Source organism: Microbacterium sp. CGR2 (assembly GCF_003626735.1).
Taxonomy (GTDB): Bacteria; Actinomycetota; Actinomycetes; order Actinomycetales; family Microbacteriaceae; genus Microbacterium.
The window spans coordinates 1,534,151-1,591,286 of the sequence record NZ_RBHX01000001.1; the positions used below are offsets into that span (position 1 = coordinate 1,534,151).

Sequence of the window (57,136 nt, forward strand, 5' to 3'; positions counted from 1 at the left end):
GACGCCCTGCGGGACGTCGAACGTCACCCGGTTCGCCGCGGCCGAGGTGTGGGACACGACGCCGTTCGCGTAGGTGCTCAGCCCGACGGTTCCCGCCGGCATCCGCACTCGTCCGAGCTCGACGCCGTTGAGGTAGAGAGCCACGCCGTCGTTCGCGATGACGGAGACCTTGCCGTTCACCACCGTGAGCGCGTTCTGCACCTGGAACTCATTGCGGAACTGCGCACTGATCGGCTTCGTCGTCAGGTTGTTCGGATCGATGTTCGTCGTGGCAGAAGCCACGCCGCGGCCGAACAGGCCCTTTCCGACGCTCCATGCGGAATCGTCGAACGCCGTGCTGCTCCACGCAGCAGGAAGAGCGTCGGAAGAGTAACGCCACGACCATGACGCGCCGTTCTCGATGAACGTGAGCGCGGATTCCGGTGCGGGCTCGGCGATGAAAGCCGCCGTGCTCGCCGAGCGGTTCCCTGCTGCGTCTCGTGCGCGGACGAAGTAGCTCGTCGGATCTTCGGTGATCGGGACCGTGTAGGTCGCGGACGTGGTGGATGCGATCACGCGGTTTCCTCGGATGACCTCGTAGGTCACCCCACCGGCGTCGGTGGACGCACCCCAGGTCAGTGACGCCTCGGTGCCGCCATTGCCCGGCGTCGCGGTGATCGCACCGGGTGTGGTCGGCGCGATCGCGTCACGCGGAGCGAAGCGGATGAACCCGCCTGACCACTGGGGGACTTCGCCTGAACGAACGGAGCGACTGAAGTCGCCGCCCGTCCAGAGCACACCCGTGCTGTCGAAGAAAGTACCCCACGCGCCGTAACCGGCACGCGCCTGCACGACCGGAGACCACTCGGCGACGTACTTGCCGGTCTGCGCGTTCCACGCACCCATGAGGTTGATCTTGTCGGCCTGGGTCCAGCCCGTCCCGACGTTGTCCCAGGTGTACGCGTCCTGATAGACCCAGTGGCCGCAGTGGCATCCGCCGACGACGAGCGAAGCGTTGTGTTCGACGGTCTGGAAGTCGCCGCCGGCCTTGGTGATCGAGCCGCCGACACGTTCGAACGTGTTGCGGTCGTACGCGATGAGGGAGTGTTCCGATCCGCCGAGCCACACCTTGCCGCCGGCCTCGGTGACGCCGAGCTGCCAGATGTTGCCCGAGTAGTTGCCGGAGGCGTCGATCGACGCCTTGCTGAACTTCGGCACCCACAGCGGGTCGACCAGCGGTGCGCCGGTGGCGGTCTGGATCGCTGCCGCGCTGGGAGTGGAGGTGGTCTGCTTCATCTTGAAGTAGCCCGAGAAGTAGGCGCGGTCGCCGGCGTCGGAGGCGTCGACTGCAACCGACGTCCCGTTGAGGAAGGCGTTCCAACCGGTGTCGGGGCGTCCCGTCGTGAGGTTGATGCGACCGCCGTTCCACGAGCTGGCGCTTGTGGTCGAGCCCACTGCCGTGAGGTGTGTGAACGCACCGGCGACATAGAGGAAGTTGCCCTGGACGTCGAGGTCGCGGACGTAGGGGACACTGCCCGTGGCCCGGTGCTCTGCGGTGACCTGCCAGCCCGAGAGCTGACCGGTCGTCGCGTCCAGGAACGCGATGCCGGCCTGCGGAGTGCCGTTGACGGTGGAGAACTGGCCGCCGATCGCGACGCGTCCGTCGGCCAGGCCGACAATGGCTTTGACCTGGCCGTTGAGCTGCGGACGGAACGTCGATGCCCATTCGCCCGTGTTGACGTCGAAGGCTGCGAGGTAGGGCTGCCCGACCTGGTCGGCACCGGCCTCGGTCCGCTGAACATAGCGGAAGTTGCCGCCGACGAACACCTTCCCGCCGACCTCGCCGAACTCGGCGACCTCGGTGTTGAGTTCGCCGCTGCTGCCGTTGGCGAAGCCGGAGACGCCCCAGACCGTGTTCATGGCGTTGCTCTCGGGAATCGCGGCGAGCGTCGACGCGGCAGTTCCGGATGCGGGAATCGTGCCGAAGTCGAGGTCGGCCACCTTGAGCTGCGGCCGAAGGAAGACCTGCGTGAACGGTCGAGCATAGCCCTGCCCGGAAGGGCTCCACAGATACGACGTCGTCGCCGTGCTCCCTGGGGTGCTCGCACCGTACGCCCAGCCGTTGATGTAGTTGTGTGAAGCCTGCTCGCTGAACACGACGCGCCGCTGCAGATTGTTGCTGCCGAAGTTGTTCGTATTGCCGCCGCTGCCCGCAGCACCGTCGAACGAGTAGTTCTTGACGCGGTGTTCGGCGCCGAAAGTCCATGCCCAGCGGTCACGCTGGGTGAGAGTGAAGCGCGCTTCCTGCCAGGCGGTGCCTGCGGTGTCGGTGGCGCGGCGGAGCCGGATGCCGTCGGTGAGCGCGTCGACCCGCCCGCCGTTGAGAAGAGCGTCCACGGTCTTCGCGGGAAGCTGCGCGGGTTGGAACGCGTCGGTCCCCGACGGGGTGTTGCGGACCTGCGCGGGGGTGCGGAGGCCGTTGTACCCTTCCTTCCACCCCTCACGGCCGCGGCCGATCAGGACCCAGCCGCCACCGGCGGTGGTCTGGTCGCAGTAGAACTGTTCCGGCGCGACGAGGGAGGGTGTGACGAGCCAGTAGATGCCATCCGCGGACTGAGGGTGGTTCTGCTTGACCTCCCAGCACGATGCGGCCGCCGTCTCCTGCGTGAGGCCGTCGGGAAGCGGGGTGACCGCGGAGGTCGCTGCGATCGGCATGAGCAGGGAGCCCACCAGTGCGGCAGCGGCCACGATCGCACCCGCTGTCATGCGAGCGAGTTTCGTGCCACGCGGTGTGGTCGTGCTGTTCATCAGATTCCTTTTTCGGGTTCAGATCCGACGGGTCAGGCTGCAGCGCAGTCCTGGGCGTCCGGGATGTCGTGAGACGAGATCTTCCAGGCATCGTCTTCGAAGACAGCACCGTAGACGTGGGCGACGGGTCGGCCCGGGTTGTAGAGCGAGTCCTTGAGCGAGTTGCCCGCGGCATCGATGATGTCGATTCCTGACACGTCGACGCAGACTTTCAGCGTGATGGTGGCCGGCTCCGTCGCGAGATGGACGGCCGTCGGGGTCACGCTCGTCACGACGGCGTCCCCGGTCTGCGTGTAGCCGAGGTCGAACTGTTCGCGGGCATGAGACTGGACTTCGCCGAGAACCCAGCCTGTCGCGACCGCCTCCACGCCGACGGCAGAGCCGTCGCCGCGCTTGCCGACCTCGTCCAGTGCGGCGACCACGGCTTCCACCGCAGACGCGGCGCGTTCGACTTCGGCCTCTTCGTCATCGCTCAGCGGCGCCTCGACGACTGTGGAGACGGTGGACAGCGGGTCCTCCGAGGCGTTCTTGTCGGCGTCGCCGTCGTCAACCGGCTTCTCCGTCGGCGCCGCGACGGGGGCGGGAGCGTTCGATGCGACCAGGGCGATGCCGATGCCGACACCCCCGAGCGCGATCGCCGATGCCGCGATGATCGCGATCCAACGCCGACGCGATCGGGTCTGAGTCTGTTCGTTCGTGTCCATCAGTAGGCTCCGCTCGGCTGGACCATGGCCTTGGCAGTACGCCACATGATCTGAAGGTCGTTCATGACGGACCAGTTCTCGACGTAACGCAGGTCGAGGCGCACGCTCTCGTCCCACGAGAGGTCGCTGCGACCGGAGACCTGCCACAGGCCGGTGATGCCGGGCTTGATGTAGAGGCGCCGGAACACGGTGCCGTCGTAGGCGGTGACTTCGCTGGGGAGCGGCGGACGCGGCCCGACCACGCTCATGTCCCCGACGAGGACGTTCCAGAACTGCGGCAACTCGTCGAGGGACAGTTTGCGGAGGATCCTGCCGACTCGGGTCACCCGCGGGTCGTCCTTCATCTTGAACAGGAGTCCGGCGCCTTGATTCTGCTCCTTGAGCGCCGCGAGCTGCTGCTCGGCATCCGTTTTCATCGAACGGAACTTGACCATCTTGAAACGGCGGCCATCGCGGCCGACGCGCTCCTGGAAGAAGAAGACCGGACCAGGGGAGTCGAGCTTGACGAGGACTGCGAGCACAGGAGCCAGCAGAGCGATCGGAATCAACGCGATCGCTGCGACGGCGATGTCGAGCGCGCGCTTGAGCACATGTTGGCCTCCCTCATAGCGGGGGATCTGCACCTGGATGAGGGGCAGCCCCTCCACGGGGGCGAAGGAGATCCGTGGGCCGGCGACGTCGGTGAGACGGCTCGAGAGCACGAGCTCGGCAGCGGTACCTTCGAGCTGCCAGCTGAGCTTCTTGACGAACTCCGGCTCGCCCTCGGGGCGGCTTGCCACGATGATCGTGTCGGCGCCGAGCTGCGCGGCGACGGTGGCGACGGTGTTCACGTTGCCCAGCACCGGGAACTGCGCGTTCTGGATGTCGATCTCCCGCGCGTTGCCGTCGAGGAGGGTCGCACCGACGACCTGGTAGCCGGATGCGCCGATCGGGTGGAGTGTGCGAACGACGTACTCGACGTCGTCGCGATTCCCGACGACGAGCGTACGGGAGGCGAACCTCCCGTACGCTCGCTGCGCCTGGAGCCAGCGGCGCCACAGCCACCGGGTCACCAGAAGAGTCAACACACCGACCGGCAGCCCCAGCAGCAGGGTCAGTTGCATCGACTTCCACGCGAGCAGCACCGCCACGATGGCGATGATCCCGAAGGCGAGCCCGCTGGCGTGAACCACGCCGCGGTACTCGGTGGCGCTCGCGCGGAACAACGCGGCGTCCCGCGTGTGCAGTGCGCTGAGCATGAGATACCACAGCGCGACGAGGGGGACGCCGCCGCGGAGGATCTCAGACCCAGCGACGCCGACGACCAGTTGGAACGTCGCTGTCAGACCGACCGCGAACAGGATGACGGCCGCATCCGTGATCCGCAGTCGCATCCGATAGCGACGCTCCCACTGACGGCGTCTTTCCAGCGTTGCGGAAGCGCGCGGTGTGACCACCGTGTGCGCTGCCGGCTTGGCGGCTCGTGGAGCAGCGATCGGCATGAAGACCGACCCCGGACGAGCGATGCTCAGAGCATCCTCGACGGAAGTCATGCCGAGGCCCCTTGAGCCATGAATGTACGCAAAATACCCCAGTGCGACATTTGTTTCCCCAGATTCCCCAAACCATGAACCCCACGTTCACGGCGTTTGTCTGCGTCCCGACCCCTCGGGTCCTGCTGGGTTGCTCAGTGATTCCCACATCACGGAGTGCGTTTCGCCGTCCCACACGGCGTAGCTGGCAGCAGGCGCAGCAGACTTTGTCACTGTAGCGGATGGCGCTCGTCAAAGGAAGGTTTTTCGGACGAATGGATGAATAGGGCCAAGATCCTCGTTCCCGCGGCCGCTATCCTGACGCGGTGACCGCGAACTCCGCCGCCCCACGCTTCCGACTGCATCGGATGCTGCCGCGCGACCCAGAACAGCCGCACCGCTCGGCGAGCATGCTCGAGCTCTTCTTCGACCTCGTGTTCGTGGTCGCCGTGAGCATCGCCTCCGCGCAGCTTCATCACGCGCTCAGCCACGGCGACTTGGTGCACGGGATCTCCTCCTTCGCGATGGTGTTCTTCGCGATCTGGTGGGCGTGGATGAACTTCACCTGGTTCGCGACATCGTTCGACACCGACGACTGGCTGTACCGTGTCACGACATTCGTGCAGATGGCTGGGGTGCTGGTCCTCGCCGCCGGTATCCCGAAGGCTTTCGAGGAGGGCGACTTCACCCTGCCCGTCGTCGGCTACGTGGTCATGCGCGTCGCGATGGTGGCGCAATGGTTGCGGGCTTCACGCACCGCCGGACCGCTTCGCGGCGCGACCCGGCGGTACGCGATCGGGATCGCCGCTGTGCAAGTGCTGTGGATCCTGTTCCTTCTCATCCCCTCCGGGCCGCTGCAGCCGATCGCCTTCGTCGCCTTCGCACTGATCGAGATCGGTGTCCCCGTCTTCGCGGAGTACCGCCGGCAGACGCCGTGGCATCCGCATCATGTGACCGAGCGCTACGGTCTCTTCACTCTCATCGTCCTCGGGGAGAGCCTGCTCGCCTCCGCGAATGCGATCGTGGACGCTCTCGAGGAGGTGGAGTCGCTCGGGCCGCTGATCGCGATCTCGGTACTCACCCTGGTCATCACCGCGTCGCTTTGGTGGATCTACTTCTGGCCGCCCCATCACCGGGCCATCACCACGTTCCGTCGTTCGCTGCGCTACGGGTACGCCCACTACTTCGTCTTCGCTGCGGCTGCGGCCTTCTCCGCCGGCATCGAGGTGCAGCTCGACCTGCTCACCGGAGAGAGCCACCTGCCGGAGCCGGCTGCGTCGTTCACGGTCGCGATCCCGATCGCCGTCTTCCTCGTCGGCGTCTGGTGGATCGCGATCCGCGACAGTGCAGACCGCGTCGTGAACACGGCCATCCCCATCGGCGTCCTTCTCCTCCTCCTCGTCGCGGTGCTGCCGATCCCCGTGGCATTGGCCGCCCTCATCCTGGTGGCGATCGTGGTGATCCTGGTGCTCCGCCCACCCGTGCCATCGCGGTGACCTGCTATCCTGGTGAAGCAGCGTGTGTCCAGTGCCCCTCTCGGCCGCCACGTCGCCACTGATCAGGGCCATTCCGGACCACGCACATCGATGCGCGTGGGCTCCCCCTGATCTCACATCTTGCGGGGCGCCGACGCGTGCCCGCCACACAGCAATGAGCACCACCATGAACAAGACGACTTTCCCCCCTTCCGACCCCTTGACCTGGAAACAGGCCGACTCCGATGTGCACGTCGCGACGCGCGACGGCGAATTCGCCGGCTTCGTCGAGATCGACGGCGCGGCGCACGCCGTGCGCGACAATCACGGCGCAGACCTCGGTACCTACGACAGCCTCGAGGAAGCGCGCCTCGCACTGGAGAGCGCCCACGCACCGGAACGCCGCGCGCTGAGCCTGCCGTTCCGCGTACCGCGCACTCTGCGCAGACGGCCGCGTCGAGCTCGCGCCTGAGGCCTGACCCCGATACACACTGCGTACCGGCGAGTCAAGGGCCCCCCTTGTATTCCCCACGCTGCATGAGGGGCGGGTTAGCCTCAGTTAAGCGTTGGGCGATCTGCCCTCGGCTTCCATAGCTCAAGGGCTCCGATCGACAGGAGAAGATCATCTCCATTACGCAGGTCGAAACGACCGCAGCAACGCTGGGACCGGTACGTCAGACGTATTCGGGCAACGCCGAGTTCCCTCCCATGGCAAAGGCCTACAAGCAGGTTTCCCAGGTGGTCAAGGAAACAGGACTGCTCCGACGAGCACAATGGTTCTATGCGGCAGTCGCCGCCGGCATCGCCATCGCTCTCGGTGGTCTGATCACGGGGTTCATGCTGCTCGGCGACAGCTGGTTCCAGCTGCTCATCGCCGCAGGCCTCGGGATCGTCCTGACCCAGATCGCGTTCCTCGGACACGAGGCGGCGCATCGTCAGATCCTGACCACGGGACCGGCGAACTTCAAGCTCGCCCGCATCGTGATCGCCAGCATCGGCATGAGCTACTCGTGGTGGGACTCCAAGCACACCAAGCACCACGGCAACCCGAACCAGGTCGGCAAGGACCCCGACATCGAGGTCGACACGATCTCGTTCCTCGAAGAGGACGCCGCGAAGGCGAAGGGCCTGATCAAGCTGATCACCCGCAAGCAGGGCTGGTTGTTCTTCCCCCTGCTCACCCTCGAGGGACTGAACCTCCACTTCCTCGGCCTGAAGTACCTCATGACGGCGAAGAACGTCAAGGGTCGCTGGATCGAGCTCAGCATCATCGCAGCGCGTTTCGTGCTGATCCTCGTGCCCGTGTTCATGATGCTCCCGCTGGGAATGGCGTTCGCGTTCATGGGCGTGCAGTTCGCCGTCTTCGGCGTCTACATGGGGGCCGCGTTCGCCCCGAACCACAAGGGCATGCCGATCATCGATCCCAGCGCCCGGCTCGACTTCTTCACCAAGCAGGTCCGCACGTCGCGCAACATCCGCGGCGGCGCCTGGGTGACCTGGCTCATGGGGGGTCTGAACTACCAGGTGGAGCACCACCTCTTCCCGAGCATGCCGCGTCCGCATCTGGCGAAGGCGCGAGAGATCGTCCGCGACTACTGCGTGTCGAACGACGTCCCGTACACGGAGACCGGTCTCCTCACGTCGTACAAGATCGTGATCGAGTACCTCAACCGTGTCGGTCTGTCCGCCGGCGCCGACCCGTTCGACTGCCCGGCGACCGCGCAGTTCGGTCGCGCGTAGCACACAGACAGAAGGGGCCCGCCCCGAGCGCTTCGGCGACTCGGGGCGGGCCCTTTTCTCGAACTCAGTTCCTGGTGGACTCGTCCGACTCCACCACGTCGATCACGATCTTCTCGAGCGGGCGGTCATCGTCGAGTTCATCGTCAAGGACCTCGTCGCCGAGGAACTCGGACTCGACGTTCGCACCGGCGGTGGACTCGCCGCTTTCGTCCCGGCGGGCGATGCCCGCGGAGCCGTCCGTCGACAGGCTCTCCTCGGAGTACACGCCGTCGGGGCGGATCAGCTCGCGGACTTCGGACATGAAGCTGTTGAGCTGCTGCTGCTGCCAGCGCAACTGGCGAGTGCGGTCCTCAGCGTCGCGCAGCACGGCGGACGTATGACCGATGACGGTGTCGACGATCTTCTGGGACTTGACGCGCGCGCGGTCCAGGGTCTCGCGAGCGCGGACCTGGGCGTCGGCCTCGATGGTCTGCGCCTGCGAGCGCATCAGACGCTCGTAGTCGTCCGCCTTCGCGGAGATTCGCTGGGCGTGCTCCAGCGAAGCGGCGACCTGCTCGTTCGCATCGGTCGTGATGCGCTCGGCGTGCGCCACCGCCTGGTTGTGCAGCAACAGGAACTCCTGCTGAGCGTCGTCCTGCCGGCGGGTGAGGGTCTCCTCGAACTCCAGCACGCGAGCGTTCATCTCGCGCACCTCCCGCTCGGCATCCGCGCGCAGCTGGGTGGTCTCACGGGTGACGAGGGAGCGCAGCGCCGCCGCGCCCTTCTCGGCCTCCGTGCGGATCGCATTCGCTTCCTGCGCGGCCTGGTTCACCTTCTCGGTGGCGTGTGCGGACTCGCGCTCGATGCGGGCTTCGTGGGCGGTGTACTCGGTGTCCATCTTCAAGCGGACCTGGTCGGCGTCGCGCTGCGCCTGCGCCGTGATGCGCTCCGCGTCTTCCTCCGCCTCAGCGCGACGCGCGGTGACCTCATCGCGGGCCGAGCTCATCAGTCGATCGGCCTGCACGGCGGCGTTCTGGATGAGCACGTTCGCCTGTTCCTCGGCGACCCGGAGGATTGCTTCGAACTGCTGGCGGGAGGGTGCTTCCCCACCATCGGGCTGCGGGGCGTCGACCAGCTCCGAGGTGAGGGTCGCGACCTGCTGCTCGGCATCGGAGACCTTGGCGTTCGCTGCGGCGAGTTCACCCTCGAGTGCTTCGCGCGCGGCGCGCTCCTCTTCGCGGATCGCTTCCAGCGTGTCGGTCTGACGAGCCTTGGCTTCAGCCAGGTCGTCGTTCAGCTGCTGCACCTGCTTGCGCAGCGTGTTCAGCGCGGCATCCACCTCGCCCTTGTCGTAGCCGCGGAAGCCCACGGTGAAAGGTGACTGAGGATCGCGCTGCGGCGACGTCTCGATCAGCTGATCGAAGAAGTCGGGCGAGCGCTCGTCGCGATCGGTGTTCTCGGAGGGTTCGCTCATGAGGTTCAAGCCTTTCTGGCGAGGCCACGTCGCGGAGCGGCTGCTCCATCCCGCCGAACGGGAACGAGTGACCGAAGGGGAGGTCGTGTGCGGGCGCCGCCAAGGCCGCGGTCTGAAGAGATCGAGCCGAGTACGCGCGCGCACCTAGCCTAGTTGTGTCTTGCTGTGCGATGCGTGGTCAGCTCGCGACCATCAGGTGGTCCAGCACGAGCTCGCCGGTGGCGTTCAAGGACTTCATCATCTCGGCGATCAGGTGCGGATCGACGGTGGGCGGTTCGGCGCTGTCGAAGCCGAACTGCAGCGGGATCGCAGGGTGGATCCAGACGGTCGCGCGTTTGTCGACACCCTCGGCGACCGGACGCCAGGTCATCATGAAGCTCTCCTGGCGTCGGAGCTTGGTCGCGATCACGATTTTCAGGTGCGCCAGCGTGGCATCCTCGACGAGGATCGGATCCGAAATGCCGTCGTACCTGAGTCTTCCCATGACTGAACCGTACACCGCGCGAGCGCACATCCCCACTTCGGAGGTGGACACCGAACCACCTGGTGCGCAACCCCCTCGGTGGTCTTTTCTGCTTCGTCCTAGAGTCTTCGGACGGCTTCGACAGGAGAGGTGACGGGAATGAACGAGATACAGACGATGGTGCGTACGCAGATCACCGTGAACGGCACGGAGTTCTTCCTCGCCCAGGGGCAGGAGATCGAAGGCATCAAGAGCGCGATCGAAGCAGCCGCGGAAGCCGGCGGACGCTTCGTCTCCTTCATCGTCGTCGGCAATCGTTCCATGAGCATCCTCGTCACCGCCGCCACGCAAGTCGTGATCTCGGTCGACACGGTTCAGTTCGACCACCGCGACACCGGCGACGACGACGCACCCTACGGCGGGACATTCGACCTGCTCTGACGCGCGTGCACCCGTGAAGCGGGGACAATCTGGGGACAATCGATCCGCGACGCACCCGAGCGGCAGCACGGGTGCAGCCTGGGCGCCCTGGTACGGTGACGGCGGAGGACACTGCGTCCCCGGGTCGACCGAGCAAGAGAGAACGCGAGATGAAGCGAACGTCCCGGTGGAGTCTCGCCCGGATCGGGATCGCCACAGTGCTGGTGCTGGTCGTCGGCGTGCTTGCTCCGTCCTTCTCTCCCGGCTCTCCCGCAGTCGCGGCGACCGACGGACAGATGATTTATCCGGCGTCGGGCAACATCCAGTCGAAGATCAGCGACGGGTGCCGGGGGAACTATCGCAAGCACGACGGCATCGATATCACCGGAGCGGGTGGTGCGCCGATTCTGGCCGCCTATGACGGCGTGATCACGGCGCGCACATCGAACGGCGGCTACGGCTACTACACCGATGTCACGCACCCCGGCGGGTACCACACGCGGTACGGGCACATGGCTGCCCCCGGGAAGTTCGCCGTCGGCACACGTGTCGTCCGCGGACAGCAGATCGGTGTGGTGGGCAAGACGGGCGCCACCTCGGCCTACCACCTGCACTTCGAGGTGCGGCGCAACGGTGCCATCTACACGCCGGTGAACCAGGGCTTCACGTGCCTCTCCAACGTCACCCGCGGCGGGTTCATCCCGCACTTCTTCCCGGGTCTCGGCAGCGCTCCGGCTTCTCAGTTCGCATCGGCGGACTTCGACGCGGACACCAAGGCCGACCTCCTGGTCGTCGCCGGCAACGGCGACCTCAGGCTTCGCACCGGCACCGGCAGCGGTGCCTTCCGGGCACCGAAGACCGCCTTCTCGGGCTGGGGCAATACCCGCAAGCACATCACGCATACCGATTTCAACGGCGACCGAAAAGGCGACATCCTCGTGGCCGTGCAAGGTGGCGCCCTCGAGTTCTACGCAGGCACGGGCGGGGGCACCTTCCGCCCCGCCGTCAAAGCCGGTTCGGGGTGGTACAGCATGCTCCATGTGGCATCCGGCGCCGACTACAGCGGGGATGGCAGACAGGACGTCCTCGCCGTGAGCTCGACGGGTACGCTCACCATCTACCGCGGCAACGGCAGTGGCGGGTTCGGCAGCTCGCATCGCACGGTCGGCGTGGGATGGCAGGGGTTCCACTACCTCGTGGGCGGCGATTTCGACAACGACGGTCGCGGAGACATCATCGCCGTGGCGGATACCGGCGCGCTCTACTTCTATCCCGGAAACGGTGATGCTTTCGGTAAGCGTCGCGAGGTCGGCTCCGGGTGGCAGGAGTTCACCTCGGTGTCCGGTGGTGTCGACTACGACGGGGACGGCCGGGCCGACCTGCTCGCTCGCAGGGCGAACGGAGACCTCTTCCTCTACCCCGGCACGGGGGATGGCGCGTTCGGCGGGAAGCGCCTCGTCAGTTCCGGGTGGAGCGACTACCTCGCGATCGAGTAACGGCGCCACGCTGCGACGGAGCCGCTCGCGTATCGTGGGCGCATGGCCGACCCGACGTTCGAAGAGATCGCGGCCGACCTGTATGCCGGTGCACCGGACGAATTCGTGTCGTCGCGCAACGCGCGAGCGAAAGCGCTGACTGACACCGCTCTCGCCGCCCGAGTCCGGGGGCTCCGCAAGCCATCCGTCGCCGCCTGGGTGGTGAACGTGTTCGCGCAGGAGCGCCGGGAGCAGTTGCAGCAGGCTCTCCAACTCGCGGCGGAGCTTCGGGAGGCGCAGGAGGACCTGGATGCCGCGGCGCTGGCCAAGCTCGGTAGGGAACGGCGCGTGCTGACACGGCACCTGGCCGAGACGGCAGCCGAGTTGGCGGCACCGCGTGGGGAACGGATCACACCGGCGACCATCGAAGCTGTGGAGCAGAGCATCTCCGCCGCATTCTTCGATCCCGGCGCGGCAGCGGCCGTCTCCTCCGGTCGCCTGGTGCGACCGCTGGAGCCCACATCCACGTCGGAGGATGTGCGCGATGCGGTGGTCGGCGACGTTCCCACTCTGGCGCCGGCGCCCGCACGCCCGACGGATGAACTGAAGGCGCGGCGAGAACGCCGAGAGGCTGAGCGTCGTGTGGTCGAGGCCGAGAAGGACCTCGCTACCTCAGAGCGCGAACTGGCGAAGCAGGATAAAGCTCTCAGCGCTCTTCAGGCGAGGGCGAAGGAACTGGCCGACGACGAGGCCGACCTCGAAGCGCAGCTGGCCAAGGTGCGCGCTGAGGCGCAGCGTCTCGCCAAGGATCTTCCCGACGTCGAGTCCCAGCGCGCCGAGGCGGAGGAGCGGACGGATGCTGCGACGAGTGCAGTGCGCGACGCGCGAGGTGCCCTCGAGGCGCTGTGACCCCGGCCGGGAAATGCCCGCTCAGGGGCGCGACGCACCCTTCGATTCACGGGCGGTGAGCATGCGGCCACGAATGAACGGCAGCGCGGGCGCTCGGTATTCGATGGCGGGAACACTCTCGGGAGAGAGCGTGAACTCCGCCTGTCCGAACCGCCACAGTCGATTGAAGAGGAAGACACCGAGGGTCACTGCCCGGTCCGAGGGGACCTGCCACGTGCCGAGTCCCCACTGCGTCGGCTGCCCACGGCCTTCGATGACGAGCGTGGGTCGCACGCCGGCGTAGAGCGCGAACCAGGGCTTGTGGAGCGTGAGCTCGACTCGACGCGTGGCCGAGCCGTCGACGGGCACCGGGGCTTCGGGGATGTGCGGCGGGTGATCGGGCATGGATGCTCCAACGAGAAGGGAGGCGTTCGCTCCTCAGCATCCTCTCACCGCCATCCGGCGGCCGCGTACACGGAGATCCCCGACAGCGTCGTCGCGAGCGGCCGGGGATCGACGGGTCGGCTGCCGCCGGTCAGCCTCCGGACGGGTTCTCGACAGGGGTGCCGTCGTCGTCGGTGGTGTGCTCGGTCGTGGCGGCGTCGGCCTGTTCGGGAGAGCCACCGGATGCCGTGTCGGCCTCTTCGTCTTCGCCCGGGGTTCCGTTCGTGTTCTGCGGATCACTCATGCTGTTCTCCTTCGGTCGTTGCGACGAACCTAACGGCGGTGATGGCGCGACGGTGAGGCCCTTGACGCTGGACCTCGGGAGGTGGAGACTCTCGCGATGCTAGCGGGCGCTACCGGCTCCACCTCACGGGGGAGCGCAGGTCCGTCCGGCGTGGGATGTTGAGGACGGGGGCTCTCGATAGCGTCGATCGTGACGATCATCCGCCGAATTCGAGAGGACGCCATGAAAGCTCGCACCAGGACGCGCACCCGCATGACGGCAGTCATTGCGGCGGCGTCCACCGTTGCCCTGCTCACCGGCTGCGTCGCAGCGACCGACCAGCAGCCCGAGCCGACCAGCAGTGCGGCTGCGGAGGTCGCGCCGGAGATCGCGGCGGCCCTCGAGGGAGTGATCGAAGCCGGGGCGGTCGCGGTGACGGTGGACGTGCGCGACGGCGGCGACGCGGTGCAAGCGGCGGAGGGCTCGGCAGACGTCGAGGGTGACCGTGCCGCCGAAGCGGACGACCCCGTGCGCATCGCCAGCATCTCGAAGACCGTCCTCGCCGTGGTCGTACTGCAACTCGTCGAGGAGGGAAAGGTGTCGCTCGACACGACCGTGGAGGAGGTGCTGCCTGGACTCCTCTCATCAGCGCCAGGCGACGTGACGGTCGAGCAGCTGCTCCGCCACACGAGCGGACTACCCGACTACATTCCCGCGATCGCGCCGGACGCAAAGGCGGCGATCGACGGCAACGAGACCACCTACGAGCCGGAGGAGCTCGTGGCGATCGCGCAGCAGCAGCCGTGGTCGGCAGCGCCGGGAAGCGCGTTCCACTACACGAATGCCGGTTACACGGTCCTCGGCCTCATGGCGGAGGACGTCTCGGGCGAGCCCGTGTCCGATCTGATGGCGGCGCGCGTGTTGGAACCCACGGGTATGGACGACACGGTCTATCCCGAGGACGCGTCGATGCCCGAGGATGCTCTCCGCGGATACATGACCGTCGAGGAGGACGTCGTCGACATGACGGAGTACGAGCCGTCGTTCTGGTCCTTCGGTGCTTCTCTCGTCTCCACGGTCGGCGACGTGAGCGCTTTCAATGCCGCGCTCCAAGGCGGCGAGCTGCTGGAGGACGAGACGCTCGAGCAGATGCGTTCCCTCGGCGCGGAAGGGTATGGGATGGGCGTGCTCGCTGCAGGTGACGCGTGCGGCGCGCAACCGGCGGAGCTCGTCTACGGGCAGCGAGGCAACGGCTTCGGCTACAACTCGCTCACGCTTGCCAGCGCCGACGGTCAACGCGTCGTGACGGTGGCGTACACCGGGGGATCGTTCGATCCGGCGTCGGATCCGGTGTTCCCGGCCGTGAACGAACTGCTGGTCGCCGGGCTTGCGAGTACCTGCCCGTAGCGACGGGGAACCTGGCCCTGACCGGGGAAAAGCAAAACCCCCACCATGTTAGAAGCTAGGTGGGGGTTTCTAAGGTGACTGTAACGATCACCCTGTGGCTCCGACGGGCGTCGATCCCGTGACCTCTCGATTTTCAGTCGAACGCTCTACCAACTGAGCTACAGAGCCGCGCGACTGGCGAACCTGTCGCGTCCTAGACGAAAGGCCCTCTTCGAAAAAAGGGCCCGTCGCACGGAGCGACCCTGACGGGACTTGAACCCGCGACCTCCGCCGTGACAGGGCGGCACGCTAACCAACTGCGCTACAGGGCCTTACTTGTTTTCAATTGTATCGGATTGAGTGACCCCAACGGGATTCGAACCCGTGCTACCGCCGTGAAAGGGCGGCGTCCTAGGCCGCTAAACGATGGGGCCGGATGTCAGTCCCGGGGGACTTCCTTGCCGACGCTCAAGCATAAGCGATGTTCGCCGGAAATCGCGAATCGAGGGCGCGGCGCCTCCGAATGTGGCCGAAGGGGAGGACGATGGGCACGTCAGACATGTCCGGCATCCACCTTCCGCCCTGTTGTGGATGTGACAGTTGTTGTTAGTGTGACATGTGTGAAAGCGGCGGAAGGGGCCGAGTGAACGACAGGACCATGCGCGATGCGGCAGCAGCAGCATCCGCAGATTGTGGTTGCGCGCCCACCCCAACGGAGCGCGCGACCTTCACGAAGCAAGGCATCAGCCGTCGCGGGGCCCTCGGCCTCGGCGTGCTCAGCGTTGCCGCGTTCAGTGCTTTCGGCATCTCGACGGGGGTGTCCGCCGCGTATGCCGCGTCGTACCCCAGCTGGGACGACGTGCAGAAGGCAAAGCAGAACCAGGCAGCCAAGGCCGCGGAGGTCAACCGGATCGAAGGTCTGATCCAGTCCCTCACGCAGAAGGTCTCTGAGACGCAGGCGGCGGCGAAGGTCGCCTCCGACGATTTCTACGAGGCGCAGCAGGCGTACTTCGCGGCGATCGCCGAGGCTGAGACGCTGCAGGCGCAGGCCGACGCGCAAGCCACGGCAGCCGACGAGTCCGCCAAGAAGGCAGGGCAAGTCGCAGCTCAGCTCTATCGCAACGGCGGTGACAACACGTCTCTGGAGCTCTTCTTCGCCGGCTCCGCGAACAATGCCGACGAACTGCTGTCGCGTCTCGGCACGATGGACAAGCTGTTCGAGTACAACCAGTCGGTCTACGACGACGCCGTCGCCGCGCGCAACTCCGCCCAGTCGCTGAGTGATCAGGCTGTGGTCGCGCGTGACGAGCGCGACCGTCTGCAGCAGATCGCCGAAGAGAAGATGGTCGTCGCGCAGCAGGCCGCCGATGCCGCTCAGGCCGCCCTCGACGAGCAGTCCGCCAACCTCGCCACCATGGAGGCGCAGCTCGCGGCTCTGAAGGACACGACGTCAAAGACTGTCGCGGCGTACCAGAAGGGTGTCGAGGAGGCCGCACGGAAGAAGGCGGCGGAAGAAGCAGCACGCAAGAAGCGCGAAGCCGAAGAAGCCGCAAGGCACGCCTCCGGTAACAGCGGTGGTGGCGGCGGAGGAGGCGGCGGCGGCGGTGGCGGTGGCGGCGGCGGCGGCGGCGGTAACGGCTGGGTCCGGCCCCACGGCGGATACCGCAGCTCCGGCTATGGCCCCCGGTCGCAGCAGTGCAATTCCAGCGGCTGCTCGTCCAGCTGGCACTACGGCGTCGACCTCGCCAACGGGTGCGGCGCAGCGATCTTCGCCGCTCATTCCGGCACCGTCGACGCGGCCTTCTACAACGGCGGCTACGGCAACTACGTGCGCATCCAGCATGGTGGAGGGATCTCCACCGGCTACGCCCACATCAAGCCGGGCGGCTTCGCCGTGCGCCACGGTCAGTGGGTCCAGGCCGGTCAGGTCATCGCCTATGCCGGCAACACCGGAGGGTCCTTCGGCTGCCATCTCCACTTCGAGGTGTACATCAACGGTGCGTACACCAACCCGATCAACTTCATGGCGGACAAGGGCGTCTCCGTCTGAGCATCCGCCCCGTACAGAGAAGACCCCCGGCCGCAGAGCGGTACCGAGGGTCTTCTCTTCGTCTGGCGGCTGAGGTCAGTGACCCTGCTCGCCGTAACGCACGATCGACTCGTCGAGGATGCGCTGCGCCTCGGCGGCGTCGCCCCACGCGTCGACCTTGACCCACTTGTTGGGCTCGAGGTCCTTGTAGTGCTCGAAGAAGTGCTCGATCTCCTTCTTCGTGTACTCGGCGAGGTCGCCGATGTCCTGGATGTGGGCCCAGCGCGGGTCCTTGGACAGGACGGCGACAAGCTTGTCGTCACCGCCGGCCTCGTCGCTCATCTTCAGCACCGCGACCGGGCGGACCTCGACGACGACGCCCGGGTAGATGGCGTGGTCGAGCAGCACGAGCACGTCGAGCGGGTCGCCGTCCTCGCCGAGGGTGTTGTCGAAGTAGCCGTAGTCGGCCGGGTAGCCGAAGGTCGTGTAGAGCACCCGGTCGAGGTGCACTCGTCCGGTCTCGTGGTCGACCTCGTACTTCACGCGGCTGCCGCGCGGAATCTCGATGACGGCGTCGTGTGCGCCCATGCGTGTGCTCCTCAGAAAGACGGGTGGATGCCGCGGACTAGCCTACCCGCGCACTCCGCAGCGCAGTGGTGTCTTACCGTGGAGCTGTGCCCTCGCTCTCACCCGCCATCGCCGAGATCCGCCTCGCCGTGCGCACCGCGCTCGCTGACCTCCCCGAAGAATCGACCGTGCTCGTCGCCCTCTCCGGCGGCGCTGACTCGCTCGCACTCGCCGCCGCGACCGCCTTCGAGGCTCCGAAGCGCGGGCTCCGTGTCACGGCGGTGACCGTCGACCACGGTCTCCAGCCGGGGTCCGCGGACGTGGCCGCACGCGCGGCACGAACCGCGGAGGAACTCGGCCTCGACTCTCGTGTCGTGGGAGTCGACATCGCCGGCGATGGTGGGCCGGAAGCCGCTGCACGCACGGCGCGCTATCGAGCGCTCGAAGAGGCCGCATCCGATACCCGCGCCTCCGCCGTGCTCCTCGGACACACGCTCGACGATCAGGCCGAAGGCGTGCTGCTGGGCCTCGCCCGGGGTTCGGGCGCGGCGAGCCTGCAGGGAATGGCGCCGGTCCGGGAGAGCGCAGATGGGGTTCGGTGGGTGCGACCCCTGCTGACGGTTCGTCGAACCACGACGAGGGCATTCTGCGCGGCATCCGCTCTGACACCGTGGGACGACCCCCAAAATCTCGAGGAGCGTTTCGCCCGCGTTCGCGTGCGCGAGCGGGTGCTTCCGGTGCTCGAATCCGAACTCGGCCCCGGCATCGCCGAGGCACTCGCTCGAACGGCCGAACAGCTGCGGGAGGATGCCGAGGCCTTCGACGAGATGATCCACGAGACGATCGAGGACATCGTCGAGCACGCCGAGGCAGGGATATCGGTGAGCGTCGCCGCGCTGGCCGCGAACCCCGCAGCCCTTCGCAACCGGATCATCCGCCTGGTGGTCGACAGCGAGTTCGGTGTGAGTCTCACCCGCCTCCAGACCGTCGAGGTCGCCCGGTTGGTGACCGACTGGGCCGGCCAGGGGCCCATCGATCTGCCGGGCTGCTCAGCGATCCGGCAGGGCGGGCGCATCGTCTTCACCGCGCGGGACTGATTCACCGCGCGGGACTGAACTCACCGGTGCGCTCCGCGCGAACTTCCGCGGCCCGTCGCAAGTTCTGCCGCCTCGCAGACGATGCGAGGCGGCAGAACTCGAGTGCCACCGTCGTTGTTCGGACTCCGGCGAGGCGGCGCTACTTCTTGCCGAAGAGGCCGCCGAGGATCCCGCCGAGATCGATGCCGCCGGCACCACTGCCGCCGGCGCTGCCGCCCGAGGACCCGCCGAGCAGACCCCCGATGAGGTCGCCGATGCCCCCGGACCCCTCACCGGCGGCGTCCGTCTTCTGGCTCTTGTCCTTGCCGGCATTGGCGATGAGGCCCATCACGATGGGGGCCAGGATCGGCAGAAGCTTGCCGAAGTCGACGGCCGGCGTCGCCTTCGACTGGGTGAGCTTCTCGGTGACCTCCTGCTTCTTCGATCCGAGGATGTGCGAGACGATCTTGCCGCCGTCGGCCTGATCGATGTCGTCGACCTTGGCCGCGCTCGTCGTTCCGCGGTGCTTGCCTAGCGCCTTCTCGATGGCGGCGGATCCCTCCTCGGTCTTCGCGTTCTCGGAGAGCCCGCTCAGCAGAACGGCTCCGCCCTGTTCGACAGCGACCTTGGCCTCGTCGCGTGAGACGCCCAACTTCTCGGCGATGTCGTCGATGGGAACCTGCGTGAGGATTTCGTCAAGAGCCATGCTCAGTCCTTCCGTGGGTGGGCGTCTGCCCGTCTGTCCGTCACAGTAATCCGGATGCCGCGATCACGGGAGAGGGGTTGCATTCGGCTCGCGCGGTCGGAGAGTGCGCAATGGTCACCTAAAATCGATCCATGCGCGCCGCGGAGATTCAGGATGACCTTGCAGAGATCCTCGTGACCGAGGAGCAGATCCTCGCCAAACTCGAGGAGCTGGCGAAGGAAGTCGCCCGCGACTACGAAGGCAAGGACCTCGTCCTGGTGGGCGTGCTCAAGGGCGCCGTCATGGTCATGGCCGACTTCGCCCGGGCGCTGCCGTTCCATGCTCCGATGGACTGGATGGCGGTCTCGAGTTACGGCGCGAGCACGAAGTCGAGCGGAGTCGTGCAGATCCGCAAAGACCTCGACACCGACCTGAACGGCAAGCACGTGCTGATCGTCGAGGACATCATCGACTCAGGCCTGACCCTCAGCTGGCTGCTGGAGAACTTCGGATCCCGCGGGGCGGAGTCGATCGAGGTGCTGGCACTGCTGCGCAAACCCGAAGCGGCGAAGGTCGTCATCGACTGCAAGTACGTCGGGTTCGACATCCCCACCGACTTCGTCGTCGGATACGGGCTCGACTACGACGAGCGGTACCGCAACCTCCGCGACGTCGCGGTTCTCGCGCCGCACGTGTACAGCTGAGCCCCCGAACACTCAACGCGCGACCGGTCTCACTCAACGAGGCACGACGCGGTACGCCGTGGGTGAACGCACAGCGGCCGCCTAGGGCGCGCGCGATACGCTGATCCGATCATGGATGTGAAGAAGCTCACCCGGAATCCGCTGATCTACGTCGCGCTGATCGGCGTGCTGCTTTTCGGCGGCTTCCTCCTGATCTCCAACCTCGGTGCGCCGAAGCAGATCACGACCCAAGAGGGCTTGAAGCTCCTCTCCGGCGACACCGTCTCCGAGGTGGTCACCACCGACGGTGACCAGCGGGTCGACATGACACTTTCGAAGCCCTTCGAGGGCGCGGAGAACGTGCAGTTCTACTACGTCGAGGCCCGGGCCGACGAGGTCGTCTCCGCGATCAACGAGTCCGCTCCGAAAGACGGCTTCGACGACGCCGTGCCGCGCGCGACCTGGTTCGACGGCTTCATCTCGCTGCTTCTGCCGCTCGTACTCCTCGGGTTGCTCTTCTGGTGGCTCCTCTCGTCCATGCAGGGCGGTGGCGGCAAGGTCATGCAGTTCGGCAAATCCAAGGCCAAGCTCGTCAACAAAGAGACTCCGACCGTCACGTTCGCGGATGTCGCGGGCGCGGACGAGGCCATCGAAGAGCTCCACGAGATCAAGGAGTTCCTCCAGGACCCCGCCAAGTTCCAGGCGATCGGCGCGCGGATCCCGAAGGGCGTCCTGCTGTACGGCCCTCCTGGAACCGGAAAGACGCTGCTCGCTCGCGCCGTCGCCGGTGAAGCCGGTGCTCCGTTCTACTCGATCTCCGGTTCTGACTTCGTCGAGATGTTCGTCGGCGTCGGCGCCAGCCGCGTCCGCGATCTGTTCGGTCAGGCCAAGGAGAACGCGCCCGCGATCATCTTCATCGATGAGATCGACGCCGTCGGTCGTCACCGCGGAGCCGGCATGGGCGGCGGCAACGACGAACGCGAACAGACTTTGAACCAGATGCTGGTCGAGATGGACGGGTTCGATCCGAACGCCAACGTCATCGTGATCGCAGCGACGAACCGCCCCGACATTCTCGACCCTGCACTGTTGCGCCCCGGCCGCTTCGACCGTCAGATCGGTGTCGACGCCCCCGATCTGAGGGGACGCCAGCGCATCCTCGAAGTTCACAGCAAGGGCAAGCCGCTGTCGAAGAACGTCGACCTCGAGGTCGTCGCCCGCAAGACGCCGGGATTCACGGGTGCCGATCTGGCGAACGTCCTCAACGAGGCGGCGCTCCTCACCGCTCGCTCCAACGCGCAACTTGTCGACAACCGAGCTCTCGACGAGGCCATCGACCGCGTGATCGCCGGCCCCCAGCGTCGTACCCGTGTGATGCGCGACAAGGAGAAGCTCATCACCGCGTACCACGAGGGCGGACACGCGCTCGCGGCGGCGGCGATGAACTACACCGATCCCGTCACCAAGATCACGATCCTTCCGCGCGGCAAGGCGCTGGGATACACGATGGTGCTGCCGTTGGACGACAAGTACTCCGTCACACGTAACGAGCTGCAAGACCAGCTGACGTATGCGATGGGCGGCCGCGTCGCGGAGGAGCTCGTCTTCCACGACCCGACCACGGGTGCATCCAACGACATCGAGAAGGCGACGTCGATCGCCCGCAAGATGGTCATCGAGTACGGCATGACGACCCAGGTCGGCCCGGTCAAACTCGGCACCGAGGGTGGCGAGCCCTTTGCCGGACGCGACATGGGCCGTGGCCGCGAGTACTCCGAGCGAGTGGCGGAGCGGGTCGACGCCGAGGTTCGCGCTCTCATCGAGCAGGCTCACAACGAGGCGTACGAGGTGATCAGCGCGAACCGCGACATCCTCGACAAGCTCGCCCTGACGTTGCTCGAAGAGGAGACTCTGGATCACAACCAGATCGCCGAGATCTTCACCGAGATCAAGAAGCTTCCCGAGCGCCCGCTCTGGCTGTCCAGCGAAGACCGTCCGGTGTCCGAGCGTCCGCCCATCGAGGTGCCGAAGAAGGACGTCTCGCTCGTCGCATCCGTCGAGGCTCAGCCGACGGCTCCGCGCACGCAGCAGGGAACGGCGGGGGCGGGCAACCCTCGTCCGGCGACGGCGTGACGTGACCGTCGACCGTCAGCGAATCGAGCGGCTCACCAGAGAGCTGCTCGAGGCGATCGGAGAAGACCCGGATCGTCCAGGCCTGAAGCAGACGCCGTCGCGAATGGCAGAGTTGTACGCCGAGTTCTTCGCGGGTGTCGGTGAAGACCCGGCCGCGCCCCTGGCGCGCACGATCAGCGTCACGCGAGGGCCCGCCCCCGACACCCTCCCGTCGGGAGCCGTGCTTCTGCGCGACATCCGTTTCCGCTCCGTCTGCGAGCATCATCTTCTGCCGTTCGCCGGCCTCGCACACCTCGCCTATCTGCCGGGGGAGCAGGTCGTCGGACTCGGCGCGCTCGTGCGTGTGGTCGAGATCCTCGCGGCGCGGCCACAGGTGCAGGAGCGGCTCGGCGAACAGATCGCCGACACGATCGCGGAGCACCTCGACACCCGCGGCGTGCTCGTCGTCCTCGACGCCAGCCACGGCTGCGTGACCATGCGCGGCGGTCGGCAGACCGAGGCCACCACGCTGACGATCGCGGCACGCGGCGAATACACGGATGCCGTAGCCAGGACCGAGCTCATCTCCCTGATCGGCTCAGCCGGCTCAGGAACCCATCGATGAGGGGGCGGATCCGACGATGACGGCCATCTGGGGCATCGTCAACGTCACTCCCGATTCCTTCAGCGACGGGGACCGCTATCTCGACGTCGACCGAGCCGTCGCCCACGGGCTCCGCCTGCGTGCGGACGGCGCAACCGTGCTCGATGTGGGGGGCGAGTCGACACGACCGGGTGCGGAGCGCGTCGGCAGCAAGATCGAGCAGCAGCGGGTGATTCCGGTGATCGAGCAGCTCGTCGCCGCGAACGTTCCGGTCAGCGTCGACACGCTCGACGCTGCCACCGCCGCTGCAGCCGTTCGGGCGGGAGCCAGAATCGTCAACGACGTCTCCGGTGGGCTCGCGGACCCCGAGATGCGGTCGGCGGTCGCCGAATCGGGCGCGGACTTCGCCATCGGGCACTGGCGCGGCTTCTCTGCGGACATGTACGCGCGCGCCGAGTACCATCGGGTCGCGCGCGAGGTCGCCGGCGAGCTGCAGGAGCGCATCGGTGAAGCCGCAGCATCCGGCATCGCGCCGTCGCGACTCATCGTCGATCCCGGCATCGGATTCGCCAAGACAGGGGCGCAGAACTGGGAGCTGCTGCGCGGCCTCGACGAGATCGTCGCACTCGGCCCTCGCGTGCTCATCGGCGCGTCCCGCAAGCGGTTCCTCGCCGAGACGCTGCGGACCACCGGCGCCGGCGGCGAGATCTCCGAGTCGCGGCGCGACCTCGCCACGGCGGTCACGAGCGCCCTCGCTGCCCGCGCAGGGGTCTGGGCGGTTCGTGTTCACGACGTCGCCGCCACCCGCGATGCTCTGGCCATCACCCACGCTTGGGAAGGCTGAGGCGCCACACCAGAGCCCCCCGTACGCTAGGGGCATGGATTTCCTTGACGAGATCGTCCTCACCGGACTGACCGTGTTCGGCCGCCACGGGGTTTACGCCCGCGAGCGGGAGACAGGTCAGGAGTTCGTCATCGACCTCCGCCTGCATCTCTCCCTCGAGCAGGCCGGAGCATCCGACGACGTGAACGACACCGTGCACTACGGGGAGCTTGCCGAGAAGGTGGCGGCGGTCGTCGGCGGTGAGCCGGTGAACCTGATCGAGACGCTCGCCGAGCGGATCGCCACCGTTGCGCTCGAAGACCGCCGTGTGCAGGGTGTCGTCGTGACCGTGCACAAGCCGTTCGCTCCCATCCCGCTCACCTTTGCCGATGTGGCCGTCACGGTGCACCGCACTCGGACACCCGAAGGGCTCGAGGACATCACGACATGAGTCGGAACCTCACCATCCCCCCTGAGGTCCCGGGTCCGCGGCCGGGCAGGCCGGAGACGGTCGCCGTGGTCGCTCTGGGCGCCAACCTGGGCGACCGTGATGCCACGATCCGCGGTGCGGCCGAGCGCATCGCCCGCCTCCCGCTGGTCACCGATGTGCGGTTGTCTCGCCTCTTCGAAACCGTCGCCCTCCGTCCCGAAGGGCCCGACCCCGACGCCCCCGCCTACGTCAACGCCGTCGCCCTGGTCGCGACACGGCTGGCCCCGGAGATCTTTCTCGGGCTGCTGCACGCGATCGAGGACGAGAACGGGCGGGAACGCCACGAACGGTGGGGTGACCGCACCCTCGACCTCGATCTCATCGCGTACGGCGACGTGTTCTCGGACGACCCGCGGCTGCAGCTGCCGCATCCGCGCGCAGCCGAGCGTCTGTTCGTGCTCGATCCCTGGCTGGACGTCGATCCGGAAGCCGAGCTGCCCGGGCGCGGCAGGGTCAGCGATCTTGCCGACGAGCTGCGCGCGCGGGGTCGGGAATGAAGCGCACCTCGGCGGGACTCCTGGCGGTCCTCGCGTTGCTCGCCACCGGAGGCGGGTTCCTGCTCAACCACCTGTTGACCGCGAGTGGACGTGCGACGTTCACGCCGTCGCTGCTGCTGCCGGTCCTGCTGCTGTTGATCGCGGCGGCGTCGGTCGGGGTGGCCTGGCCGGTTCGCGCGAGTGTGCGCACCGGCATCCGTATCGACCCGTTCCGAGCGCTCCGAGCGGCGACGCTGGCACGGGCTTCCAGCCTCCTCGGTGCGATCATGGCCGGGTTCGGGGCCGGACTGCTCCTCTTCCTTCTGTCGCGGCCCATCGATCCACAGGTAGGGTCGACTGTGGCCATGCTGGCCCTGATCGGAAGTGCGGTCATTCTCGTGATCGCCGCACTCATCGCCGAACAGTTCTGCACTCTGCCGAAGGATCCTGATGACTCAGAACCCCGAGACCGCGCCCCTGAACCCGGCGGAGGGCACTGATCGACACGCCCTCGATCAGGGCACCTACACCCAGCTGCGCACAGCACGAAATGAGGCACGACTCGAGCTCGACGGCGTCTGGCACCAGATATCGCCTCGCTACGTGGTCTCGCAGATCCTCCAGAACGTGATCTTCATCGCCTTCGTGGCGGCGGTGGCCATCGTGCTGCACCTCGTTCTCGATCAGACATGGGTGTGGATCCCGGCCGGGGTGATCCTGATCGTCACGGTGCTGGCGCTCGTCATCCTCCCGCGCCAGGCGAAGGCCATCGGGTACATGCTCCGCGCCGACGACATCGTCTTCCGCAAAGGCATCCTCTGGCAGCGGATGATCGCCGTTCCCTACGGCCGGATGCAGCTCGTGGACATCACGCAGGGACCGCTCGACCGCGCGTTCGGCATCAGTCAGTTGAAGATGGTGACGGCGGCAGCGACCACCGGTGTGCAGATCCCGGGGCTCACGCAGAGCGCCTCCGAGGCGCTGCGTGACACGCTGATCGAAGTGGCCGAGACCCGCCGGACCGGCCTGTGAGCGAGCAGAGCCCCGCTGCCCCGAGCGCGCAGGTGCCCACGGGCGTCAAGGACGCATCGACGACCCTCGCGGACGGCGAATGGCATCGGATGCATCCGCTCACGCCGCTCTTCAAGGGCGGCTTGGTCCTCATCATCGTGGCGGGAATCGTCATCACGAACATGCGGGACCGGCTCATCAACTGGTTCGTCACCCTTTTCACGCCCGAAGAGGCGAACTACAACGGCTACTCCGGCGGCGACCCTGTCGACTGGGTGTTCGAGAACAACCTGATCCTCCTCGTGCTGCTCGGGGTCCTCGGCCTCGTGGTCGTGCTCGTGCTCGTCTTCTGGTTCTTCTGGCGGTTCCACCAGTTCCGCATCACCGGCGACCACGTCGAGGTCCGCAAAGGCGTGGTCTTCCGGTCGCACCGCCGCGCGCCACTCGATCGCGTGCAGGGAGTCAACCTGACCCGTCCGTTCCCCGCCCGCATCATCGGGCTGGCGAAACTCGAAGTGGTCGGCGCGGGCAACGACGCGAATGTCGAGATGGAATACCTGGCGACGTCCCGCGCTGAATCGGTGCGGACCGACATCCTTCGGCTCGCATCAGGGGCACGGGCCGCGCGCAAAGCGGCGCTCAACCCGCAGTCCGGGGGTGCGGCGACGGGTGCACCGGCGTCGGTTCGCTCTCAGCTCCGGGGATCGATGAACGAGGGCGTCACCGGTTTGATCGCCGGCGTGGACCTCGACGACGTCGCTCCCGAGAGCGTGGTGAAGATCCCGACCGGCCGCCTGGTCGGTTCGCAGCTGATCGCCGGAATCCTGTGGCTGGTCTTCTTCGCTGTGATCTTCGCGGTGGCGCTCGGCAGCACGATCATCGGCATCCTCATCGACGGCGACCCTGACGGCGGCGTCGTGCTGCTCGGCATCGGCCTCGGGATGGGGATCCCCATGGTGATCGCCGTCGTCGGTATCACCTGGGCGCAGATCTCCAAGTCCTTGCGGTACTCGATCGCGCCGACACCCGACGGAGTGCGCATCACATATGGGCTGCTGACCACGGTCACAGAGACCCTCCCGCCGGGCCGCATCTTCGCGGTGGAGGTCTCGCAGTCGCTGCTCTGGCGACCGTTCGGCTGGTGGACCATCAAGATCAACCGGATGAGCGGCAAGAGTGCGGCGCAGCAGACCTCGGGCAGCGCGCAGCAGTTCAACGTGGTGCTGCCCGTCGGCAAGCGCGCCGACGTCGAGCGTGTGCTCGGGCTCGTCCTCCCCGATGTGCCGAGCGAGCAGCTCGGCTTCCTGTGGGAGCACGGCATCGTCGGCCCCATCGACGGCGACCCTTTTCTCCGGATGCCTCGGCGTGCGTGGTGGCGTCGCCCGCTGTCGTGGAAGCGCGCCGGGTACTTGGTGGCCGATTTCGGGTTGGTGCTGCGTCGCGGATTCGTGTGGCGCAAGCTCGCCGTGTTCCCGCTGGCGCGGCTGCAGGGGGTCTCCCTCTCGCAGGGCCCGATCGACCGGGCGCAGCGAGTGTCGGGCGCGCAGGTGCACACGGTTCCGGGGCCCATCACCGGCTATCTCTCCGGGTTCGAGCGGGACGACGCCCTGTCGTTGCTCGACGGAGTGAGCCGGGCGGCGGCGGAAGCCGCTTCGCGCCACACCACTCACCGGTGGAGCGAGCATGTCGCAGAGTCCGTGCCGGTCGCGGTGCCGGCGGGTTCCGCTTTCCCCGCTGCTTTCCCACCTCCGCCGCCGCCTGCACCGCCGACGGCACCCGCCGCGCCTGTCGCACCGCCGGTCGGCTCGCCGCCTCCTTCGGCTCCTCCGGCTCCTCCGGCTGCACCGCCCGTGGCACCACCCGTGGCTCCGGCTCCGCCCGTGGCGCCGCCCGGTGCTCCGCTGGCGTTCCCCGCTCCACCCGCTCCGCCCGCGCCGCCTGCCTCTCCGGTGGAGTGAGGCAGTGGTACGAGACGGACGCCTGGGCGTCGGGATCATCGGCGCGGGAAGAGTGGGGCCCGTTCTCGGTGCAGCACTCGGCGGCGCCGGGCATGCGGTGATCGGGATCACGAGCGGATCTGACGACGAACGCGCGTCGGCGGTCCTGCCGGAAGTTCCGGTGCTGGACGCGCTGGAGGTGGTGCGGCGAGCCGAGCTCGTGATCGTCGCCGTGCCGACCGACCAGCTCGCGTCGCTCGTCGCGGGCATCGCGGAAGTCGGCGGATGGCAGATCGGCCAGCTCGTCCTGCACACCGACCCTGGTTACGGTATCGAGGTGCTGCGGCCGGCCGCGGAGCGAGGCGCGATTCCGTTGGCGGTGCACCCCGCGATCACGTTCTCCGGAACATCGATCGACCTGCGTCAGCTGCAGGCCGGATTCGCGGCCGTGACCGCGCCACCCGCGGTGCTGCCCATCGCGCAGGCGCTGGCGGTCGAGATGGGCTGCGAACCGATCGTCATCGCGGAGGAGGATCGGGCGGCCTATGCCGACGCCATCCAGACCGCGACGGAGTTCTCGCGCTCCATCATCGGCCAGTCCACCGCGCGGCTGCGCGAGATCGGCATCGAGAACCCGGGCGGTTACCTCTCCGCGCTCGTGCAGTCCACGGTCGAGCGGGCACTGCGCGAAGCATCCGATCCTCCGCACCTGATCTGACCGAGAGTGCGACGTCGCCGCCCCACAGCGGTTGCATCAGCGCCCGCCGGAGAGGCCTCGGTGTCCGCGCCTGCCCGGGAGACAGGGCGTCCGCGCTCGTGGAGACGCCGCTCGTCAGCGCCCGCCCGAGAAGCCTCCGCCTCCGCCTCCGCCGGAGAAGCCACCGCCGAACGATCCGCCCGAGCTCGACGAGCTGTCGGCCGTCGGTGAGGTGTACGTGGCGGCCGCGTGCGAAGATGCCGCGAAGCTGGTCAGGTAGAGGCGCAGGTAGGGCGAGGTCGGGTCGCCGATCCAGTCGGGGCCGCGCTGCGCACGCGCGTAAGCACCCTCGAGCACCTCACCCCACTCGTCTTCCATGCCGAAGAGCATCGCGTACGGGAGAAGGCGCTCGTAGAGGTGGATCACATCGACGGCACCGTCCTGCCGGCGCTCGGCTCCGCTGTATGACTGCAGCATCTGCAGTCGGTCGGCCTCGGCCACGCGGATGAAATCCTCGACACCCTTCAGGTACTCGAAGGCTTGCGCTCCTTCCGCGGTGAGGACCGTGTGCCTCGCGAACGCGTAGAAGCAGGAGACGAGCACGATGAAGAGAGTGAACGACATCACGACGAGAGCAGGGATGGCGGAGAGCCGACCGCTGATCACGCCCCAGAGCGCAAGTGCGAACCCGATGGTCCCGACGGTGACGGCGGTCCACTGCAGGATCGCGGCGCCCCGACTGCGCGCCGTGGTCGTGAAGCCTCGAGACGCCGCTGCGGTCTTTCCGCTCTGTTCCAGCGCCACCATGCGCATCGCGAAGTCCTCACTCGCGGTGGGAAGGTCTGTCACGCTGTCGTCATCCGCGTCGACGAACAGCGCGTCGAGTGCCTCTGCGTCGAGGGGGTCGGTATCGAGCGTCTCGGTGGATGCGTCGACGGTGAGGCGTCGCAACCGCGGGCGCTCCGGTGCGTCGCCTTCTTCGATGCGGATATCCCTGCGGACGGCGAGGTGCACGATCTCGGCCGGCACCACGCTTTTCACTCCGGGGAGCAGCGGGGCGGCGAGCAGTGGCGGGAGGGACACCGGGACGTCGTACTGCGCGACGATGATTCCGGTGGCGACCCGGCGGCGGCGGCGGAACGCGGAAACCGCCACCCAGCTTCCGATCGACAGTCCGGCGGCGGCGGCCGCCGCGGCCAGCGGGATGACGTCGGTCACAGGGTTCGGCATCCGGGCAGGTGGCTGTGCGGCGGTTCCCGCTTCGAAGCCGATGGCCACGGTCACGCCGTCGCCTGCCTCGCGCTGTGCGGACTCCACGCGGAACACCGCTGCGTCGCCGTCTTGCACCGGGCCCTGGAGATCGCACGAAGCGGTGGAGCCGGACTGTCCTGAATAGCAGCTCGCAGCGCCGGTGAGTCGCGAGGCCATCGCGTCGTCGAACACGACGTCGGCACGGAAACGCTCGATGGGCTGGGTGCTGTCGAGCGGGAGGAGATCCCAGTAGAACTCGTCGACACCCTTGCCGGATGGGCTTTCGGAGTCCGGCGAGCCGGACCCGGTCGAGAGGTCGGTCGACAGGATGACATCGCGCATCTCGTACTCGATCACATAGGTGGACAGCCCTCGCACGTAGTCGTCGTCACCGGTGAGGACCAGCAGCAGGCCGTCTTCCTCGTCGGTCTCGTACGGCACCTCCGAGCCGCTCCCGTCGGTCACGGACAGCACTCGCGTGTCGAGCCCCGCGCCCTCGTACGAGGTGGGCAGCCCGCGGACGATGCCGCGGTTCTGATCGGCGTCGGGGAAGCGTGCGACGAGTGTCTCGGTGACGTGCATCTCCGACCGGCCGTCTTCATCGAGCCCCACCTCGTACTCGGCCTCCCACGAGGCGTACGAGAAGTCGTCGACATCGGTCGGCACGGCCGCGCTGCCGACCCGGGCCGTCTGAACGGTGGCGGTCGAGTCCGACGCCGTGGCAGCAGCCGGTGAGCCGAGGCCGGCGAGAACTAGGGCGAATGCGGCCAGCGCGCGGATGATCCGTGAGGCGGTCATGCTTCGAGGCTACCCAGAGCGCACGGACCGGACGGTCGGCCTCGGTAAACTGGGGGGAACTTCAAGGAGCCCCGCACATGACTGACGCGTCCGCCGCGCCCGAACCTTCCTCGACCGATCCGTCGACCGAGGACGACATCCACGAGCAGAAGGCCGTTCGTCTCGCCAAGCGTGCGCGTCTGATCGAGAAGCGGGCGGATGCCGCGGGTGGAGCGTTCCCCGTCGGTGTCCCGGTCACGCACACGATCCCGGCGCTCCGTGCCGAGTACGGCGAGCTCGAGGCTGGAGCCGAGACCGGCGTCGTCGTCGGCATCGCCGGACGCGTGGTCTTCAGTCGCAACACGGGCAAGCTCTGCTTCGCCACGCTGCAGGCGGGGGATGGCACGCGGATTCAGGCGATGATCTCGCTCGCGAACGTCGGCGAGGAGTCGCTGGCGGGCTGGAAGGAGTACGTCGACCTGGGTGACCACGTCTTCGTGCACGGCGAGGTGATCTCCAGCCGCCGCGGCGAGCTGTCGGTCATGGCCGATGACTGGGCGATCGCGTCGAAGGCGATCCTTCCGCTCCCCAACGCCTATTCGGAGCTCAGCGAAGAGGGTCGGGTACGCAGCCGCTACCTCGACCTCATCGTTCGCGATCAGGCCCGCTTCACCGTTCGCGCCCGCGCTGCCGTGAACGCGAGCCTCCGCGCCACGTTCACCAGCCACGACTATCTCGAGGTCGAGACTCCGATGCTGCAGGTGCAGCACGGCGGAGCATCCGCCCGTCCGTTCGTCACGCATTCGAACGCCTTCGACACGGAACTCTTCCTCCGCATCGCTCCGGAACTGTACTTGAAGCGCGCCGTCGTCGGCGGCATCGAGCGTGTGTACGAGATCAACCGCAACTTCCGGAACGAGGGTGCCGACTCCACCCACAGCCCCGAGTTCGCCATGCTCGAGGCATACCAGGCGTACGGCGACTACCACCAGATGGCCGCGCTCACTCAGGAGCTCGTACAGCAGGCGGCTGTCGCGGTGACCGGGACGACGACGGTGACGTGGGCTGACGGCACCGAGTACGACCTGGGCGGCGAATGGGATCGCATCTCGATGTACGAGTCGTTGTCCGCGGCATCCGGTCGCACGATCACCCCTCAGGATTCCGTCGAGGATCTGATCGCGTTCGCCGAGGCGAACGGTGCCGACGTGCCCCCGCAGGCGACGCACGGCAAGCTCGTCGAAGAGCTCTGGGAGCACTTCGTCAAGGGCGACCTCGTGCGTCCGACGTTCGTGATGGACTTCCCGGTCGACACCTCGCCGCTGGTGCGCGAGCACCGAGCGATCGCAGGCGTCGTCGAGAAGTGGGACCTCTACATCCGTGGCTTCGAGCTGGCGACCGGATACTCCGAGCTCGTCGACCCGGTCATCCAGCGCGAGCGCTTCGTCGAGCAGGCCAAGCTGGCCGCCCGCGGCGATGTCGAGGCGATGCCCATCGACGAGGAGTTCCTGCGGGCACTCGAGCACGGCATGCCCCCGTCCGGAGGGATGGGAATGGGCATCGACCGGCTGCTCATGGCGATCACGGGCCTCGGCATCCGCGAGACGATCCTCTTCCCGCTCGTCAAGTAGGGTTCCGGGGCTCGTTTCGAGGGTCATTCCGCCGCGACGCGCCGGAACGCCCACTCCGGCAGCATCGCACTGCCGATCATGGTGTCGAGGAGGGCGGCGAGTCCGTAGTCGGGGTCGATCGCCCGTGCCATGTCGAGGTAGTGACCGGCGTGCGATGAGCGTCCGAGTGCCCACGAAAGCCACGCGGCCGCGGTGAGCGGCGCCGGGCGAGACGCGCGCGGCGCGAGCGCCGCCGCCGTCCGGACGACGGAGAGAGCGGTCCGCAGCCGATCCGGGTCGGGAGCTGGACCACGTCCGAGGAAGACCTCGCCGAGGTCATCGGGGACCATCACGCCCCTCTCCGAGAACGCGAGTTGAGCTTCGAGGGTGCGCATCCCGCCGGAGAGCCCCGTGGCCCATTGTGCGATCGCGACATCACGGAACAGCGGCCGGTCCATGCACCACAGGAGCGCGGCGGCGGCGAACGGAGATAGTTCGTCGGGTTCTTGCAGCACCGACTCGAAGAATGCCGGGATGTCTTCGAGCATCACGAGGGCGGCCATCGCCGTCGTGTTCTCACGGCCGGTCGATCGTGCGTGGCACTGGTCCGGATGAAGCTGCGCGGTGAGTTCCCGCAAGGCTTTTCCGACCCGTTCCTTCGTGGCGAGATCGGCGGGTGGGAGGTCGGACCCTGCGAGCTGATCGCCCGAGACGTCGCCGACGGAGCGCGCCTCGGGGGCGGCGACGATCTCGCCGAGTTCTCCGAGACGGGGGTCGTCGGCGAGGTAGCTCGCCCAGCCGGTAGGGGTCACGCAGAGAGCATCGACGACACGCAGCCCGGCTTCTTCAGCGCAACCGAGCAGTTCGTCGACGGCCACCGCCAACGGCAGCACCAGCCCGTCACGCGTCGCGTGCGCCTCGTCGTCGGTGTAGACGACCACGGCCACAGCATCCGTCCCCTCGACGCGAGCGACCAGTCCGACGGCGGCATCGGCGAATTCGTCGAGGGGAGCGTCGTTCGGCGGGAGATCGAGGCGCATGGCGCCGTAGGTGCGGGTGCGGCGGAACGGGAGCAGCACGATGCTCTGTCGGGGCGTGAAGCCCGCGAGGGAGGGAACGATGCTGAGGAACTCAGCGGAGTCGGAAGCTCGAAGCAGTGTCGTCATCCCAGGAGTGTGGCCGAATGGCAGCGCCTCTCGGGGCCGAAACCACGTGCTGTGGACGGTTATCGCTCAGGTCGTCTCGTGTGGACGAGGAGTCGCTCGCGTACGATGGAGGTATGGAGAACTTCTGGCTCGCTGCGGCATGGTCGCTTCTGCCGACCGTTGGCGTCAGCGTGGTGTTCTTCTTCGTCCTGCGCGGCATCCTTCGTTCTGACCGCACCGAACGTCGAGTTCACGCGCGCATCGAGGCTGAAGAGCGCGCCGCGCGCGGTCTTCCGCCGCGCAGCTGAGTCCCACTCGTCCGCTACTGTGAAGCCAACGTGCCGGGCAGGCGCGAGCCGCCGGTGACGGGCACCGCGGTGGGAAGGGACAGATGACTGCGGCCACGTGGGGTTGGTGGATCGCAGCGTTCATCATCGCGGTCGACATCGCCATCCGCACGGCGGCGATCATCATCATCCCGCGCAACCGCCGCCCGACCTCCGCGATGGCGTGGTTGCTCGCGGTCTTCTTCATGCCGATCGTGGGTGTCTTCCTCTTCCTGCTGATCGGCAATCCTCGCCTTCCGCGCGCTCGACGACGCAAACAGGATCAGATCAACTCCTACATCGCCGAGACCAGTGAGAATCTTCACTTCGGCACTCTGCGTCCGGACGCGCCCGAATGGTTCGGCCCCATCGTGGAGATGAACCAGAAGCTGGGTGCCTTGCCGCTGTCGGGCGACAACGGGGCGCACCTCATCTCCGACTACCAGGAGTCACTCGATGCGATGGCTGCGGCCATCCGCGAGGCCCAGGACTACGTGCACGTGGAGTTCTACATCCTGCAGTCCGACGACGCGACCGACAACTTCTTCCGCGCGCTCGAAGAGGTCTCCGAGCGCGGCGTCGAAGTGCGCGTCCTCCTGGACCATTGGGCGAACCGCGGCAAGCCCCGCTACAAGCAGACGATCAAGAGACTCGACGCGATGGGTGCGAACTGGCATCTGATGCTGCCGGTGCAGCCGCTCAAAGGCAGAATGCAGCGACCCGACCTCCGCAACCACCGCAAGCTGCTCGTCGTCGACGGCAAGGTGGCGTTCCTCGGGTCGCAGAACGTCACGGATTCGACGTACAACCTGCCCAAGAACATCAAGCGCGGACTGCATTGGGTCGACCTGATGGTGCGCATCGACGGACCCGTCGTGCTGAGTGTGAACGCGATCTTCCTCAGCGACTGGTACAGCGAGACCGACACGGTTCTCGAGGAGATCGACATCGATCGTGCCGAGATCGGCTCAGGAGATCTGGACTGCCAGGTCGTTCCGTCCGGTCCGGGCTTCCGGGTCGAGAACAATCTGAGGCTCTTCCTCGGGCTGCTGTATGCGGCCAAGAAGAAGATCATGATCGTCAGCCCCTACTTCGTCCCCGACGAAGCGCTGCTGCTGGCCGTCACCGCCGCGGTCGACCGCGGCGTACACGTGGAGCTGTTCGTCTCGGAAGAGGGCGATCAGGCGATGGTCTACCACGCACAGCGCAGCTACTACGAAGTGCTGCTCAAGGCCGGCGTGCGCATCTGGATGTACCGCAGGCCGTACATCCTGCACACCAAGACTCTGACGATCGATGACGAGGTCGCTGTCATCGGCTCCAGCAACATGGACATGCGCTCGTTCGGTCTCAACCTCGAGGCGTCGATGCTCGTGCGCGGTGAAGAGTTCGTGTCGGAGATGCGCGAGGTCGAAGACAAATATCGTTCGCTCAGCCGCGAACTGACCCTGGAGGAATGGATGCAGCAGCCCCTGCGGTCCACCATCCTCGACAACCTCGCGCGGCTCACCTCGGCGCTCCAGTGAGCCGCCGGACTGCGCGCTGATTCGCAGTGATCGACGCGAGCGAGCCGAGTACCCTGTCACCATGGACACACGGACACGAATCGCCGCTGCTCTCGCCGCACTCGTCGCGTCCGTGCTGATCGCCGGGTGCACGTCGATGCCGGGCTCGGATGCGCCGACCGATGGTCCGGTGCCGGATGTCGACAGTGGCGACACCGACGACATCGAGGGCACGCTGCTCGACGGGGGGCGGATGTTCGCCGTCGTCACATGGGGCTCGTCGACCTGCGTCCCGCAGATCGATGCGATCTCAGCGGAAGGGCAGACGGTCACGCTGACTCTCGTCGATCCGCAAGGAGACGGCGACACCGCGCCCGTCTGCACCAAGGATCGGGCACCGCGGGCGAGTGTCGGGGCGTTGCCGGAAGGGGTTGACCCCGCCTCCGAGGTCACGCTGAACGTGAGCTACGGAGATGTCAGTGACGATGTCGACCTCGACGTACACAGCGCGTCGGCCGACGCACCCGGCATGGAAACGGGCCACCCGTCGGCAGGCTGGTACGACGACGGCGGCCTGGTGCTGCTGACGTGGGGCTCCTCGTCCTGCCCGCCGATCGTCGAGGCGCTGGAGGGCGCAGGCAACGAGGGGACGGCGACGTTCGTCACCGACGACGAGAAGATCTGCACCATGGACTTCGCCCCCCGCGCCACCGTCATCGATTTCGGAGATGACGCCGTCGACGACGACGGCACCTTCACCCTCACGCTCGTCGGCGGCGGCCTCGACGGCACGGTCGAAGTTCGCTGACTCCGTCCCCGTTCTCAGAGCGTGGACACGGGGTGGCCCGACGGCAGGGCGAGCAGAAGTGCGCCCGGGTCGGCACGGCAGGTGATTCGCACCGCTTCGCCGAACTCATCACCGTCGAGTTCGACAGGGATCGGTCTTGAGGCGGCTGCCTCGGCGGCCAATCCGCGGAAATAGTGCACCGAGGCATCCCTTCTGCCGCGACGTTCCAAGACGCGGCGCCCGGCCGGGAAGCGACGCAGCACCGAGTTGTCCCACCAGATCCTCCGCCAGACGCCGAACCATCCGAACATGCCCGACGGCTGGATGACGGCGACGTCGAGAGCGGCGTCCGTGACGGATGCGTCGGGGATCAGAGCGATGCCGGCGGGAAGGGTCCCGCAGTTGGCGAACAGGATGCTGTGCACCTTCGTCGAATGCAGGCGTCCCTCGTCGATCTGGTACACCGAGCGGAACGGCTTGGCGCCGGGGAGCGACCTCGCTGCCCCGTCGACGTAGGCGATCCACCCGACGGAGCGCTTGAGATCCGAGCGGGTGTTGGCGATCATATCGGCGTCCAGTCCGATGCCGGCGAGGACCACGAAGGCGTGCTCGGACTCTTCCCCGTCTTCACGGATCATGCGCGCCCAGCCGATGTCGATCGGATACCGGAAGTCGCCGAGCGCTGCGCGGATCATCTCGGCAGGGTCGCCGAGGGGGAGGCCGAGATTGCGCGCGAGCAGGTTCCCGGTCCCGCTGGGGAGTATGGCCAACGGAACCCCGGTGTTGGCCATCGCCTCGGACACCGCGCGCACCGTGCCGTCACCCCCGGCCACGAGCACGACGGAAACCCCGCTGACGAGCGCTCGAGCGGTCGCATCCTGCCCGGCATCCTCGATGGTGGTGGCGTAGAAGGCCGGCGGCGCCCACCCGGACTCGGCCGACATCTCCTCCACCACTGCGCGGAGGCGGGTCTCATCCACCTTGATGGGGTTGTAGACGAGCGCCGCCTGACGTCGGCCGGAGGCGCTCGTGGTCATGGCGCTACTCTAGCGCCGGCACCCGTGTGCGAGACCGGCGACGATGGGCGCCGACGCCCCGCGTATGTCGGCGCGTTACCGTGCGATGGTGAGGTCGCGCACCGCGCCGCTAACGTCGGAAGTCGTCCCGCTCTTCGTCGGCGCAGCTGATTCCTCGGCTGTACGCGGGACGTACCCGCGCAGTCCCGACGGCCCATCGCCTCGTCTTGCAGGAGCCCGAATGTCAGAGCAGAGCCACACCCAGAATGAGATCGACGCGCACCTCGCGAAGCAGAAGTCGCGGAAGCGGCTGTGGCTGATCGGCGGTGGCATCGCGGCGATCGTCGTCGCTGCGGCGATCGCGATCCCCCTCATCGTGCAGAACAGCAACGCTGAAGCTGCGGGCGCGGGCGGAGACGATCTGATCCCGCTGACGATCGCCGACACCGCGCAGAGCGACTTCCAGGATGCGATCATCGAGGTCGGGCGGGAGAACGGCCTCGACCTGACGTTCGTCAACTTCGATGACCCCTACCTCCCCAACACCGCTCTCGTAGAGGGAGAGGTCGACGGCAACTCCTTTCAGCATGTCGCCTGGCTCAGCCAGTTCAACAAAGAGAACGGGTCCGACATCACGCCGGTGTTCTCCACCGTGATCTCCGCGTGGGGACTGTTCTCGCAGGACTTCACGTCGGCTGAAAGCATCCCCGAGGGCGCGAAGATCGCCGTGCCGGACGATCCGGCGAACTTCTCCCGCGCGCTCTTCATCCTGCAGACCGCCGGCCTGCTCGAGGTCGATGAGAACGCCGGCGTGTTCCCCACCGAGGAAGACATCACGGCGAACCCACGCGGCATCGAGCTCGTGCGCATCGCCCATGAGTCGGTGCAGACGAGCTACGCGGATCCGACCATCTCGGCCGTCGTCATCGCAACGGATGACTTCGACCCTGCGCTCGAGATCACGAGCGACGACGCTCTGGTGCTCGAAGACTCGTCCGCCACGACGTCGAGCCCCTACGTCATCGTGGTCGCGACGACCGCGGACCGTGCGGACGACCCCGCCTGGGCGCTTCTGGAGAATACGTACCGCGACGAGCGCGTGGTCGAGGCACTGAAAGAGGAGAAACGTGGCGAGGCCACGATCGTCGAGCTGCCCGTTGATGATCTGCGTGCCGCTCTCGCGGAGCTCGTCGCGCAGTAGTCGCGGCGGTGCGGAGATCGACCGCCCTTTCAGACCGAGGTTCGAATGACAGAGCGCATCCAGCTGACCGGGGTGTCGAAGGACTATCCCGCGCAGGGGAAAGGCGACCCCGTGCGGGTGCTCCGGGACATCGACATCTCGGTGCAGGCCGGCGAGATCTACGGGCTGATCGGTCGTTCCGGCGCAGGGAAGTCGACGCTGCTGCGAATGATCAACGGACTCGAGAAGCCGACCGAAGGACAGGTGCTGGTCGACGGCGTCGACGTGCACGCACTGCCGCCTGCCGAACTGCGTGCGCTGCGACACAGCATCGGCATGGTGTTCCAGCAGTTCAACCTCTGGAACTCCCGCACCGTGTTCGGCAACATCGCCACGCCGCTGAAGCTCGCCGGCTGGAAGGACGCCGACATCTCTCGTCGAGTCGGCGAGCTGCTCGACTTCGTGGGGCTCGGCGGAAAAGCTTTCGCGCGTCCGCGGCAGCTGTCCGGCGGGCAGAAGCAGCGGGTCGGTATCGCCCGGGCGATCGCGGCCCGGCCGTCGGTGCTCCTGGCCGACGAGGCGACGAGCGCACTCGATCCGCAGACGACCACCGAGATCGTCGATCTGCTGCGATCGGTCAACGAGGAGTTCGGCATCACCATCGTCGTGGTGACCCACGAGATGGACGTGATGAGTCAACTGGCCGACCGCGTGTCGATCCTGAGCAACGGCGACGTGGTCGAGTCGGGCGACATCCACCAGATCCTCGCAAGACCGCAGCATCCGATCACCGCCAACCTCGTCGGCTCCTACACCCGCACGATGCTGAGCGAGAAGGATCGGAGGGCGCTCGCCGCCGAGTTCGAGGGACGGCTGATCTCGGTGGCCATGGACGGGGTGATCGCCGAGGGACCGCTGCTGTCCTCGCTCGCTCGCGCTCACGGCGTCGACTTCTCGATCATCCAGGGTGGTGTCGCCAGGGTGAAGAACCTCCCGTACGGTCAGCTCAGCCTGGCGTTGCACGGACAGGACGATGACGTCGAACGGTTCCTCGCTGAACTCGCGACGCGCACCGAGGTGACGACATGGTGAGCATCGACGCCCTCGATCTCGACGTCGTCGTCCCCAAGGTGGCGCGGGCCCTCGGGGAGACGCTGTTCATGGTCTCGGTGGCCTTCTTCCTCGCTTCCGTGATCGGACTGATGCTCGGCATCTTCCTCTACGCCACGCGTCCGGGACAGCTCCTGCACAGCAAGGTGGTCCACACGGTCCTCAACATCGTCGTGAACACGCTGCGTCCGATCCCCTTCATCATCCTGCTCATCGCTCTCACTCCTTTCACGAGAGCTCTGATCGGCACGAGTATCGGCCCCGCAGCGGCGATTCTGCCCCTGACCATCGCCGCGTCCGTGGGCATCGCCCGCGTCGCCGAGTCGAATCTCGTGGCCGTCGATCCCGGCGTCATCGAAGCGGCCAAGGCGTTCGGCGCCTCACCCCTGCACATTCTGTTCGGCTTCGTGGTCAGAGAGGCGTTCGGGCCGCTGCTGCTGTCCCTGACCTTCATCTTCGTCGCGCTGATCGACGCGACCGCGGTCGCCGGCGCAGTCGGCGGAGGAGGGCTCGGGAACCTCGCGCTCACCTACGGCTACCAGCGCTTCGACTATGCGGTGATGATCCTCATCATCATCGTGCTGATCGCGCTCGTGCAGCTGGTGCAGTTCGTCGGGAATCGCATCGCCCGTCACTTCATCGACGGATGACGTCCATGGCAGTCCGTGATCGTCGTCGTGTCGTCGTCGTGGGCGCCGGCGTGATCGGGTCTGCGACGGCGTCGCGGATCGCGGAACGCGGCGTCGACGTGGTGCTGCTGTCGGCAGAGCGCGCGGGAAGCACAGCGACGTCGCGGGCGAGTTTCGCCTGGGTGAATGCGCACGGGAAGACGCCGGATGCGTATCGCCAGCTCAACGAGGACAGTCGCCGACTGCACCTTCGACAGTCGGCGGTGCATGATGTTCCGTGGTTCCACCGCATCGGTTCGGAGATCGATGGCGTCGTGCATGCCGATGACGGCTACGTCGACGCAGAGGCGTTCATCGCGGCCCAGGTCCACGACCTGCGTCTCGCGGGCGGCACGGTGCGGGATGCGATTCCCGTCGAATCGCTCGACGAGGTCCGCGGGCTGTGCGGCCCGGCGGATGCGATCGTCGTCGCAGCCGGCGCCGGCACAGCGGGCCTCGTGGCCGGCATCCCGCGCAGCGCCCGTCGACTGCAGACATCCACCGGACCGGTCGGCTTTCTCGCACGCATCGACGTAGACGAGCATCCGCTGCCTGCTCGCGTCTACTCGAGAGACGGTGTGCAGGTGCGCCCGGACGGCGCGGGCCGGGTCGCCGCACAGAGCCTGCGCCTCGAGGCCGAGCTCCTCCGCAACGGTGCTGTGGCGTCGCGGCGCACCGTGTGGTCGCGGTTGCGCGACGAGATCGAGCGCACCCTGGGCTGGCGCATCCCCGCCGATGCGAACGTGCGGATCGACGCTGCGCCGCGCCCTCGTGCAGCCGACGGTCTCCCGGTCGTCGGCTGGATGGCAGAGGATACTTATATCGCCCTCAGCCACAGCGGGATCACGCTCGCGCCGCTGCTGGCGGAGTCGATCGCTCGCGACCTGTGCGGCGACGAAGACCCCCGGCTGACCCCTTTCCGTCCCTGACCGATCGGACTTCCATGACTGATGCCGCACTCACGCCCAGTGCCCTGCTGGCGGGTCTTCCCGCGCGCCAGGGGTTCGGCGACGCGACGCTCATCCGGCTGCCGCCAGGCGCCGTCGATCTGGGTGGGGGGAACCCCGCCACCGATCTGCTCCCCCTGGACGTCTACCGCGACGCGTTCCAGACGGTGACCGTCGGTGAGGGTTTCGCGTCCCTGTTGAAGTACACGCCCGCCGCCGGCCTTCCTTCCTTGCGGGCGGTGATCGCGCAGCGGGAAGGCGTGTCGCCCGACCGAGTGCTGATCACCAACGGCGGCGCGCACGGCCTTGCGCTCGCGGTACTGAGCACGCTCGATGCCGGTGATCTGATCGTGGTGGACGACCCGGTGTACCCGCTCTTCCTGCGCGTCCTCGACCTGATCGGCGTGGAGGTCGCACCGATACCGGTCGGAGCCGACGGGATCGACACCGACGTCCTGGAGCGCCATCTCCGCGCGGGTCTGCGACCGAAGGCGCTGTTCACCGTCCCGACGTTCCAGAACCCCTCCGGTGTCACCCTCAGCGCGGAGCGGGAGGCTGCGCTGGTCGCGCTCGCCGAGAAGTACGGGTTCGCCATCATCGCCGATGACCCGTATCGGGCCATCGCCTTCCCCGGAACCGTGGTGCCGGAGCGCACCGCTTTCCGCGACTCGGATCGCGTGCTCGGCGTGAACACGCTCTCCAAGACTCTGGGGCCCGGCCTCCGACTCGGCTGGATCGTGCTGCCCGCAGCGCTTTCAGAGCGTGTGTCATGGTTGCGCAATCGCATCGACGGGCAGACCGGTGGTGTCGTGCAGGCGGTCGTGGAGCGGATGCTGACGGATGAGCGGCTCGAGCCCTCGATCACCGCGGCGAGCGAGGCGTACGCCGCGAAGGCGCGCCAGCTGACGACGGCTCTGCGGGCAGAGTTCGGCGACGACGTCGAGGTGGCCGACCCGCAGGGCGGGTTCTTCGCCTGGGCGCGGATCGGTGGCGAGCTGGACTTCGGCGAGCTGTTCGACATGGCACAGGACCGAGGGGTCACCTACCAGCGTGGCGAGTGGTTCGCCGCCGCCGGTGAAGGATTCCGGGGGTTCGCCCGGCTGTCCTTCTCCGAGCAGAGCGAAGCGGACCTCGTGGCGGGTGTCGCTCGTCTCGCGGACGCCTGGCGAGAGCTGATCGGGCGCAGATGACCCACGGCGCGGCGTCCTAGACTTGGTGGATGATCGACCTCGCACTCCTCCGCGACCAGCCGGAGATCGTCCGCCGTTCACAGGCCGCTCGCGGGAACGACCAGAGCACCGTCGACGTGGCACTCGAGGCAGATCGCTCGCGCCGCGCAGCGCTCTCGGCGTTCGAAGACCTGCGAGCGGAGCAGAACGCCTTCGGCAAGCAGGTGGCCAAGGCGGCCAAGGAGGAGAAGGCGGCTCTCGTCGCGCAGGCCAAAGACCTCGCGGACCGCGTCAAGCAGGCGCAGCACGCGGCGAACGAGGCGGCGGAGGCAGCATCCGAGGCGCTCGCCCGCATCGAGAACGTCGTCATCGACGGTGTCCCGGCCGGGGGAGAGGCTGACTTCGTCGAACTGCGTCGCGTGGGCGAGGTGCCGTCGTTCGGGTTCGAGCCGCGCGATCATCTGGAACTCGGCGAGATCCTCGGGGCGATCGACATGGAGCGCGGCGCGAAGGTGTCGGGCTCGCGATTCTACTTCCTCCGCGGTATCGGCGCACGGCTCGAGATCGCCCTGATGAACATGGCGCTCGACAAGGCGCTGCAGCACGACTTCGTCCCCATGATCACCCCGACGCTCGTGCGACCGGAGATCATGCAGGGGACAGGGTTCCTCGGGGAGCACGCCGACGAGGTCTACCACCTCGACAAGGACGACGACCTGTACCTGGTCGGCACGAGCGAGGTGGCGCTGGCCGGGTACCACAAGGACGAGATCGTCGATCTGACAGGCGGCGCGCTCCGCTACGCGGGATGGTCGACCTGTTACCGGCGCGAAGCCGGATCGCACGGCAAGGACACCCGCGGCATCATCCGCGTGCACCAGTTCAACAAGTTGGAGATGTTCGTCTACACGACGGCGGAGGACGCCGAGGCGGAGCACCTGCGCCTCGTCGCGCTGCAGGAGGAGATGCTGACCGAACTCGGGCTCGCCTACCGCGTGATCGACGTGGCGGCCGGCGACCTCGGGTCCAGCGCTGCCCGCAAGTACGACATCGAGGCCTGGGTCCCGACGCAGGACGCGTTCCGCGAACTCACCTCGACCTCGAACTGCACCACGTTCCAGGCTCGGCGTCTCGACGTGCGGCACCGGCCGGAGGGTGACGCGTCCGGCGCTCCGAACGGTGCGGCCAAGACGCAGCATGTCGCCACACTGAACGGGACGCTCGCGACCACTCGCTGGATCGTGGCGCTGCTCGAGACGCATCAGCAGGCTGACGGCTCGGTGCGGGTGCCGGAGATCCTGCGGCCCTATCTCGGGGGGATGGACGTGATCCGACCGGTCGGTTGGGTCGAGGAGACGCAGGAGGGTGAGGCATGACCGACGTCTGGCTCGTCGGCCTCGACGTCGACGGCACGATCCTCTTGCAGGACGAGACCATGAGCCCCGGTGTGCCGGAGGCCGTCAGCCGTGTGCGCGAGGCGGGTCATGAGGTGACCATCGCCACCGGCCGAAGTTGGATGGCCACCCGCCGCTACGTCGAAGAGCTCGGGCTGACCGCCGAGTACGTCGTGTGCTCGAACGGCGCCGTGACGATGCGACGTGTCGGCGACGACTGGGAGCGTTGGAAGATCGAGACGTTCGATCCGCGGCCGGTGCTGGAGCTTCTGCAGGAGCGGCTCCCGGATGCACGGTACATGGTCGAGTTGGCCTCGGCGCAGCGTCTCTACACCGCGCAGCTCGATGACTGGACGCTCGACGGCGGTCGGCAGGTCGATTTCGAGGAGCTGGGTGCCGAGCCGGTCTCGCGCATCGTCGTCGTCTCTCCCGGTCACGACGAAGACGACTTCCATCGTCTGGTGGCGGATGCCGGTCTCAACGAGGTCTCGTACGCCATCGGGTGGACAGCGTGGCTCGATATCGCACCGCAGGGCGTCGACAAGGGCACGGCCCTGGAGCAGGTGCGCACCGAGCTCGGCGTCGACGGCAGCCGCGTCTTCGTGGCCGGCGACGGCCGGAACGACATCGGCATGTTCGGCTGGGCACGGACCCTCGGTGGCCGAGCGGTGGCGATGGGGCAGGCTCCGGACGAGGTGAAGGATGCAGCGGGGGAGATCACCGCTGACGTGGTCGACGGCGGCCTCGCGCAGGCGCTGGACACGCTTCCAGCACCCGCCCAGGTCAGCGCGCGAGAATAGAACTCGGCTAGACTCACGCGTTGTCGGCAGATGCTTCTGTCGGGAGGGTTGTCCGAGCGGCCGATGGAGCTGGTCTTGAAAACCAGTGGGCAGAGATGTCTCGTGGGTTCGAATCCCACACCCTCCGCATACTGAGCACGGTGACCCCGCACCGTCGCCCGATCCGAAAGGCCCCGAGTGAGCGAGCACACCCGACGCCGTCGCACTATCGCGAGGCACGGTCAGCTCCCCACCCCGGGTCCGGTCAGCCAACTGCTGAAGTTCATCGCCATCGGTCTCGCCGTGGCTCTCGTCAGCGGCATCGGCATCGCCGCCTACATCTTCTACGACCTCTCGAGCACAGTGTCGGCCAATGCCGTCGAACTCGACGGTCAGGAGAGCGTGCCGCCGGACATCGGCGAGTATGAGGGTGGGTTCAACCTCGTCCTCACCGGCGTCGACACCTGCGAAGACGACTACAAGCAGTACTTCGGCGACCGTTGCAGCGGCGGAGACGCCGAGGGAACCTTGAACGACGTGAACCTGTTGGTGCACGTCTCGGAGGAGCCCCGCCGGATCACGGTCGTCAGCTTCCCGCGCGACCTGATGATCCCCATTCCCGAGTGCACCGACGAGGAGGGCACCGTCCAGCCGGCGATGAACAAGCAGCCCTTGAACGTGGCGTACACCGACGGCGGGCTGAACTGCGTCGCGAAGACGATCTCGGAGCTCACCGGCCAGGACGTCCAGTTCGCGGCATCCGTCACCTTCGGCGGCGTCATCGAGATCACGAATGCGATCGGCGGCGTCGACGTGTGCCTCGCGAACCCGATCAAGGACTACCACACCGGCCTCGACATGACGGCCGGGACGCACACGGTGCAGGGCCTGGAAGCGCTCCAGTTCCTCCGTACACGTCACGGTGTCGGCGACGGCAGCGACCTGGGGCGCATCGGCAATCAGCAGCAGTACATGTCGAGCCTCGTGCGCAAGATGATCAGCGGTGAGGTTCTCGGAAACGTGCCCGTCATGCTGAAGCTCGCGAACACGGGCCTCAACAACCTCGAAGCCAGCACGTCTCTCGCCGACCCGATGAAGATCGTCCAGATCGCCCTCGCGGTGAAGTCGGTGCCGTTCGAGGACATCGTCTTCGTGCAATACCCGACCGTCGAGGATTACGACGACGCGAACAAGGTCGTACCGGACGACGAGGCCGCCACCGCCCTCTGGGACGCGATCGAGGCGAACTCGCAACTGCAGATCACCCACGAGAACACCAGCAATGACGGCGTCGTCGTGCAGGAGCCCGAGGCTCCGGCTGGCGAGGCAGACCCCGCGACCCCGACGACTCCGGCACCCACAGCGACACCCGACGACGTCGTGGCACTGCCCGACTCGATCAAGGGCAACTCCGCCGCACAGCAGACCTGCTCCAACGGCAACGTCCGCTAGCCCGTCGTCGATCTCCGCACGATCAACTCGGGCGGGAACACCGTCTGACGCGGGATGCTGTCGGGGTCGGATGCTTCCTCGAGCACGATACGCAGCGCAGTACGGCCGATCATCCTGCTGGGTTGCCGGATCGACGAGAGGGGTACGGCGGCCGCAGCGGCGAACGAGATGTCGTCGAAGCCGATCAGGGCGATCTCGTCGGGCACGAGTACGCGTCCGCCTGCGACGAGTGACTGCAGCAGGCCGAGCGCGAGCAGATCGTTGGCGGCGAAGAGGGCGTCGGGCCATTCGCGTCGAGGGCGGGTGAGGAGCCGTGCGCCCGCCGCCGCTCCTTCCTCGACCGTCATCGCCGAGGTCGGCACGACCTCGAGGGCGACATGAACCGAGGCGTTCTCGGCGGCCGCGCGGGCGCCGGCCAGGCGGTCGGTGACCTGCCGCATCTCGAAGGGCCCGCCGACGAACGCGATGCGCCGACGTCCCCTCTCGATGAGGTGCTCCACCGCGAGCCGCCCACCGGCGACGCTGTCGACGGAGACGGACGAGAACCCGCTGTCGGCGCTGAAGCGGTCGACGAGCACGGTGGCGATGCCGCTCTCGCGGAATCGCCGCAGCTGGGTCATCACGTCGCCGTAGGGGGCGATGAGAAGGCCGCGCACCTGCTGCTCGCGGAAGAGGTCGAGATAGACCTTCTCGCGGGAGGGGTCGTCATCCGTGTTGCCGTACAGGATGGCGATGCCGTGGCTGGAGGCCTCATCCTCCGCACCGCGCACGACGTCGTTGTAGAAGGGGTTCTGCCCGTCGAGGACGACGAAACCCACGGTGCTGCTGATCCCGGCCCGGAGTTTACGGGCGGCATCGTTGCGCACATAGCCGAGCTCTTCGATCGCCTGGCTCACGCGGGCGACCGACTCGCGGGACACCTCTTCCGGACGATTCAGCACATTCGACACGGTGCCGACGGATACGCCCGCACGAACGGCGACATCGCGGATGCTGACCGGCACGGTTGTCCTCTCGTCGTCGGGCGGATCACGTTCGGGCATCGGGGGTTGACCTGAGCCCGGCGTCACATACACTAGCCTGAAACGCGGATGAATCGATTCAGATTGATTCATTCCGCACATCATCCCCCTCAACGGAGAGGAAAGCCAGTGGTCGACGAAGCATCCGCCCGCAGCGCTCCCCCCACGGCTCTGGAGCTTCGCCGAGTTGTGAAGTCCTTCGGCCCGGTCGTCGCGCTCCGCTCCGGCAGCCTCGCGCTCCGGTCCGGCTCGATCCACGCACTCATCGGAGAGAACGGCGCGGGCAAATCGACTCTGGTGAAGATCATGGCCGGGCTCTACCGCCGCGATTCGGGCGACTTCCAGCTGCACGGCGAGGATGTCGACTTCACCAGCACGGCTCAGTCGAAGGCCGCAGGCATCGCGGTGATCTACCAGGAGCCGACGCTCTTCCCCGACCTCTCCGTCACCGAGAACATCTTCATGGGTCGGCAGCCGACCGGCGCGTTCGGCCGGATCGATCGCAAGGCGATGCGCGCGGAGGTCGATCAGATCTTCCGTCGCCTGGGCGTCACTCTCGATCCCGATCGGATCACCGAGGGCCTGTCGATCGCGGACCAGCAGATCATCGAGATCGCGAAGGCGATCTCGCTCGACGCGAGCGTGCTGATCATGGACGAGCCGACGGCCGCGCTCAGCGGCGTCGAGGTCGAGCGACTGTTCGCCGTGGCACGGAGCCTCCGCGACGAGGGTCGTGCGATCCTCTTCATCTCGCACCGCTTCGACGAGGTGTTCGCGTTGTGCGACACCGTCACCGTGATGCGCGACGGGACCTATATCGCGACCACGCCGGTCGCTGAGACCACCGTCGACGACCTCGTCCGCCAGATGGTCGGTCGCGACGTCACAGAGCTGTTCCCGAAGCAGGAGGCGGAAGTCGGCGGGGCACTGCTCGAGGTTCAGGGGCTCACCACTCCGGGTGTGTTCCACGACATCTCGTTCACGGTCCGGGCGGGCGAGATCGTGGCGCTCGCCGGCCTGGTGGGGGCAGGCCGCAGCGAGGTCGCGCGCGCCGTCTTCGGCGTCGACGACTATCGGGAGGGTGAAGTGCGGATGCTCGGTGCAGGCGTTCCGCGCCGCAACCCCACCGCCGCCATGCGGAGCGGCCTCGCACTGGTGCCGGAAGACCGTCGCAAGCAGGGACTCGTCATCGACGCCGCCGTCGGCGGCAACATCACTCTGGCGATCCGTCGAAACCTGGCGAAGTGGGGCCTGATCACGCAGGGGATGGAGAATCGTGCGGCCAAGGAATGGGCCTCCCGACTGGAAGTGAAGACCCACGCACTCGACACCGTGGCGTCCACCCTGTCCGGAGGCAACCAGCAGAAGGTGGTGCTGGCAAAATGGCTGGCCACTGCACCGCGCGTGCTGATCATCGACGAGCCGACTCGAGGGATCGACGTGGGCACGAAATCCGAGGTGCACCGTCTGCTCTCGCAACTGGCGGGGGAGGGGCTCGGCATCCTGATGATCTCATCCGAGCTGCCCGAGGTCCTCGGCATGGCCGATCGTGTGCTCGTCATGCGCGAAGGCCGGATCACCGCCGAGATCGCACGTGAGCAGGCGACCAGCGAAAACGTGATGTACGCCGCCACCCATGCGTCAGAGTCCCACCCGGACGACGTTCTCAGCGACCAGAGGGACTCCCAGTGACCATCGCACCTGTCGTGATCGCTCCGGCGATCGCCAAGAAGCCGGGCGGGATCGGCCGAGCACGTGAACTGGGCATCTTCGCCGCGCTCCTGCTCGTCGTCATCGCTGCCACGGTGAAGAACCCGAACTTCCTGTTCAGCCCCGACGGCTGGCGTGACCTGCTGCTGACACCGTCGATCCTGGTGCTCGTCGCCGTCGGTCAGGCCATCGTCATCATCACGCGCAACGTCGACCTCTCGGTCGGCTCCATCATGGGGCTCACTGCATTCCTCACCGGACGACTGTTCATCGACATCCCCGGCATCCCGATCTGGATCGTGGTGATCGCGTCCGTCGTCTTCGGCGCTCTGCTGGGCCTGATCAACGGCGCTCTGGTGGCGTTCGCCAAGGTGCCCGCGATGGTCATCACGCTGGGCACCCTGTACGCCTATCGAGGTATCAACGTGCTCTGGACGGGCAGCGATCAGATCCATCCGTCAGATCTGCCCAAGGAGTTCCTGGGGTTGGGAACGCAGCAGATCCTGACCATCCCGGTGCTCTCGATCGTCGCGCTCATCGTGCTCGCGCTCGCCGCCTGGTACATGCGCAACACACGCGGTGGTCGCGAGTACTACGCGATCGGCTCCGACCCGGCCGCAGCCGAGCTCTACGGGCTCCAGGTCACACGGCGCGTCCTCAGTGCGTTCGTCCTCTCCGGAGCTCTCGCGGGTCTGGCCGGGGTCTTCTACGTGACGAGGTACGGATCGGTGAGCTCTCAGGTGGGTTCCGGCTGGGAGCTGGATGCCGTCGGCGCCGCAGTCATCGGCGGTATCGCGATCACCGGTGGGGTGGGCTCGGTATGGGGCGCGGCGATCGGCGCGATGCTGCTGATGACCATCAACAGGGCGCTGCCGATCCTCGGCATCCCGGACTTCTGGCAGCGCGCCGTGGTGGGGGTGCTCATCATCGGGGCCATCGTGCTCGACCGGGTTCTCGCAGTGAGACAGAAACGGCAGCTGATCGAGGCGAGGGACGAATCATGACCACGACAGCATCGACGCGGGTGATCCGCGACTACGACCGCTCGCTATGGCGTCGGATCATCGTCAACCGCGAGTTCGCGATCATCGCGCTGCTCGTGCTGGTGGTGATCGTGGCCACCGTGTCGATCCGCGGCTTCGCGCAGCCCATCACGGTCAACTACCTGCTGCTGGACGTCGCGCCGATCCTGCTGATCGCTCTGCCGATGACGCTCGTCATGATCACCGGGGAGATCGATCTGTCGGTCGGATCGATGGTGGGTCTCGCCAGCGTCGTCACCGGTGTCCTCACAGAAGCCGGCGCGCCCTTCGAAGTCGCCGCGCTCGCCGCGCTCACCGTGGGCGTCGTCGGCGGGGCCTTCAACGGCTTCCTCGTGACGGTCGTCGGACTCCCCTCGCTCGCCGTGACCATCGGAACCCTGGCGCTGTTCCGCGGGCTGGCCGTGGGCCTTCTCGGCACGACCGCCGTGACGGACTTCCCCGAGACGTGGACGGCGCTGGCGAAGGCGAAGATCGCCGGGACGACGATTCCCTATATCGTGATCCCGTTCCTGATCCTGCTCGCTGTCTTCGCCGTGGTGCTGCACTTCACCCCGTTCGGGCGGGGGATCTACGCGATCGGCCTCTCGAAGGATGCCGCGCGCTTCTCCGGAGTCGATGTCGAGCGGACGAAGTTCATCCTGTTCGTGCTTTCCGGCGTCGTCGCCGCGTTCGCCGGCATCTTCTACACGCTCCGCTTCGGGAGCGCCCGCGGTGACAACGCGACAGGGCTCGAGCTGCAGGTCATCGCGGCGGTCGTGCTCGGCGGGGTCTCCGTGTTCGGCGGTCGCGGACACCTCCACGGCGTCGTCGCGGCCGTCCTTCTGATCGGCGTGCTCGGAAGCGGGCTGCGTCTGGCCGGAGTGACGTCCGACGTCATCAACATCATCACCGGTGGCCTGCTGATCTTCTCGGTCGTCGCAGCCAGCGTCCTCGCGTGGGCGCAGCGTCTGCGCTCCAAAGCCGGGCCACCGTTCCGCGTCGCAGCCTCTCCCGCACCATGAGGCAGCCTCTCGCCGTCGGCGTCCGCCTGCGGTGATCACCACGAAAGGAAGAACAATGACGTTTGCACGAAAGAGAGTGGCGGGGTTCGCCGCCGTGGCGGTCGCCGCAGCGCTCGTGCTGACCGGCTGCGCCGACACCGGCAGCGGATCAGGCGACGCGGGCTCCGGCTCGGGGGACGGCGGCGGGTCGGACAACCTGTCGATCACGTTCCTGCCCAAGAACCTGGGCAACCCGTACTTCGACACCTCGAGCGAGGGCGGCAAGACCGCCGTTGACGAGTTCGGCGGCACGTTCGCCGAAGTCGGTCCCGCGGAGGCCACACCCGACGCGCAGGTGAGCTACATCAACACCGCCACACAGCAGGCCGTCGGAGCACTCGTGGTCTCGGCCAACGACCCGAAGGCCATCTGTGACGCGCTCAATGAAGCACGGGACGCCGGAGTGAAGGTCGTCACCTTCGATTCCGACACCAACCCCGAGTGCCGCGACGTGTTCATCAACCAGGCGGACTCCGAAGGCATCGCGAAGGTGCAGGTCGACCAGGTCGCCGAACAGATCGGCGGGGCGGGCGAGATCGCGGTCCTCTCCGCGTCGGCGAACGCCACGAACCAGAACGCGTGGATCGAGCTGATGAAGGAGTACGTCGCGAGCGAGTACCCCGACATCACGATCGTCGAGACGGTCTACGGTGACGACGACGACCAGACCTCGTTCGACAAGACCGCGGCCCTGCTGCAGAGCCACCCGGAGTTGAAGGGCATCATCTCGCCCACCACCGTCGGAATCGCCGCGGCAGCGCGCTACCTGTCGACGTCGGATTACAAGGGTCAGGTCGCACTGACCGGGCTCGGTACACCGAACCAGATGCGCGAGTACGTGGAGGACGGCACCGTCACCTCGTTCGCACTGTGGAACCCGGCCGACCTCGGTTACCTCAGCGCCTTCGCGGCGAAGGCGCTCGTCGAGGGCGAGATCACCGGTGAGGAGGGCGACACGTTCGAAGCCGGTGAGCTCGGTGAGTACACCGTCGGTGCTGATGGGGTCGTCCTGCTCGGTGACCCGTTCGTGTTCGACGCGGACAACATCGGCGAATTCGACTTCTGAGTCGCCGCATCACCCTGAGTGCCCCCGCCGCTGTCAGCGGCGGGGGCTCTCGACGTCAGCCGTGCGGGTCGTACCGCTCCGGCTCATGGGTCGCGGCGACAAGATCCCGCAGACCCTCGAGCCTGCCCGGCGCAGCATCCCGGGCGCGGGCTTGCACGAGGACGTTCCCCAGGGCTGTGGCCTCCACCGGGCCGGCCAGCACCGGGAGCCCGGTGCGGTCGGCCGTGGCCTGACAGAGCAGACGGTTGAGGGAACCGCCGCCGACGAGATGGATCACGTCGAGTTCGCGGCCCGAGAGAGTGGATGCCGTGTCGATCGCCTCTGCGAAGGCGGCGGCGATGCTCTCCACGATCGTGCGGGTGAACGCGGCGCGGGTGGTCGGCACCGGTGCCCCCTGCGCGGCGAGAAGTCCCGCGATGCGAGAGGGCATGTCGCCGGGCGCGCTCAGCGACGGATCGTTCGCGTCGAACAGCGGGACCTCATCGGCGACCGCGGTTGCCGCAGCCAGCAGCTGGGGAAGATCGACGCTCGCTTCGTCCTCCGCCTCCCACGCGCGCACGGATTCGCTCAGCAGCCAGAGCCCGGTGACGTTGTGCAGGAACCGGTAGCGACCGTCGACGCCGAGCTCGTGAGTGAAGTTGGCGTCGCGCGCGGCATCCGTCAGCACCGGCTCCGTCAGTTCCACCCCCACGAGGCCCCAGGTGCCGCAGGAGATGTACGCGGCCGACGGGGAGGTCATCGGCACCGCGACGATCGCCGACGCGGTGTCGTGCGAGCCGACCGCGATCACCGGCAACGTCTTGCCGAGGGTCGCGGCGTGCTCGGGCCGCAGGTCGCCGATGATCGTCCCCGGGTCCACCAGGCGCGGGAGGAGCGAGACCGGGATCCCGAGGCGCTCGGCGAGGGCGACATCCCACTCGCCGGATTCGACGCCGAGCAGCCCGGTGGTCGACGCGTTCGTGCGCTCGGCGACACGTTCCCCGGTGAGCAGGAACGCCAGCAGGTCCGGGATGAGGAAGGCCGTGTCGGCCTCGTCGAGCCGGCTATCGGCACGGAACTGATACAGCGTGTTGAACGGCAGGAACTGCAGACCGTTGCGCCCGTAGAGCTCGGCGAACGGCACGATCTCGTGCACCTCCGCGACGCCCTGAGTGGTGCGCTCGTCGCGATAGTGGAACGGCTCCGCGAGCAGCTCCTCCCCGCGGAGCAGACCATAGTCGACCGCCCAGGAGTCGATGCCGATGCTCTCGATCGAGGGCTCGCGCCTCAGTGCTTCGGCGAGGCCGTCGACGACGTGACGGTACAGCGCCGCGAAGTCCCAGTGCAACCCGTCCGCACGCTGCACGGGACCGTTGGGGAACCGCGAGACGAGCTCGAGTTCGAGCGTGCCGTCACCGACGCGACCGATCATCACCCGCCCGCTGGTGGCACCCAGGTCGACGGCGGCGACCGCGGTCGCACTCATCGCAGGAAGGCGGCGGCCACGCCCGAGTCGACCGGGATGTGCAGACCGGTCGTGCGGCTGAGCTCGGGTCCGGTGAGGACGTAGACGGCATCCGCCACGTTCTCCGGGACGACCTCGCGCTTGAGGATCGTGCGGTTCGCGTAGAACTGGCCGAGATCCTCTTCTGCGACGCCGTACGTCGCCGCCCGGTTGGCGCCCCACCCCGAGGCGAAGATGCCGGAACCGCGCACGACGCCGTCGGGGTTGATGCCGTTCACGCGAATGCCGTGCTCGCCGAGCTCGACAGCCAGCAGGCGCACCTGGTGGGCCTGGTCGGCCTTCGTCGCCGAGTAGGCGATGTTGTTCGGCCCGGCGAAGACGGAGTTCTTCGACGAGATGTAGATGATGTCGCCGCCCAGCTTCTGGTCGATCAACGCACGGGCTGCGGCCTTCGAGACGAGGAACGAGCCCTTCGCCATCACATCGTGCTGGAGGTCCCAGTCCTTCTCGGTCGTCTCCAGAAGGGACTTCGACAGCGACAGACCGGCGTTGTTGACGACGAGGTCGACGCCGCCGAACGCGAGCACGGCTTCGTCGAGCGCTGCCTGGACCGCGTCAGCGTCCGCCACGTTCGCAGCCACACCGATCGCGATGTCGGAGTTCCCGAGTTCTGCCGCTGCGGCCTGTGCCTTTTCGAGGTCGAGGTCGGCGATCACGACGCACGCGCCTTCGGCGGCCAGGCGGGTGGCGATGGCCTTGCCGATGCCGGAGGCGGCGCCGGTGACGAACGCGATGCGCCCCTGGTGAGACTTCGGCTTCGGCATCCGCTGAAGTTTCGCCTCCTCCAGTGCCCAGTACTCGATGCGGAACTTCTCCGCGTCGGAGATCGGGGAGTAGGTCGACAGCGCCTCGGCCCCACGCATCACGTTGATGGCGTTGACGTAGAACTCGCCGGCGACGCGAGCGGTCTGCTTGTTCGCGCCGTAGGAGAACATGCCCACGCCGGGGATCAGGACGATCAGCGGGTCTGCACCCCGGATGGCCGGCGACTCGGCGGTCGCGTGTGCGTCGTAGTACGCCTGGTAGTCGGCTCGGTAGGCGTCGTGCAGCTCGTGCAGCCGGGCGATCTGCTCCTCCACCGACGCGGTCGCCGGCAGATCGAGGATCAGCGGCTTGACCTTGGTGCGGAGGAAGTGGTCGGGGCAGCTCGTGCCCAACTCGGCGAGATCCGGAGCCTTCTCGGACGCCAGGAAGTCCAGCACCTCGACGGCGTCGGTGAAGTGCCCCACCATCGGCTTGTCGGTCGAAGCGATGCCGCGGATGGTCGGGGCCAGCGCCGCGGCGCGCGTACGGCGCTCAGCGTCAGGAAGCGCCTCGAAGCCCGCGCGGACACCGCCGAACGGCTCGGCCTTGCCGTGCTCGGCGATGTAGGCCGCGGCGGTGTCGATGATCCAGAGCGAATTGCTCTCGGCTTCCTCGGACGTGTCGCCCCAGGCAGTGATCCCATGGCCGCCCAGGATGCAGCCGATCGCAGCCGGATGCGCCTCTTTGATCGCCGCGATGTCGAGACCGAGCTGGAAACCGGGACGCCGCCACGGAACCCACACGACCTTGTCTGCGAAGATCGTCGACGTCAGAGCCTCGCCGTCGGCCGACGTCGCGATGGCGATGCCCGAGTCCGGGTGCAGGTGATCCACGTGTGCGGCATCGACGAGCCCGTGCATCGCGGTGTCGATCGACGGAGCCGCACCGCCCTTGCCGTGCAGGCAGTAGTCGAACGCGGCGACCATCTCGTCTTCGCGTTCGATGCCGGGGTAGACGTCGACGAGGGCGCGCATGCGGTCGAGGCGCAGCACCGCGAGGCCAGACTCCTTCAGCGTGCCCAGATCTCCGCCGGAGCCCTTGACCCAGAGCAGCTCGACCGGCTGACCCGTCACCGGGTCGGTCTCGGTGCCCTTGGCAGACGTGTTGCCGCCGGCGTAGTTGGTGTTCTTCGGGTCGGCGCCCAATCGATTGGATCGGGCGATGAGGGCGGCGGGGGTTGAGCTGGTCATGAGGTGTCCTTCGTGCGAGGCGGCAATGAGGGAGGCGGTGGGAGCGTCAGACGCGGGCGTCTTCGGCGGGGATCGGGGAACCGTAACGCTCGTGCTCGATCTCGTCGAGTGTCTTGCCTTCGGTGTTCGGCGCCCAGATGGTGCCGATCAGAAGTGCAGCGACGAGCAGCCCGATGATGAGGAGCCCGAGCTGGCCGAGTCCGATCGACTCGAGCAGGATCGGGAAGACGAGACTCAGCAGGCCGACCATGACCCGCGCGAGCATGAACAGCATGCCCTGGGCGCTGGCGCGGTACTTCGTCGCGAACAGCTCCGCCGTCCACAGCCCGTAGAACGCCTGCGCTCCGACGCCGGCCGAGAGGCCCCACGCGACGGCGAAGAACAGCAGTGAGAAGAGTCCGGGAGGGGCGAAGATGAGGACGACCCAGGCGATGACACCGAGCAGCGCGCCGCCGAAGTACAGCCAGCGCCGGCTCACGCGGTCGCCGTAGCGCATGAATCCGAAGTAGGTCGCTGCGGCCGTGAGGGTCCAGACGAGAACCTGCAGCAGGTTCTGCTGCGTCGGGTCCTCCAGGCCGGCTGCTTCGTACACGCGCGGCTGGAAGATGCCCGCCTGGCCGGCGACCGTGTTCCAGAGGCCGTATACGCCCAGGAGGAACAGCAGAGCGCCGAGGTTTCGACGATCGGACAGCAGACCGCGCATGCCGGAGAACAGTGAGACCTTGTCGCCGTTCGCCACCTCGGAGGCCCGCTGGTCCTTCCAGCGCTTCGATTCCGGAAGGCCGCGTCGCACCCACCAGGTGACCGCGGCGATGACGAAGAGGTGGAAGAAGATGATGCGGGCGCCGACGATGCCGAGCGGGCCGAGCACGACGGCGAGGAGGAAGCCGATCGCAGGGCCGATCGACCACGCCAGCTGGGCGGTTCCGACGTGAGCGGCACGGTGCTCGCTGGGTGCCTCTTCGGCGATGTAGGTCCAGGATGCCGGAACGCCGGCGCCGACCGCGATGCCCATGAGGACGACACCGATCAGCAGCACCGCGAAGTTCGGCGCGAACGTCACCGCCAGAGCGCCGACCATGAACACGATCAGGTCGTAGGTGTAGATGAACTTGCGTCCCAGCCGGTCACAGAGCGGACCGCCGATCGCTGCACCGATCGCCGCACCGAAGGCGTTGGCGCTCAATGCCGCGACGAGGCCGACGGCGGCGTTGTCGAACCCGAACTCGTTCTGCCACAGCGTCAGGCTGGTGGCGAGCGCGATGATCGCTCCCGCTTCGATGTAGTTCGACATGGCCACGGCGATGGTGGCCTTCCATGCCGTCAGAGGACGACGGGTCTTGGTGTTGCTGCTCATGGTTCTCCGTGAATGTGTGTTCTGTCGAGTGCAGGTGGGATGGGGGTTTCAGGCGCCCCAGCCGGCCTGCACTCCACCGACGCGGTCGGCCGCGATCTTCTGCTGGTATCCGGATGCCGCGTAGGCGGCCATCGGGTCGGCGGCGAGGCCGCGCGACTCGCGCCACTCGGCGAGGGCCGGACGCACGTCGGTGTAGAACGCGTCCATGAACACCGCGTTGGCCGCCAGCACGTCGCCGGACTTCTGGGCCGCGGTGAGTGCTTCGCCGTCGACGAGCAGCGCGCGTGCCGTCATCTCCTGCACGTTCAGCACCGAGCGGATCTGACCGGGGATCTTGTCCTCCACGTTGTGGCACTGATCGAGCATGAACGCCACGTCCGGGTTGTTCAGACCGCCACCGCGGACGACCTCGAACAGGATGCGGAAGAGCTGGAACGGGTCGGCCGCCCCGACGATCAGGTCGTCGTCGGCATAGAAGCGCGAGTTGAAGTCGAACGAGCCGAGCTTTCCGAGGCGCAGCAGCTGCATCACGATGAACTCGATGTTCGTACCCGGCGCGTGGTGGCCGGTGTCGAGGCAGACCATCGCCTTGTCGCCCAGCGCGCTGACCTGGGCGTACGAGGTGCCCCAGTCCGGAACGTCGGTGTGGTAGAACGCCGGCTCGAAGAACTTGTACTCGAGCACCAGTCGCTGATCGTCACCGAGGCGGGCGTAGATCTTCTGCAGGGACTCCTGCAGGCGGTCCTGACGGCCGCGGAGGTCCGCCTGACCCGGGTAGTTGGAGCCCTCGGCGAGCCAGATCTTCAGGTCGCGGCTGCCGGTGGCGTCCATCACGTCGATGCACGCGAGGTGGTGGTCGATGGCCTTCTGTCGGATCGCCGCATCTTCGTGGGTGAGGGCGCCGAACTTGTAGTCGTCGTCCTGGAAGGTGTTCGAGTTGATCGTGCCGAGGGTGACGCCGAGGTCTTCCGCGTGCTTGCGCAGGTCGTCGAAGGACTCGACGAGGTCCCACGGGATGTGCAGCGCCACGGACGGGGCCAGCGCGGTGTATTTGTTGACCTGTGCGGCATCCGCGATCTTCTCGAAGGGGTCACGAGGGGTTCCGGGGGTGCCGAACACCTTGAA

52 protein-coding genes and 4 tRNA genes (2 of these 56 cut by a window edge) are annotated in these 57,136 nt (G+C 67.3%); 36 read left to right on the forward strand and 20 right to left on the reverse strand.

Going from position 1 to position 57,136, the window contains the following annotated elements; genetic code table 11:
- The 3 genes in view from D7252_RS07645 to D7252_RS07655 are tightly spaced (at most 32 nt apart) and all read right to left on the reverse strand, a layout consistent with a single transcriptional unit that may run on beyond the window.
- Positions 1-2,787 carry the 5' portion of a fibronectin type III domain-containing protein gene (locus tag D7252_RS07645; RefSeq protein ID WP_120774837.1) on the reverse strand. The gene continues 909 nt to the left of window position 1, outside the view, so 2,787 of the gene's 3,696 nt are visible here — the first part of the coding sequence; the start codon lies at positions 2,785-2,787; the stop codon falls past the left edge of the window.
- A gap of 32 nt (positions 2,788-2,819) precedes the next feature.
- Positions 2,820-3,491, reverse strand: coding sequence for a hypothetical protein (locus D7252_RS07650; RefSeq protein ID WP_120774838.1), 672 nt, complete (start codon positions 3,489-3,491; stop codon positions 2,820-2,822).
- Positions 3,491-5,023 carry a sugar transferase gene (locus tag D7252_RS07655; RefSeq protein ID WP_120774839.1) on the reverse strand — a complete coding sequence of 511 codons (1,533 nt, stop codon included), beginning with the start codon at positions 5,021-5,023 and terminating at the stop codon, positions 3,491-3,493. The genes D7252_RS07650 and D7252_RS07655 overlap by 1 nt, the downstream gene beginning before the upstream one ends.
- A gap of 347 nt (positions 5,024-5,370) precedes the next feature.
- Between D7252_RS07655 and D7252_RS07660 the strand changes: the two genes are divergently transcribed.
- From D7252_RS07660 to D7252_RS07670, 3 genes are all read left to right on the forward strand, one after another.
- Entirely contained in the window at positions 5,371-6,498 is a 1,128-nt protein-coding gene (locus D7252_RS07660; RefSeq protein WP_120776866.1) for a low temperature requirement protein A, read from the forward strand.
- Between the two features lie 166 nt (positions 6,499-6,664).
- Positions 6,665-6,949, forward strand: coding sequence for a hypothetical protein (locus tag D7252_RS07665; protein ID WP_120774840.1), 285 nt, complete (start codon positions 6,665-6,667; stop codon positions 6,947-6,949).
- A 149-nt stretch (positions 6,950-7,098) separates the two neighbouring features.
- A complete protein-coding gene (locus D7252_RS07670; protein ID WP_308162535.1) occupies positions 7,099-8,217 on the forward strand; it encodes an acyl-CoA desaturase in 1,119 nt (372 codons plus the stop codon).
- A 64-nt stretch (positions 8,218-8,281) separates the two neighbouring features.
- Here D7252_RS07670 and D7252_RS07675 read toward each other — a convergent pair whose 3' ends face one another.
- Both D7252_RS07675 and D7252_RS07680 read right to left on the reverse strand, forming a co-directional pair.
- On the reverse strand, positions 8,282-9,670 hold the full coding sequence (locus D7252_RS07675) for a cell division initiation protein (protein WP_120774842.1): 1,389 nt from the start codon (positions 9,668-9,670) through the stop codon (positions 8,282-8,284).
- Between the two features lie 178 nt (positions 9,671-9,848).
- Positions 9,849-10,154, reverse strand: coding sequence for a hypothetical protein (locus tag D7252_RS07680; RefSeq protein WP_120776867.1), 306 nt, complete (start codon positions 10,152-10,154; stop codon positions 9,849-9,851).
- A 138-nt stretch (positions 10,155-10,292) separates the two neighbouring features.
- Between D7252_RS07680 and D7252_RS07685 the strand changes: the two genes are divergently transcribed.
- The 3 genes from D7252_RS07685 to D7252_RS07695 all read left to right on the forward strand — a co-directional run bounded on the left by D7252_RS07685 (position 10,293) and on the right by D7252_RS07695 (position 12,937).
- Entirely contained in the window at positions 10,293-10,574 is a 282-nt protein-coding gene (locus D7252_RS07685) for a hypothetical protein (RefSeq protein WP_251050663.1), read from the forward strand.
- Positions 10,575-10,723: 149 nt separating this feature from the next.
- Positions 10,724-12,049: a VCBS repeat domain-containing M23 family metallopeptidase gene (locus tag D7252_RS07690; RefSeq protein WP_120774843.1), complete on the forward strand. Its 1,326-nt coding sequence runs from the start codon at positions 10,724-10,726 to the stop codon at positions 12,047-12,049.
- A 42-nt stretch (positions 12,050-12,091) separates the two neighbouring features.
- Complete coding sequence (locus D7252_RS07695; protein WP_120774844.1) at positions 12,092-12,937, forward strand: transposase; 846 nt, start codon at positions 12,092-12,094, stop codon at positions 12,935-12,937.
- Positions 12,938-12,958: 21 nt separating this feature from the next.
- On the opposite strand, the gene D7252_RS07700 is transcribed toward D7252_RS07695, so the two are convergent.
- Together D7252_RS07700 and D7252_RS19970 are read right to left on the reverse strand one after the other, a co-directional pair.
- Positions 12,959-13,321 (reverse strand): hypothetical protein, encoded by a 363-nt coding sequence (locus D7252_RS07700; RefSeq protein WP_120774845.1) that lies wholly within the window; start codon positions 13,319-13,321, stop codon positions 12,959-12,961.
- 130 nt (positions 13,322-13,451) lie between these two features.
- On the reverse strand, positions 13,452-13,604 hold the full coding sequence (locus D7252_RS19970; RefSeq protein WP_183055215.1) for a hypothetical protein: 153 nt from the start codon (positions 13,602-13,604) through the stop codon (positions 13,452-13,454).
- Positions 13,605-13,856: 252 nt separating this feature from the next.
- Between D7252_RS19970 and D7252_RS07705 the strand changes: the two genes are divergently transcribed.
- Positions 13,857-14,990 carry a serine hydrolase gene (locus D7252_RS07705; protein ID WP_183055216.1) on the forward strand — a complete coding sequence of 378 codons (1,134 nt, stop codon included), beginning with the start codon at positions 13,857-13,859 and terminating at the stop codon, positions 14,988-14,990.
- 95 nt (positions 14,991-15,085) lie between these two features.
- Here D7252_RS07705 and D7252_RS07710 read toward each other — a convergent pair.
- The 3 genes from D7252_RS07710 to D7252_RS07720 form a co-directional block, all read right to left on the reverse strand.
- A tRNA-Phe gene (locus D7252_RS07710) sits at positions 15,086-15,158 on the reverse strand.
- Between the two features lie 69 nt (positions 15,159-15,227).
- A tRNA-Asp gene (locus tag D7252_RS07715) sits at positions 15,228-15,301 on the reverse strand.
- Positions 15,302-15,330: 29 nt separating this feature from the next.
- Positions 15,331-15,403 (reverse strand) — tRNA-Glu (locus D7252_RS07720).
- A 209-nt stretch (positions 15,404-15,612) separates the two neighbouring features.
- Between D7252_RS07720 and D7252_RS07725 the strand changes: the two genes are divergently transcribed.
- Entirely contained in the window at positions 15,613-17,019 is a 1,407-nt protein-coding gene (locus D7252_RS07725) for a M23 family metallopeptidase (RefSeq protein WP_259461065.1), read from the forward strand.
- A 75-nt stretch (positions 17,020-17,094) separates the two neighbouring features.
- Here D7252_RS07725 and D7252_RS07730 read toward each other — a convergent pair whose 3' ends face one another.
- On the reverse strand, positions 17,095-17,586 hold the full coding sequence (locus D7252_RS07730) for an inorganic diphosphatase (RefSeq protein WP_120774848.1): 492 nt from the start codon (positions 17,584-17,586) through the stop codon (positions 17,095-17,097).
- A gap of 86 nt (positions 17,587-17,672) precedes the next feature.
- On the opposite strand from D7252_RS07730, the gene tilS reads away from it, so the two are divergent.
- Entirely contained in the window at positions 17,673-18,662 is a 990-nt protein-coding gene (tilS, locus tag D7252_RS07735) for a tRNA lysidine(34) synthetase TilS (protein WP_120774849.1), read from the forward strand.
- Between the two features lie 139 nt (positions 18,663-18,801).
- Here the strand turns inward: tilS and D7252_RS07740 are convergent, their stop codons facing one another.
- On the reverse strand, positions 18,802-19,347 hold the full coding sequence (locus D7252_RS07740) for a DUF937 domain-containing protein (protein WP_120774850.1): 546 nt from the start codon (positions 19,345-19,347) through the stop codon (positions 18,802-18,804).
- A 131-nt stretch (positions 19,348-19,478) separates the two neighbouring features.
- On the opposite strand from D7252_RS07740, the gene hpt reads away from it, so the two are divergent.
- The 10 genes from hpt (at position 19,479) to D7252_RS07790 (ending at position 28,180) form a co-directional block, all read left to right on the forward strand.
- Positions 19,479-20,030 carry a hypoxanthine phosphoribosyltransferase gene (hpt, locus tag D7252_RS07745; RefSeq protein WP_120774851.1) on the forward strand — a complete coding sequence of 184 codons (552 nt, stop codon included), beginning with the start codon at positions 19,479-19,481 and terminating at the stop codon, positions 20,028-20,030.
- A gap of 111 nt (positions 20,031-20,141) precedes the next feature.
- Positions 20,142-22,142, forward strand: coding sequence for an ATP-dependent zinc metalloprotease FtsH (gene ftsH, locus D7252_RS07750; protein WP_120774852.1), 2,001 nt, complete (start codon positions 20,142-20,144; stop codon positions 22,140-22,142).
- A 1-nt stretch (position 22,143) separates the two neighbouring features.
- A complete protein-coding gene (gene folE / locus D7252_RS07755; protein ID WP_120774853.1) occupies positions 22,144-22,746 on the forward strand; it encodes a GTP cyclohydrolase I in 603 nt (200 codons plus the stop codon).
- 16 nt (positions 22,747-22,762) lie between these two features.
- Positions 22,763-23,569, forward strand: a complete 807-nt coding sequence (gene folP / locus D7252_RS07760) for a dihydropteroate synthase (protein WP_120774854.1) — start codon at positions 22,763-22,765, stop codon at positions 23,567-23,569.
- Between the two features lie 34 nt (positions 23,570-23,603).
- Positions 23,604-23,999: a dihydroneopterin aldolase gene (gene folB / locus D7252_RS07765; protein WP_120774855.1), complete on the forward strand. Its 396-nt coding sequence runs from the start codon at positions 23,604-23,606 to the stop codon at positions 23,997-23,999.
- On the forward strand, positions 23,996-24,535 hold the full coding sequence (gene folK / locus D7252_RS07770; protein ID WP_120774856.1) for a 2-amino-4-hydroxy-6-hydroxymethyldihydropteridine diphosphokinase: 540 nt from the start codon (positions 23,996-23,998) through the stop codon (positions 24,533-24,535). The genes folB and folK overlap by 4 nt, the downstream gene beginning before the upstream one ends.
- Complete coding sequence (locus tag D7252_RS07775; RefSeq protein WP_120774857.1) at positions 24,532-25,014, forward strand: DUF3180 family protein; 483 nt, start codon at positions 24,532-24,534, stop codon at positions 25,012-25,014. The genes folK and D7252_RS07775 overlap by 4 nt, the downstream gene beginning before the upstream one ends.
- Entirely contained in the window at positions 24,965-25,546 is a 582-nt protein-coding gene (locus D7252_RS07780; RefSeq protein ID WP_120774858.1) for a PH domain-containing protein, read from the forward strand. The genes D7252_RS07775 and D7252_RS07780 overlap by 50 nt, the downstream gene beginning before the upstream one ends.
- Positions 25,543-27,483 carry a PH domain-containing protein gene (locus D7252_RS07785; RefSeq protein ID WP_120774859.1) on the forward strand — a complete coding sequence of 647 codons (1,941 nt, stop codon included), beginning with the start codon at positions 25,543-25,545 and terminating at the stop codon, positions 27,481-27,483. Before D7252_RS07780 ends, D7252_RS07785 begins: the two co-directional genes overlap by 4 nt.
- Positions 27,484-27,487: 4 nt before the next feature.
- Positions 27,488-28,180 carry a DUF2520 domain-containing protein gene (locus tag D7252_RS07790; protein WP_120774860.1) on the forward strand — a complete coding sequence of 231 codons (693 nt, stop codon included), beginning with the start codon at positions 27,488-27,490 and terminating at the stop codon, positions 28,178-28,180.
- Between the two features lie 114 nt (positions 28,181-28,294).
- Here the strand turns inward: D7252_RS07790 and D7252_RS07795 are convergent, their stop codons facing one another.
- Complete coding sequence (locus tag D7252_RS07795) at positions 28,295-30,208, reverse strand: DUF2207 family protein (protein ID WP_120774861.1); 1,914 nt, start codon at positions 30,206-30,208, stop codon at positions 28,295-28,297.
- Positions 30,209-30,285: 77 nt separating this feature from the next.
- Here D7252_RS07795 and lysS point away from each other — a divergent pair, with 77 nt between their 5' ends.
- Complete coding sequence (lysS, locus tag D7252_RS07800) at positions 30,286-31,818, forward strand: lysine--tRNA ligase (protein ID WP_120774862.1); 1,533 nt, start codon at positions 30,286-30,288, stop codon at positions 31,816-31,818.
- A gap of 23 nt (positions 31,819-31,841) precedes the next feature.
- Here lysS and D7252_RS07805 read toward each other — a convergent pair whose 3' ends face one another.
- Positions 31,842-32,963, reverse strand: a complete 1,122-nt coding sequence (locus D7252_RS07805; RefSeq protein ID WP_120774863.1) for a DUF4192 family protein — start codon at positions 32,961-32,963, stop codon at positions 31,842-31,844.
- Between the two features lie 113 nt (positions 32,964-33,076).
- Between D7252_RS07805 and D7252_RS19975 the strand changes: the two genes are divergently transcribed.
- From D7252_RS19975 to D7252_RS07815, 3 genes are all read left to right on the forward strand, one after another.
- Positions 33,077-33,250, forward strand: coding sequence for a hypothetical protein (locus D7252_RS19975; RefSeq protein WP_183055217.1), 174 nt, complete (start codon positions 33,077-33,079; stop codon positions 33,248-33,250).
- Between the two features lie 83 nt (positions 33,251-33,333).
- Entirely contained in the window at positions 33,334-34,794 is a 1,461-nt protein-coding gene (gene cls, locus D7252_RS07810; RefSeq protein WP_120774864.1) for a cardiolipin synthase, read from the forward strand.
- Between the two features lie 61 nt (positions 34,795-34,855).
- Complete coding sequence (locus D7252_RS07815; RefSeq protein WP_120774865.1) at positions 34,856-35,581, forward strand: hypothetical protein; 726 nt, start codon at positions 34,856-34,858, stop codon at positions 35,579-35,581.
- Between the two features lie 14 nt (positions 35,582-35,595).
- Here the strand turns inward: D7252_RS07815 and D7252_RS07820 are convergent, their stop codons facing one another.
- The gene (locus D7252_RS07820) at positions 35,596-36,597 is read right to left on the reverse strand and encodes a diacylglycerol kinase family protein (RefSeq protein WP_120774866.1); all 1,002 of its coding nucleotides are present in this window, start codon (positions 36,595-36,597) and stop codon (positions 35,596-35,598) included.
- Positions 36,598-36,817: 220 nt separating this feature from the next.
- Here D7252_RS07820 and D7252_RS07825 point away from each other — a divergent pair, with 220 nt between their 5' ends.
- The 9 genes from D7252_RS07825 (at position 36,818) to D7252_RS07865 (ending at position 45,275) form a co-directional block, all read left to right on the forward strand.
- Positions 36,818-37,777 carry a MetQ/NlpA family ABC transporter substrate-binding protein gene (locus tag D7252_RS07825; RefSeq protein WP_183055218.1) on the forward strand — a complete coding sequence of 320 codons (960 nt, stop codon included), beginning with the start codon at positions 36,818-36,820 and terminating at the stop codon, positions 37,775-37,777.
- 45 nt (positions 37,778-37,822) lie between these two features.
- Entirely contained in the window at positions 37,823-38,848 is a 1,026-nt protein-coding gene (locus tag D7252_RS07830; RefSeq protein WP_120774868.1) for a methionine ABC transporter ATP-binding protein, read from the forward strand.
- Positions 38,842-39,516: a methionine ABC transporter permease gene (locus D7252_RS07835; RefSeq protein WP_120774869.1), complete on the forward strand. Its 675-nt coding sequence runs from the start codon at positions 38,842-38,844 to the stop codon at positions 39,514-39,516. Before D7252_RS07830 ends, D7252_RS07835 begins: the two co-directional genes overlap by 7 nt.
- 5 nt (positions 39,517-39,521) lie before the next feature.
- Positions 39,522-40,463, forward strand: coding sequence for an FAD-binding oxidoreductase (locus tag D7252_RS07840; protein WP_183055219.1), 942 nt, complete (start codon positions 39,522-39,524; stop codon positions 40,461-40,463).
- 14 nt (positions 40,464-40,477) lie between these two features.
- On the forward strand, positions 40,478-41,671 hold the full coding sequence (locus tag D7252_RS07845; protein WP_120774871.1) for a PLP-dependent aminotransferase family protein: 1,194 nt from the start codon (positions 40,478-40,480) through the stop codon (positions 41,669-41,671).
- A gap of 29 nt (positions 41,672-41,700) precedes the next feature.
- Positions 41,701-43,026 carry a serine--tRNA ligase gene (serS, locus tag D7252_RS07850; RefSeq protein ID WP_120774872.1) on the forward strand — a complete coding sequence of 442 codons (1,326 nt, stop codon included), beginning with the start codon at positions 41,701-41,703 and terminating at the stop codon, positions 43,024-43,026.
- Entirely contained in the window at positions 43,023-43,844 is an 822-nt protein-coding gene (locus tag D7252_RS07855; RefSeq protein ID WP_120774873.1) for an HAD family hydrolase, read from the forward strand. The genes serS and D7252_RS07855 overlap by 4 nt, the downstream gene beginning before the upstream one ends.
- 42 nt (positions 43,845-43,886) lie before the next feature.
- Positions 43,887-43,971: transfer RNA gene (locus D7252_RS07860), tRNA-Ser, on the forward strand.
- Between the two features lie 50 nt (positions 43,972-44,021).
- A complete protein-coding gene (locus D7252_RS07865; RefSeq protein WP_120774874.1) occupies positions 44,022-45,275 on the forward strand; it encodes an LCP family protein in 1,254 nt (417 codons plus the stop codon).
- Here the strand turns inward: D7252_RS07865 and D7252_RS07870 are convergent.
- On the reverse strand, positions 45,272-46,279 hold the full coding sequence (locus D7252_RS07870; RefSeq protein ID WP_120774875.1) for a LacI family DNA-binding transcriptional regulator: 1,008 nt from the start codon (positions 46,277-46,279) through the stop codon (positions 45,272-45,274). The two genes, D7252_RS07865 and D7252_RS07870, sit on opposite strands and share 4 nt — an antisense overlap.
- 147 nt (positions 46,280-46,426) lie before the next feature.
- Here D7252_RS07870 and D7252_RS07875 point away from each other — a divergent pair, with 147 nt between their 5' ends.
- The 4 genes from D7252_RS07875 to rhaS are packed head-to-tail and all read left to right on the forward strand — an operon-like array spanning position 46,427 to position 51,156.
- Entirely contained in the window at positions 46,427-47,989 is a 1,563-nt protein-coding gene (locus D7252_RS07875) for a sugar ABC transporter ATP-binding protein (RefSeq protein WP_120774876.1), read from the forward strand.
- Entirely contained in the window at positions 47,986-49,011 is a 1,026-nt protein-coding gene (locus tag D7252_RS07880) for an ABC transporter permease (RefSeq protein WP_120774877.1), read from the forward strand. Before D7252_RS07875 ends, D7252_RS07880 begins: the two co-directional genes overlap by 4 nt.
- Entirely contained in the window at positions 49,008-50,051 is a 1,044-nt protein-coding gene (locus D7252_RS07885; RefSeq protein ID WP_120774878.1) for an ABC transporter permease, read from the forward strand. The genes D7252_RS07880 and D7252_RS07885 overlap by 4 nt, the downstream gene beginning before the upstream one ends.
- Before the next feature lie 55 nt (positions 50,052-50,106).
- On the forward strand, positions 50,107-51,156 hold the full coding sequence (gene rhaS / locus D7252_RS07890) for a rhamnose ABC transporter substrate-binding protein (protein ID WP_120774879.1): 1,050 nt from the start codon (positions 50,107-50,109) through the stop codon (positions 51,154-51,156).
- Positions 51,157-51,211: 55 nt separating this feature from the next.
- Here rhaS and D7252_RS07895 read toward each other — a convergent pair whose 3' ends face one another.
- The 4 genes in view from D7252_RS07895 to rhaI are tightly spaced (at most 48 nt apart) and all read right to left on the reverse strand, a layout consistent with a single transcriptional unit that may run on beyond the window.
- On the reverse strand, positions 51,212-52,621 hold the full coding sequence (locus D7252_RS07895; RefSeq protein WP_120774880.1) for a rhamnulokinase family protein: 1,410 nt from the start codon (positions 52,619-52,621) through the stop codon (positions 51,212-51,214).
- Positions 52,618-54,654, reverse strand: a complete 2,037-nt coding sequence (locus D7252_RS07900; protein WP_120774881.1) for a bifunctional aldolase/short-chain dehydrogenase — start codon at positions 54,652-54,654, stop codon at positions 52,618-52,620. The genes D7252_RS07895 and D7252_RS07900 overlap by 4 nt, the downstream gene beginning before the upstream one ends.
- 46 nt (positions 54,655-54,700) lie before the next feature.
- A complete protein-coding gene (locus tag D7252_RS07905; protein ID WP_215110919.1) occupies positions 54,701-56,011 on the reverse strand; it encodes an MFS transporter in 1,311 nt (436 codons plus the stop codon).
- Between the two features lie 48 nt (positions 56,012-56,059).
- On the reverse strand, positions 56,060-57,136 hold the 3' portion of the coding sequence (gene rhaI, locus D7252_RS07910; RefSeq protein WP_120774882.1) for an L-rhamnose isomerase. Its footprint extends 90 nt past the window's final position; 1,077 of the gene's 1,167 nt are visible here — the last part of the coding sequence; the start codon falls outside the window, past its right edge; it ends in the stop codon at positions 56,060-56,062.

Coding starts and splice junctions, on each gene's coding strand:
- folK (WP_120774856.1), top strand. CDS start 23,996: ATGAGTCGGAACCTCACCATCCCCCCTGAGGTCCCGGGTCCGCGGCCG.
- D7252_RS07740 (WP_120774850.1), bottom strand. CDS start 19,347: ATGGCTCTTGACGAAATCCTCACGCAGGTTCCCATCGACGACATCGCC.
- D7252_RS07680 (WP_120776867.1), bottom strand. CDS start 10,154: ATGGGAAGACTCAGGTACGACGGCATTTCGGATCCGATCCTCGTCGAG.
- D7252_RS07695 (WP_120774844.1), top strand. CDS start 12,092: ATGGCCGACCCGACGTTCGAAGAGATCGCGGCCGACCTGTATGCCGGT.
- D7252_RS07845 (WP_120774871.1), top strand. CDS start 40,478: ATGACTGATGCCGCACTCACGCCCAGTGCCCTGCTGGCGGGTCTTCCC.
- D7252_RS07895 (WP_120774880.1), bottom strand. CDS start 52,621: ATGAGTGCGACCGCGGTCGCCGCCGTCGACCTGGGTGCCACCAGCGGG.
- D7252_RS07820 (WP_120774866.1), bottom strand. CDS start 36,597: ATGACCACGAGCGCCTCCGGCCGACGTCAGGCGGCGCTCGTCTACAAC.
- D7252_RS07650 (WP_120774838.1), bottom strand. CDS start 3,491: ATGGACACGAACGAACAGACTCAGACCCGATCGCGTCGGCGTTGGATC.
- D7252_RS19970 (WP_183055215.1), bottom strand. CDS start 13,604: ATGAGTGATCCGCAGAACACGAACGGAACCCCGGGCGAAGACGAAGAG.
- cls (WP_120774864.1), top strand. CDS start 33,334: ATGACTGCGGCCACGTGGGGTTGGTGGATCGCAGCGTTCATCATCGCG.
- D7252_RS07690 (WP_120774843.1), top strand. CDS start 10,724: ATGAAGCGAACGTCCCGGTGGAGTCTCGCCCGGATCGGGATCGCCACA.
- D7252_RS07655 (WP_120774839.1), bottom strand. CDS start 5,023: ATGACTTCCGTCGAGGATGCTCTGAGCATCGCTCGTCCGGGGTCGGTC.
- serS (WP_120774872.1), top strand. CDS start 41,701: ATGATCGACCTCGCACTCCTCCGCGACCAGCCGGAGATCGTCCGCCGT.
- D7252_RS07665 (WP_120774840.1), top strand. CDS start 6,665: ATGAACAAGACGACTTTCCCCCCTTCCGACCCCTTGACCTGGAAACAG.
- folP (WP_120774854.1), top strand. CDS start 22,763: ATGACGGCCATCTGGGGCATCGTCAACGTCACTCCCGATTCCTTCAGC.
- folB (WP_120774855.1), top strand. CDS start 23,604: ATGGATTTCCTTGACGAGATCGTCCTCACCGGACTGACCGTGTTCGGC.
- D7252_RS07835 (WP_120774869.1), top strand. CDS start 38,842: ATGGTGAGCATCGACGCCCTCGATCTCGACGTCGTCGTCCCCAAGGTG.
- D7252_RS19975 (WP_183055217.1), top strand. CDS start 33,077: ATGGAGAACTTCTGGCTCGCTGCGGCATGGTCGCTTCTGCCGACCGTT.
- D7252_RS07825 (WP_183055218.1), top strand. CDS start 36,818: ATGTCAGAGCAGAGCCACACCCAGAATGAGATCGACGCGCACCTCGCG.
- D7252_RS07805 (WP_120774863.1), bottom strand. CDS start 32,963: ATGACGACACTGCTTCGAGCTTCCGACTCCGCTGAGTTCCTCAGCATC.
- D7252_RS07795 (WP_120774861.1), bottom strand. CDS start 30,208: ATGACCGCCTCACGGATCATCCGCGCGCTGGCCGCATTCGCCCTAGTT.
- D7252_RS07900 (WP_120774881.1), bottom strand. CDS start 54,654: ATGACCAGCTCAACCCCCGCCGCCCTCATCGCCCGATCCAATCGATTG.
- D7252_RS07830 (WP_120774868.1), top strand. CDS start 37,823: ATGACAGAGCGCATCCAGCTGACCGGGGTGTCGAAGGACTATCCCGCG.
- lysS (WP_120774862.1), top strand. CDS start 30,286: ATGACTGACGCGTCCGCCGCGCCCGAACCTTCCTCGACCGATCCGTCG.
- D7252_RS07675 (WP_120774842.1), bottom strand. CDS start 9,670: ATGAGCGAACCCTCCGAGAACACCGATCGCGACGAGCGCTCGCCCGAC.
- hpt (WP_120774851.1), top strand. CDS start 19,479: ATGCGCGCCGCGGAGATTCAGGATGACCTTGCAGAGATCCTCGTGACC.
- D7252_RS07705 (WP_183055216.1), top strand. CDS start 13,857: ATGACGGCAGTCATTGCGGCGGCGTCCACCGTTGCCCTGCTCACCGGC.
- D7252_RS07780 (WP_120774858.1), top strand. CDS start 24,965: ATGACTCAGAACCCCGAGACCGCGCCCCTGAACCCGGCGGAGGGCACT.
- D7252_RS07730 (WP_120774848.1), bottom strand. CDS start 17,586: ATGGGCGCACACGACGCCGTCATCGAGATTCCGCGCGGCAGCCGCGTG.
- ftsH (WP_120774852.1), top strand. CDS start 20,142: ATGGATGTGAAGAAGCTCACCCGGAATCCGCTGATCTACGTCGCGCTG.
- D7252_RS07840 (WP_183055219.1), top strand. CDS start 39,522: ATGGCAGTCCGTGATCGTCGTCGTGTCGTCGTCGTGGGCGCCGGCGTG.
- D7252_RS07855 (WP_120774873.1), top strand. CDS start 43,023: ATGACCGACGTCTGGCTCGTCGGCCTCGACGTCGACGGCACGATCCTC.
- D7252_RS07815 (WP_120774865.1), top strand. CDS start 34,856: ATGGACACACGGACACGAATCGCCGCTGCTCTCGCCGCACTCGTCGCG.
- rhaS (WP_120774879.1), top strand. CDS start 50,107: ATGACGTTTGCACGAAAGAGAGTGGCGGGGTTCGCCGCCGTGGCGGTC.
- D7252_RS07885 (WP_120774878.1), top strand. CDS start 49,008: ATGACCACGACAGCATCGACGCGGGTGATCCGCGACTACGACCGCTCG.
- D7252_RS07905 (WP_215110919.1), bottom strand. CDS start 56,011: ATGAGCAGCAACACCAAGACCCGTCGTCCTCTGACGGCATGGAAGGCC.
- D7252_RS07775 (WP_120774857.1), top strand. CDS start 24,532: ATGAAGCGCACCTCGGCGGGACTCCTGGCGGTCCTCGCGTTGCTCGCC.
- D7252_RS07685 (WP_251050663.1), top strand. CDS start 10,293: ATGAACGAGATACAGACGATGGTGCGTACGCAGATCACCGTGAACGGC.
- D7252_RS07660 (WP_120776866.1), top strand. CDS start 5,371: ATGCTGCCGCGCGACCCAGAACAGCCGCACCGCTCGGCGAGCATGCTC.
- D7252_RS07700 (WP_120774845.1), bottom strand. CDS start 13,321: ATGCCCGATCACCCGCCGCACATCCCCGAAGCCCCGGTGCCCGTCGAC.